The following is a 57671-nucleotide window of genomic DNA, read 5'->3' on the forward strand; positions in this document are numbered from 1 at the left end:
CAGGCATCTCCCACCCAGCAAAATCAACCATCTTACCACCCAAAGCAACGTGCAACGAGTGAAGAGGCGTGCGTTTCAAATCGGTCATTTCTTCAACCTTTCAATCAGCGGGACTGGTCGCGAACGACCATGACAGTGCAATGCGCATTGCGCACGACACGGGCCAGGTTCGGGCCAATCTCGTAGTTCGGGAAATCGCCCTTGGTCGATGCCATGACGATCAGATCAAAGCCTTCCTTGTAGGCAAGCTTCAGGATTTCGCGGTAAACACTGCCTTCTTCCACATGAACCGGCACGTCGGAAGCATTGGCATGATCCAGAATCACCTGAACCGCACCCCGCACGTGGTCTTTGGCGCCGGCGCCATAGTTGGCGGGCAGGTTCGGCAGCTGGATGATCTCGGGGATGACAGCAACTGCATGCAGTTCAGCACCGTAGAACTTGGCCTGTTCCAGCGCGAGCGGCAGGGCGTTCTTCCACGAGCGGTCGTCGGTGTGATCAATGGGCAGCAGGATTTTCGTGGCCATCACGTCTCTCCTCGAGATATTAAATTCTGTTTCAAAGGCGGGGGGCCGGGATGGCCCCCCGTTTTGGTCGGGCCGAGCTTATTCGGCAGGTGTGCCGCCCGGCTCTTCGGACTTGCCGCCCGAGGCGAAGAACTCTTTCGTCAGTTTGAAGACGATCGGGCTCAGCAGCGCCAGGGCGATCAGGTTCGGGATGGCCATCATGGCGTTCAGCGTATCGGCCAGCAGCCAGATGAAGCCCAGATCCGCGGTTGCGCCGAAGTAGATCATCACGATCCACAGAACGCGGTAGGGCATCAGGGATTTCACGCCCAGCAGGAACTCGACACATTTTTCGCCGTAGAACGACCAACCAAGGATGGTGGTGAAGGCAAAGATCGACAGAGCGATGGCGATCAGGTACCCACCGATACCCGGCAGCGACAGTTCGAACGCGTGGCTGGTCAGCGCCGCACCGGATTCACCCGATGTCCATGCCCCCGAAGCGATGATGGCCAGACCGGTGATCGAGCAGACGATGATGGTATCGATGAACGTACCCAGCATCGCGATCAGGCCCTGGTTGACTGGACCCTTGGTTTCGGCAGCGGCGTGCGCGATCGGGGCCGAACCCAGACCGGCCTCGTTCGAAAACACACCACGTGCCACACCGAAGCGGATGGCGGCCCAGACGGCTGCACCCGCGAATCCACCTTCTGCGGCGGACGGGGTGAACGCATGGGTAAAGACCAGTGACAGGGCGTTGCCGATCTCTCCGATGTTGATCAGCAGGACCAGCAGACCGGCGACAATGTAAGCAATCGCCATGAAGGGAACCAGTTTACCGGCAACCGCACCGATGCGGGTGATGCCACCCAGGATCACGGCTGCGGTCAGAACCATCAGGATAACGCCGGTGACCGAAGTGTTCAGGCCAAAGTTGGCCTCAAGCACCTGTGCCACACCGTTGGCCTGCACGCCGTTGCCGATGCCGAAGGCAGCAACCGCGCCGAACAGAGCAAATGCAACACCCAGCCAGGCCCATTTCGCGCCCAGACCGTTCTTGATGTAGTACATCGGACCACCGACATAGTTGCCCAGCTCGTCTTTCTCACGGTATTTCACCGCGCAGACAGCCTCGGCGTATTTGGTGGCCATGCCCACCAGGGCGGTCATCCACATCCAGAACAAGGCGCCTGGACCGCCCAGGAAGACAGCAGTGGCCACACCGGCGATGTTGCCTGTACCGATGGTCGCCGACAGCGAGGTCATCAGCGCGTTGAACGGGCTGATTTGCCCTTCGCCTTGACCTTCACGGCCTTTGAACAACAGGCTGAAGCCCGTGCCGATGCGCAGGATCGGCATGAATTTCAGCCCCACCTGCAGGAAGAAGCCGACGCCAAGAATGAGGACCAGCATCAACGGCCCCCACACGACGCCATTGATGGCCCCTACGATTGAATTTAACGCTTCCATGGTTTCCCTCCCATTTGCGTTTGGTTTATGCCCCGGTCGCGATGGCCCGCTGGCGGGCCTGCTTGAGGGCAGTGAAATCTTCGTCTGCATGGAACGACGAACGGGTCAGCGGTGTGGCTGACGCGTGCAAAAAGCCCTTGGAACGTGCGATCTGTTCCAGTTGGGCGAATTCCTCGGGCGACCAGAACCGGTCAATCGGATGGTGTTTCGGGGTCGGTTGCAGATACTGCCCGACCGTCAGAAAATCGACATGTGCCGCGCGCAGATCATCCATGACCTGACGCACGTCGTTCAGGGTTTCACCCAGCCCGACCATCAGGCCCGACTTGGTGAAAATCTCGGGATTTGCACGTTTGGCATCGTCCAGCAGCCGCAGCGAGGCATAATAGCGCGCGCCGGGGCGAACTGTCGGATACAGGTGAGGGACGGTTTCCAGGTTGTGGTTGAAGACGTCCGGCGCTGCCTCGAAGACGATGTTGGCGGCGTCGCCCTTGCCTAGGAAGTCCGGCGTCAGGACCTCGACCGTGGTGCCGGGGTTCTGATGACGCACGGCCCGGATTGTCTGGGCGATGTGCTGTGCCCCACCATCATCCAAGTCATCCCGATCAACCGAAGTGATCACTACGTGGCGCAGGCCCAGTTTCATGACTGCCGATGCAACGCGACCGGGTTCGAATGCATCAAGCGCATCGGGACGACCGGTGGCCACATTGCAGAAGGAACAACCGCGGGTACAGACCTCACCCATGATCATCATGGTCGCATGACGCTTGGACCAGCATTCGCCGATATTGGGGCAGGCAGCTTCTTCGCAGACCGTTGCCAGATTGTGATCCCGCATCAGCCGTCGCGTTTCGTAATACGCGGCGCTGTCGCCCTTTTTCTTGCGTATCCATCTGGGTTTGCGCGGAATGACGCTGTCGGCCTTCTTGGCCTTTTCCGGGTGGCGTGCTCTGAGCTGGATCGTCATCTGGCTGTCCCTCGTTATGCGTGGATTGCACGGCCCATGGCGTCGAGACATGCTTCTTTGACCGCCTCACCCATGGCGGGATGTGCATGGCACGAGGCTGCAACATCAGCGACCGTGGCGCCTTTGGACATGGCCAGCACCAACTCGGCGATCAGATCGCCGCCATGGGCACCACAGATATGGGCTCCGAGAATCTTGCCGTCGGAACCGGCCAGAACCTTGACTGCGCCATCTGTTTCACCCGTCGTTCGCGCCCGCGAGTTGGCCATGAAGGCGAATTTGCCGACAACGTATTCGACGCCCGCGTCTTTCAGCGCTTCTTCGGTCTGACCAACCGAAGCCACTTCGGGATCCGTGTAGACCACACCCGGCACGGTGTTGTAATCGATGTGCCCCGCTTCGCCGGCCAGCATCTCGACACAGGCAACGCCGTCTTCTTCTGCCTTGTGCGCGAGCATCGGACCGAGCACACAGTCGCCAATAGCGTAGATGCCGGGCACAGACGTTTGGAATGCTTCATCGACTTCGATGAAACCACGTGGGTTCACGGACACGCCTAATTCTTCCAGTCCAAGCCCACGCGTGACGGGGCGGCGTCCGACGGCGATCAGAACCTTATCGGCCTCGATCACCTCTTCCTTGTCCTTGCCGACGCGATCCACGGTCAGGGTCAGGCCAACCGCGGTTTTCTCAACCGATTTGAGGGCACGACCCAGCTGGAATTTCAACCCACGCTTGGACAACGCGCGCTGCGCCAGCTTGGCGATTTCGCCATCAATGCCGGGCAGAACGCGATCCAGATATTCAACAACGGTGACTTTGGCGCCGAGACGCGCCCAGACCTGACCAAGTTCCAGACCAATCACACCCGCTCCGATGACCACCAGATGATCCGGAACGTTCTCCAACGCAATTGCGCCGGTCGAGCTGAGGACATCCTGCTCATCAATTTCAATCCCCGGCAGTGAGGTCGGCTCGGATCCGGTCGCGATCAGGATAGTCTTTGTTTCATAAACGTTATCGGCGACCTTGACCTGACCGGGTGCTGGAATGCTGGCCCATCCTTCAATCAGGTCGACACCGTTCTTCTTGAACAGAAACGCGATACCCTTCGTCAGATCACTGACGATCTTGTCCTTGCGCCCCATCATCGCACTGACGTCGATGCTGGCCCCCTCGACCGCAATGCCATGGGAGGAGAGATGTGCAATTTCGGCATATTTGGCCGAGGAGGTCAGCAACGCTTTGGAGGGGATGCATCCGACGTTCAGGCATGTGCCGCCAAGTGCGCCGCGTCCTTCGACACATGCAACTTTCAGGCCCAACTGAGCCGCGCGGATCGCGGCAACATAGCCGCCCGGTCCGCCCCCGATAACGATGAGGTCGTAGGTATTCATTTCGCGTACTTTCAGTAGATCGGGTGGTTTGCACAGAGCGCGCGAACCTGTTCGCGAGTTTTCATTTCGACGGTTTCGTCACCTTCACTGGACTGCGCGAGTGCGTCCAGAACATCCCCGATCAGATGGCCGATCTGCTTGAATTCCGCTGGGCCAAAGCCACGGCTGCACCCGGCGGCGGTGCCCAGACGGATACCGCTGGTGATGGTGGGTTTCTCGGGATCACCAGGAACGCTGTTCTTGTTGCAGGTGAAGCCGGCCCGCTCGAGCGCCGCTTCGGCGTCTTTGCCGGTCACGCCAATCGGGCGCAGGTCGACCAGCATCAGGTGGTTCTCGGTGCCGCCGGAAACGATGTCACATCCGCGCGCCATCATGACGTTTGCCAAGGCCGATGCGCTGTCTACGACGCGCTGCATATATTCCTTAAATTCAGGCTTGAGTGCCTCGCCAAAGGCAACCGCCTTGCCCGCGATCACATGCATCAGTGGGCCGCCCTGCAAGCCGGGGAATACGGCCGAGTTGATTTTTTTCGCCAGCGCTTCGTCATTGGTCAGGATGATGCCACCACGAGGCCCGCGCAGGGTCTTGTGCGTGGTCGAGGTCACGACATGTGCGTGTCCTACAGGCGAGGGGTGCAGGCCGGTCGCCACCAACCCGGCGATATGAGCCATGTCGGCCAGCAACCAGGCGTCAACGTCATCCGCGATTTCACGGAATCTGGCAAAGTCGATCTTTTGCGAGTAAGCCGACGCACCTGCGATGATCAGCTTGGGCTTTTCCGCCCGCGCCAAATCGGCAACCTGATCATAATCGATCAATCCTGCATCGGTCAGGCCGTACTGTACGGGCCGGAACCATTTACCTGACTGAGCTGGTTTCGCGCCGTGGGTCAGATGGCCGCCTGCATCCAACGACATTCCCAGGATGGTATCGCCCGGGCTCAGCAGCGCCAGCTTGACTGCTCCGTTGGCCTGTGCGCCAGAATGGGGCTGAACGTTGGCATATACACAGCCAAACAGTTTCTTGAGACGTTCGATGGCCTCGACCTCGACCTCATCGACATATTCACAGCCGCCATAATAGCGTCGGCCCGGATAGCCTTCGGCGTATTTGTTGGTCAATACCGAGCCCTGCGCGTCGATCACGGCCTTCGAGACAATGTTCTCCGAGGCGATCAACTCGATCTGATCCGCCTGACGCTCTCCCTCACGTGAGATGGACGCGGCAATGACGGGATCTGCCTCAATCAGCGACGTTTTGAACATAGTCTCCTCCTTTTGCCCCGAATCCTCAGTACGAAACTTTGTTTCCTATAGGGGAAATAATGCGCATTAGGCAACAAAAATCTCTTATTCAAGAAGTTGCGTGTATACTGGGAAACATGTAGCCTTTGATAAAACAGGGGGAATTCAATGGGCGACGAAAGCCGAAATGATGTTTCCGGACAGGAAGATCTGAGTGAAGGTGAGGCTCTGGGCCGCTCCATCCGCGATGCACGGCGCGCAAAAGGGTGGACTCTGGAAGAAGCCGGCCGCGCTGCGGGTATCGGGCGGTCGACGCTGTCCAAGATCGAAAACAATCAGACGAAGCCAAGTTTTGACATTGTACGGCGCCTGACACAGGCCCTTGATATGAGCACCCCGCAGTTGTTTCTTCAGTCGGGTCAGTCCGGCATTTCAGGCCGCCGTGATTTCACTCCGAAAGGCGAGGGGGAAATCAAGAATACGCCCACTTACATGCATGAACTGCTTTGCCCCGAACTGACCAGCAAGCGGATGCTGCCCTATATCGCGACAATCAAGGCGCGCGACCTGTCGGAATTCGAGACGTGGATCCGACATTCCGGAGAAGAATTCATGTATGTGCTCAGCGGTGAACTCATCTTCGTGTCTGAACATTACCGCCCTTTGCCAATGAAGGCCGGCGACTCACTCTACTATGACAGTGGAATGGGGCATGGGTGTATTTCGACCAGCGAAGAAGACGCTAAGGTGCTGTGGGTCTCGCTGGAATAACTTCCATGGTTTTCCTTGGTTCTTGAGGAAAGCGGGCATCGCCATGCGCACCCCCTTCAGACGTCAGACAGGCTTCGGTGGCGAAACGCAGTCGGTGTCTGGCCGAATTCTGCCTTGAATGCCCGCGTCATGGCGCTGGCGTTTTCATATCCGCAACGACCGGCGATTTCGGCGATGGATTGCTCGGTATCTTCTGCCAGATTGCGTGCCAGGTTCAGCCGCAGCCGACGATACAGCGCTTGCGGCGTGGTTTTAAGCTCCGCCTGAATGCGCATTTCGATCCGCTTTTGCGAACACCCGATCTTGCGGGCCAATTCCCTGATCGAAAGAGGTGTTTCAAGGTTCGCCTGCATGAAACCCAGCGCGCGATTGACCAATATGTCTTCGGACTTCAGAGGCAAAGGGTAATGGTCCTGCCCATTTCGGCTCATCAGAAGATACCCGACTTCCATGGACAAAAGAGGCCCGTGATCCCGGCGGATAAGGGCCGAGGCCAGATCGAACGCGGCCATGGCCCCGGAACAGGTCAACCGGTTGCCATCGATGACAAAACGTTCCTGCACCGCATCCACGGCCGGAAAACTCTCTTCGAACCGGGAAAGCTCGTCCCAGTGTATGGTCGCCCGGTGCTCATCCAGCAAACCGGCGCGGGCCAGCAGCCAGCTTCCGGTATCCAATCCGGCCACTTGCCGGTGTTTTTTGGCTGTAGCCAGCACGGTGCGTGTGGTCGATCGTGTGTCCAGCTTGCGATATCCGTAAGACGGCATGACGACCAGAACGTCGCCTTGCTGATCAGAGATTGCACCATTCGGTGTAACGACAAGACCGCTGGAACTTTGAACGGGGTCTCCGTCAATGGAACAGAAACACCACGAATACAAAACCTGCCTCGACAGGTTGTTCGCAGCCCTGAGCGGTTCGACCATGTTTGCAAGGCAATGGTTCGAAAACCCGTTGAAGAGCAGAATGTTGTATTGTCGTGTTAAAATTTTCGAATTCGGCATGATCTTATATCAATTCTGCATGTCGTGACCATGAGTGATGGCGTTTGGTTGGTCAACCACCGATCCAGGGAACACGCGCCATGCAGTTTGGTCTGACAGAAGAACAGGAAATGATCGTCTCGACGGTCCGCAGCTTTGTTGAAAACGAAATCTACCCGCATGAAGACGCGGTCGAGCGCTCGGGAACCGTACCTCCCGAGCTGGGCGAGCAGATTAAGCAGAAATGTATCGATCTGGGCTTTTATGCCTGCAACTTTCCCGAAGAAGTCGGTGGTGCGGGCCTGTCTCATCTAGATTTCACCTTGGTTGAGCGCGAGCTTGGCCGTGGGTCAATGGCACTGACGCATTTCTTTGGTCGCCCGCAGAACATCCTGATGGCCTGCAACGACGACCAGCGTGAACGTTATCTTCTGCCTGCCGTACGTGGCGACAGGATGGACGCCCTGGCGATGACCGAACCGGATGCGGGTTCGGATGTGCGTGGTATGAAATGCCAGGCGGTGCGCGATGGCGGCGATTGGGTTGTCAATGGATCGAAACATTTCATCTCGGGCGCGGAACACGCGGATTTCTTCATCGTCTTCATCGCGACCGGCGTGGACGAAACCCCCAAAGGCCCGAAAAAACGCATCACCACTTTTTTAGTGGATCGCGGCACTCCGGGGTTTGAAGTGCGCGAGGGCTATAACTCGGTCAGCCACAAGGGCTACAAGAACTACATCCTGTATTTCGACAACTGCCGATTGCCCGACGCACAGGTCCTGGGCGAGGTTGATGGCGGTTTTGCCGTGATGAACGAATGGCTTTACGCAACCCGTCTGACGGTCGCGGCGTTCTCGGTCGGTCGCGCACGGCGCTGCTTTGACTATGCGCTGAACTATGCGGCCGAGCGTAAGCAGTTCGGCCAGCCCATCGGCAAGTTTCAGGGCGTCGGCTTCCAGATCGCCGACATGATCACCGAGATCGACGCCGCCGATTGGCTGACACTCGCCGCCGCGTGGCGTCTGGATCAAAACCTGCCATCGAACCGCGAGATTGCCTCGGCCAAGCTCTATGCCTCGGAAACGCTGGCGCGGGTTACGGATACCACACTGCAAATCTTCGGCGGGATGGGCTTGATGGACGATTTCCCGATCGAACGGTTCTGGCGCGATGCCCGGGTCGAGCGCATCTGGGACGGCACCAGCGAAATTCAGCGCCACATCATCAGCCGCGATCTTCTACGCCCCTTGGGCGCCTGACCATGAACAAAGACCTGACCCGGCTCCTGCGCCCGAAAACCATCGCCGTCATCGGCGGCGGCGCGTGGTGTCAGCAGGTTATTCTGCAATCCGAACGCATGGGCTATGCCGGTCCAATCTGGCCGGTGCATCCCAAAGCGTCGGAAATTGCGGGCCACAGGGTTTTTGGCCACATCGAGGACCTGCCCGAAGCCCCGGATGCGGTTTTCATCGGTATCAACCGCCACGCCACCATCGAGGCCGTTCGTGTACTGTCCAGTATGGGTGCGGGCGGGGCGGTGTGCTTTGCCTCGGGCTTTTCCGAGGCCGTTGCCGAAGATGACACCGGCGGGGACTTGCAGGATCAACTGGTCGGTGCAGCCGGTGACATGCCCATTCTTGGCCCGAACTGCTATGGCTTCATCAACGCGCTGGACGGTGCCCTGTTGTGGCCGGACCAGCACGGGGCGACCCCGGTTGACAAGGGCGTAGCGATCCTGACGCAAAGTTCAAACATCTCGATCAATCTGACCATGCAGAAACGCGGGTTGCCGATTGCCTATATGATGGCCTGTGGAAACATGGCCCAGACCAGCCAGGCCGAAACTGCCTCGGCCTTGATCGACGATCCGCGCGTAACCGCCGTGGGATTGCATATCGAAGGGTTCAAGGACGTCCGGGAATGGGAGGCGTTGGCCGCCAAGGCCTATTCGAAGGGCATCCCGCTGGTCGCCCTCAAAGTGGGCGCATCGGAACAGGCGCAGGCGGCCACCATTTCGCATACCGCGTCTCTTGCGGGCAGCGATGCGGGCGCACAGGCCCTTCTGGACCGGCTCGGAATCCCGCGTTTGTCCGCGTTGCCCGACTTTCTTGAAACGCTGAAACTGTTGCACTGCTATGGACCGCTGCCGGGTGGCTGCATCGCTTCGATCAGTTGTTCAGGGGGTGAGGCCAGCCTGATCGCAGATATGGCCGTCGGTACGGGCCTGCGTTTCCCGAAGTTGAGCGATGACAAAAGGGCCCGTCTGCGTGACGCTCTCGGCCCCATGGTCGCTCTGAATAACCCGCTGGATTATCACACCTATATCTGGCGTGACGAAGAGGCGATGGCACAGGCATGGTCGGGTATGACGGGTGAAGACATCGACCTGACGTTCTCGATCGTTGACTATCCGACGACGGATCCGACTGACTGGAGTTGCGCGACCCGAGCTGCGTTGAGAGTGCGCGCTGAAACCGGTGCTCGGTTTGCAATCGTCGCGACGTTGCCCGAAAATCTGCCTGAAGACGTCGCACAGGACCTGATGGCCGGTGGTGTAATTCCGTTCATGGGTCTGCGCGAGGCACTGGCGGCAACCCGGGCGGCGGGTCAGGTCTCGGCCCCTGCCACGCATCCCGTCTGGTTGCCGGGAACGGCTGAGGCGACCCAAACCCTGACCGAAGGTGAGTCGAAGCAGGCGCTGGCTGAATGCGGCCTGCATATCCCCCGAACCTGCACGGTTTCCGGGCCAGCGGCAGCCCTCGCAGCAGCGCAGGACATGGAAGCCCCCTTTGCCGTGAAAGGTGTTGGGCTTGCGCATAAATCCGAACACGCCGCTGTTCGGCTGGGCATTCAAACCAAAGACGTGGCCAGTGTGGCCGCTGACATCGGCACCGAAGATATCCTGATCGAAGAGATGATCACCGGAACCGTCGCCGAACTTCTGGTCGGTATCGTCCGTGACCCCGCGCATGGGTTTGTCCTGACATTGGGGGCGGGGGGGGTACTGACCGAAGTCTTGCGCGACACGGTGTCAATGCTGGTACCCAGCGCGTCCGAAGACATCCGCGCCGCGCTCGGCAAATTGAAAATCGTCCCCTTGCTGGCGGGCTATCGCGGCCAACGGGCTGCTGATATGGATGCAATCATTGCCGCAGTCGAGGCTGTTCAGGCCTATGTCATGCAAAACGCCGACACGCTTGGCGAGGTCGAGATTAACCCGCTCCTGTGCACGCCGGACAAGGCCGTTGCCGTGGATGCTCTGATAAGAAAGGCCTGAGATATGGACCCGATCAAAACCCGCCGCGACGGAACGATCCTTGAGGTGACACTGGACCGGCCCAAGGCCAATGCCATCGATCTTGTCACCAGCCGCAGAATGGGTGAGGTGTTCGCCGAGTTTCGCGACGATCCGGAGCTGCGCGTGGCCATTCTGACGGGCGGAGGAGAGAAATTCTTTTGTCCGGGCTGGGACCTGAAAGCAGCGGCCGACGGTGATGCCGTGGACGGGGACTACGGCGTCGGAGGGTTCGGCGGCTTGCAAGAGCTGCGCGACCTGAACAAACCCGTGATCGCGGCCGTCAACGGCATCGCCTGTGGCGGCGGGCTGGAGCTGGCCCTGTCAGCGGACGTGATCCTTGCCGCAGATCATGCCACATTCGCCCTGCCGGAAATCCGCTCGGGGACTGTCGCGGATGCGGCCAGCGTCAAACTGCCCAAGCGTATCCCTTATCACATCGCGATGGAGCTTCTGCTTACCGGCCGGTGGTTCGACGCCGAAGAAGCCAATCGCTGGGGTCTGGTGAACGAGATCATCGCGGCAGATCAACTGATGGACCGCGCCTGGGAGCTGGCCCGGCTGTTGGCCTCGGGGCCACCTCTGGTTTACGCCGCGATCAAGGAAATCGTACGTGATGCCGAAGATGCCAAGTTTCAGGATGCCATGAACCGCATAACCAAGCGTCAGCTAAGTACTGTGGACGTTCTCTATGCCAGTGAAGATCAGCTGGAAGGCGCGCGCGCTTTCGCCGAAAAAAGGGATCCGGTCTGGAAAGGGAAGTGAACTCTGATCGCAGAACGTGAATTTGCCATTTACTGATCCGCACCACACGTGCACAGTTAGGCATGCCGTATTTCGAACGAAAACCATATGTTAGTGCATCTCGTGCGGTCAGCCCGATTGCGCCGCAGCCCGACAATCAACCGATTTCCGATATAGCACGCCGTGTGCTTAACAGGGAACGGGGCCCGCAGCAGCATCTGGACGGTCCCTTCATGTGCCGCAAAACCTGCCATCCCGGCAGTACCGCCACCATTCTGCTGTCCTTTGAGGCACCGGAAGGCGCGGCCCCTGTTCAGATGCAGTTCGAACCAGGCGATCTGACCAATCCGAACGGCGACATTCTGCCGGCGAACCGCATCAGTGTGATCCCGCCACAAATCCTGCTTGACCCTGGGGAAGCAACGGATGTTGCTGTTGCCGTCACTATACCCGATCTCACCGAACCCGGTGAATATCATGGCCGGATCGCCTGTACAGGAACGGACCAGACCTCGCTTGTGGTGATTTTCGAGGTGGCGGGCGCTCAGACCTGACGGGTCACGAGATAGTCCATGAACTGTCCAAGAAACGCGCGCGGCCCGTCTTTGGTCCCCGCGAATACCTGCGCGAACTCACTCCGGGCTGAAGCCAGCAGGTCATTCGCCGCGTCCTGTGCATAGCGGATACTGCCATAGTGGTGCATGCGTTCCAGCACCCAGGTGACATCTTGCGTCGACCGGGTATCGCGCGGGTTTGACAACATCTCGGCCAACCGTGCCTGTTCAGGTTCATCCGCCTTCAGTCCAAGCTGGCCCAGCATCAGCGTGCGTTTGCCTTCATAGATGTCGCCGCCAATTTCCTTGCCGTAACTGTCCTGAGAGCCGACGAGATTCAAAACGTCATCCTGAATCTGAAACGCTGCACCCAGGAAAAAGCCAAAGGCATTGAAATCATCCAGTTTAAGCGCGCCGGACTCGACATCATGTGGCCGCGCAATCAGGGCCCCGATGCGCATCGGGTGAATGAAACTGTACCAGCAGGTCTTTTTCAGACACATCCTCAGATAGTCGGATGCATCGACATTCAGTCGATTGTCTCGTATCCAGCCAAGCTCCAACGCCTGGCCTTCGATGGATTGCTGCAACAGATGGTCGAACTCATCAACCACGCGCATACCGGTTTCCGGGCCCAACGGTCCCAGGTTCTGACGCAGCAGGCGAAGGGCCAGAGATTGCATCCCGTCTCCGGTATTGATCGCCAGTGGAACCCCAAGCCGCTTGTGCATACATTCGCGCCCGCGCCGGAAATCGCTTTGATCTTCGATGTCGTCATGGATCAGAAAGGCATTGTGCAGCAACTCAAGAACTGCGGCCGAGACCCTCGCATTCTCGCTGTTTCCACCGAAGGCTTCGCATGTAGCCAGTAACAGCGCAGGCCTCAGACCCTTGCCCGAGGTTTCGATATAATCGCGCATCGGACCATACAGATAGGCCTGAGGCTCACCCGTCGGCAACAAGCCCAACAGCGTTTCGCGCGCCTGATCCCCGTATGAGGTCAGCGTTTCAAGAAAATCCTGTTTCGCCGCAGGATCCAAATGCGCGGTTCCGGATTTCACAGGCTCAGCCCTTCTGGGTGATGATCACGCGACTTTTGTTTTCCGGCGTGCCGGATCGTTCCGGATCGGCGCCAAAAGCAGAGAGCGGTGCATCCGAAATTGGTATCGCCCTGGACAAGGCATCTGATTGACCGCTGTCCCGACCCAGATCATACGCGACATCTTCGGCAAGCTCATCCCCCGGGATTGGAAGATCCGTGGTGGGTTCGTAATTCGCGATGAGGTCGTACAGCTCTTTCGGGGGGCAGATCATTCTAAGCGCTTCGGCAATGGCTGGGTCCTCGGTGACGCCGCCGGGTTTTGAATATTCCGTTGCCGGTTCTCCTATGGCGGCAAGGGGGCCATCACCGCCACGATCAACTCCTGCCGTGTCCTGACCCATTTTCAGCGCGGCTTCGACCGCAACCGCGAACCGGTTGTCCCACGGAAGGCCAGCCTGATACCGGGCGTAATCATAGGCACGCAGCGGTTTGAGGATATCGGGCTCGTGCAGATCCCAGATCTGGCAGGGTTGTGCATCCGATCCACTGCGCTGAAGGATGGCGTTGACGGCACGGCGCGCGGCCTCGTTCGCCCCTTCCATCGTGGCAAGGTCGGTGAAAGTGCGGACATAGTCCGATGCCAGGAAGAAATTCGGGATGAGCGTGGCCGCATCCGGGCGCAAGCGCCAGCTGTTGATACGGTTGACCAGCAAGGGTTCGACATTGCTTTGACGCTTGGGGTCGTTCGGGTCTTGAACGATATCGGGATCGAGGAACCAGTAATGCATATCCTCGTCCCGCAAAACGGTTTGGCCATCCACGTTGATGCCGCGCTTGACCTGTTCCCAAACCTCGCTTGCAATCTCTTCCCGGCTGCAATTACGCGCTGTCTTCCCGTTCAGACCGGGTTTGTCCCATTCGGAAATGTCGATCGACAGCAGGCCTTTGGTCTTTCCTTCAGCCCAGTTGTCGAAATCAATCTGGTGCCAGAACTGTTTTTGCGACACAGCGGTCAAAGCCCATGGGCTGTCAATGAAGATGACGTGGCCGTGGGTCAGTTCAACTTCCTTGGTCAGATAGAACTGAATGCCGTTCATCCACTGTACGTCCTCGGCCAGCAGAGACAACTTGGCGAGGGCCGGGTCGAGCGCCATCATTTCCGGGGTCACAAGTGGAGCAATGCGTTCAATCGGCATCGCGCTGATAAACCAGTCCCCGGTGACTTGTTTTTCTTCTCCGTCCTGTTCGACTGTCGCGCCGATAATCCGCCCGTTCCGGCACTCGATGCCCGTAACTTTGGAGTCAAACTTGTAAACGACCCCCTTGCTTTTCAGGTAATCCAGCCACGGTTGAATCCAGACGAGATTGGTGGGCCCGTTCAGCAGCCTGTTGCAGTGTGGCTCGGGCGTGGCAATGCCCAGCTGAAGCTGAATCGCAATGTCCCCCACTGTCTTCGTGCTGGCTGTCGTGGCCTTGGCGGCCACCAATGAACGGGTCAGGCCGATGGCAAGGAACTTTTGATAGGCTTCCGAACGGTCTTGCGCGCCGATGAAATCCCACCAGCCGATCCGTTCATATTCGTCGAACCGGCGTTCCTTGCAGGAGCTCGCGATCCGCCACATGCAGGCGACAAAATGCTCGACATCCTCATACGCAATCTGGTCCCTCGGCGAGAGCGCGAAGGCAATCGTCTTGAAGGCATCCGAGACATCCTTGAGAGTGCGGGGAAACCGTTCCGGGACAATGATGCCGGGTTTATCGAACTGGCTGACCAGAACCTGAGTGGTGGGGACCAGATTGTCAAAGCATGTCCCCTTGTCGTAATACGGCGTACGGGCCATCGTGTCCGTGATATGCCGATAAAAGTTCGGAAAGAACCGAAATCCATGTTCGCCGGGCAGCCAGGGGCGTTTCACGCCGGGCGGATAACTGGCCCCATCCATCTCAGCCCATCTTTCAAGCGCCTTGATGTGATTTGCTTTCGAACCATGGTCCCCTTCACCCTTCATCACTGGGATGCTGCGGGCCTTGCCACCCGGGATCAACTGGCGTTCGTGGACTTCTACCTCGAACCCGCGTTCAATCAGTTCGTGCGCGGCGCTCATTCCGGCCACGCCGCCTCCAAGAATGACAACCTTTTCAGGCATCGGAAGTTCCTTTCGCGGAATAAACGTCAAAGCGCAGGGTAATGTCTGACAGGCTGGCTTCGCCAATGCCAAAACCCTGCAACCGATTCATCCAGCTGTAATGCGGGTTTGAGGTCAGGTAACGCGGAGCAAGCCGTACCGGGGCCGAAGCGGGCAGATTGCCCTTGGCCAAGGCCGCATAACCGTCCGGGCCAAAGTCACACACTCCCGTATCTTCGAACAGGATCGGAGCATTCCCCGTGGACGGTTTGATAAGCGCCTTTGCATGAAGCAGTCCCACACCATCGGAACGCACGCGCATCCAATCTCCGCCAATCGGTTCGATCGTTCCTTTCAAATGCGGGCCTTCGACGGTACCCCCCTCTTTGATCGCGAAGTGTAGCCAGATTCCGTCCGGTGTTTCGCCCGAAGGGGAAAAATTGCTGGTGAACGGCACGACGAATTTGGCGACATGTTCCAGAACGGGTGACTGTGCCGAAGGTTTCGCGGGTGTTGGTGGGGCTGCTGCTTCAGGCGCTTCTTCGGGTCCAGGGTCGTACTCGCGACCACCCGAGGTCAGCACCGGACGCCAGGACAAGGATTTTTCCTGTATCACCGACGGCAAAATGGCTGTGAATTGTTGAAACCCGGTTTGCGGGTCTCGTAACACGGGCCACCCGCGAATGGCGCGTTCGGGGCCTCCGTTTTCCGAACAGATCAGACGTACCGTGTCATGCGACGACACTGCGGGACCTGCTTCCACCAGTACCCTATTGAGACCGTCTGCGTTGATCGCCTCGGACCAACGCAGCGTGACGCCCCGATCTGTAAACTCGCGCACGACCCGATCTCCGGTTAGCACGTGATGGTGCAGATGGCCTCAGCTTCCTTGATCCTGAGATGGAATTTCTGCTGCACGCGGAAGATATGCTCTCCTTCGGCAGAGGTTTGCAGATACTTCACGGCGATATCCGAGGGCACGACGATTTCAACCGGTGCACCCAGCAGGGACACAAGCACTGCCTTATTCGGGGGCAGGGTGCTGGAACGCAGCAACGGCCCGTCCAGGAACGGGAGGATGCTGTCACGAGGCAGTACCATCGAGTTCGGCAGCGGAGTGGTAGCTGCCCGAAACAGTCCATTGCCCATCACACAGGCATAGGGGCCCAGATAGCCATGCGTTTCCAGCGTGCTGATGCCCGCGACGACGGCCTCGAAAACATCGGTTCCGGTATAGCCCTTTTTGGTCGCGGTATTGGTTTTGCTTTCGCCTGCTTCAAGCAATCCCGGATATTTGCCACCGCCGCTGATCGTATAGATCTGCGGCAGTGAGGTGCCAGCGCCGCCAGCGTGTTTGGGGGCTTGTCCGGTACCGGGTTGACCGTTGAAAATGATGTCGTCCTCTACCCGGGCCACAACAGCGGCCGCTCGGCGGAACATGATCTGAGCTGCGGCCAGTTCCGGATCAGCCACCTGTGCACCTTTCAGGTACACGTTCACCGATACGGTTGTAAGGCGCAAGGTGTCATAATCGTTCACGTCAAGACGTTCTTTGGATGCACCAGATGAGTTGTCGACCAGACTGAGCTTGTTCAGCGGAACAGATTGCGTGTCTGCGGGCAGCGGTCCGTATAGGGGTAGGAAACTGGCTGCCACCCGGGCGCGCAGTGCCTCGTCATGGACGGCCTTGTTCACGGCGCTCCACTGATCTTCATTCCAATCCAATGCATCGGTCATTTCAAATCCCTCTCGCTGCTGCTGCCCAATTTGGCGGGGCAGTCAATATTGTTCTCATTTTGTTTCGCTCAATCTGTCCAGCTGATTGCGCGCCCGCTGCTCCTGAACGACACCGCGGCAATCTTGGGCAAGCGAAAGCGCTTGTTTCGCCTCGCCAATTGCAGCGTCCAAATCCCCCTTTGCGGCAAAAGCCTTTGCTCGCACACGGTGATATTCAGGTTTGTTCAGAATCTCCCCACGTTCCCAACCGGGAATGCAAACGGTTTCGAGCCGGTCCAAAGCCTGATCAATATCTCCGTGATCTATCATTAACTCAGACAGAACAATCTGATTCTGAGGAAAAGTAAAGTTTCCACCAGATTTGGAGATCAGGTTCATGCATGCCTCGATGCGTTCCGGAACACCTGCGATATCGCCTTTCCCGGCTTGCGCGAGACCCATGTAGATGTCCTGCATCGCGTGAAGGTAAAGAAACCCTTCCTCATCCGCGACTTTTCTGGCTTCCTTCATCGTCACATCAAGCCGGTCCCATTCACCCGCATAGGGCAGGAACATGCTGCAGGCGCCCATGACGTAGACAAGGTTGGGTGCATGATTCAGCGCCCTGCTGACCTCGATGGCTTCCAGACGCGCGGCTTCGGCCTTTTCGAATTTCCCCTGCTGCCACAGCAGGCATCCCTGAATGGCCAGCAAAGAGGCGGTCGTGGAAGACTGGGTCATGGGCATCATGGCCATATCCAGCTCGGGTGTGATCAGGGCGAATGCGCGCTCAAGCTGTTGTTCGCATTCAGCAAATTCCCCACGGAAGTAATGAGTAAAGCTCAGGGCCCGCGCCGCAAGAACGTTGGCGACGGGGTCAGCGGACATGCCTGCCATCATATCCAGTGCTTGTCCCATTTCCATCGCTCGGTTCATCTGACCGCCAACAAAGAAGTTGGTCCAGCGGCAGAAGGTAGCGGCGAACAGGGTTTCACCGTCGCCCAAAGACTGGGCCAGTTCCATTGCCCGAGCAGCAGTTTCTCCGACCTGGTCGGCCGACCACCCGTAGATCGCCATATAGGCGGGCAGAATATTCATCTGAACCCGAAGCTCGAATCCATCGCGATCTGCGTTGGCCGCCATGGTTCCGATGTTGCGAAGGGCGGCCCGGAAAGCGGAAATCGCAGGCAGGTTCGCCAGCCGGGACAATGCCAGTTCACCTGCAGTGACCCAATTCGCAACGGCTTCATCCTTCAATCCGCCAAGATCGCAATGATGCGCGACGGTATCGGGGGCCGGATTGCCGAATGCTTGGTGACCGTCCAGCAAGGCCCGGGCAATTTTCAGATGCACCTTCTGCCGGTCTTCCCGCAGCAACGAATTATAGGCCGTATCCTGAACCAGCGCGTGGTTGAACGTGTATGTGGCCGACCCTGAAGCGCTGGTAATCAGCACGACGCCAGCCGCCATAAGCTGCATGAGGGCGCTTTCTACATCCATATCTGCATGCGCGACCGCGTGTATCGTCTGAGCGGTGAAACTGCGTCCGATAACCGATCCGAGCTGGGCGACCGGCTTGGCATTTTCCATCCGGTCAAGACGCGACATCAGCGAGTCCTGAAGGGTGGCCGGGACGCTCAGCGCATCCAGAACCTCGGCATTGATCGGGGCGTCCTGGGGAAGCTGGTCCAAAACCGCCTTTGTCATTTCTTCGATGTACAGCGGCACGCCATCCGCCTTCTCGATAATCTGCCTGATCAGGATGACAGGCAAACTGTATGGCTCAGCCACGCGTCGAACCAGTTCGGATGCTTCGGTGTTGCCAAGCGGAGACAGATTAATGCGTGCGGCTCGGCTCTCGAAATGTTCCGGAGGTTCGTATTCAGGTCGATGGGACAGAACCACCAGTACCGGAAAGTTGCTCAAAGCTGACGCAAGCGCATCCAGGACGTCCAATGTGGTAGCATCGGCCCAGTGAACGTCTTCAACCACCAACAACAAAGTACCGCGCCTGTCGCACAGGCTGCCCAGACTGCGCAGCATCACGTCAAGTGACTTGCGCGCTTTCTTCAACGGGTCCGACTCTGTCGGGGCGCCGGTCTCCACACCCGCCAGATCAAGAAGAACGGGCAAATCGGCTTCACTCAGACGAGAGGCCGTTTGCACGAAGTCGGAAATCGAAGACCTGATGCTGTCATTTGATTTATCACCTGAAACGCGCCTCAACTCTCCTACAATAGGATGCAGCGGAAGACTGGTCAGGTGAGGGATGCACTGCAACGTAAAGGGCTTGACCCCGATCGTTTCAGACAGCGATTTGATCAGCCTTGATTTGCCGATACCTGCCGCACCCCCGACAAGCGCCAGCCTGCCTGAGCCTTCCTGTGCCTCGCTCCAAAGTTGGGTCAGAGTCGAAAGATCGTCCTGCCGGGCCACAAGATCGACCGCAGATTGACCCACCCGCGCGTCGAACCGGCTGGAGGAAATGATTTCCGACACCACGCGGTACACGTTGCGCTGATTGTCAAAGCCTTTCAGCTCATGGCTGCCACGCGGTTCGAATTCAAAGGCACCTTGGGTCAGCCGCCAGGTCTCGGAAGAAATGATCACTTCACCCGGTTCGGCCAACCCCTGAAGACGGGACGCAAGATTCGCCGTTTCACCCACCAGAAAGTCCTGAGATCCCAGGCTTTTCGAGGAAACGACGCCCACAACAACCATACCGGTTGCAATACCCGCCCGCAGGTCGAGCTTTTCTCCAAACTCGTTTTCAAGATTCTGAACGGCTTCAATGGTTTCCAATACCGCCCGCACAGCACGCTCGGCGTCATCTTCCATGGCCTTCGGGTATCCGAAATACACCATGATGCCGTCGCCTTGCCGATAGGCCAGGTGGCAGCCGTGTTGTTTCAAGGTGCCGATCGCCGTATCCAGATACAGGTTCATGATCTGCATCAGGTCTTCCGGGTCATATCGCTGAGCCAGCCGTGTCGACCCCACAAGATCGCAGAAAACCAAAGTGAGATGCCGGCGCTCGGCATTCGACTGAACTTCGGGCCGCGTCGAAGCTTCCTGTGATTTCAGCCTGGCCTGCGCCTTCCGAAACCGCTTCCTTTCACCAACCGTCAACCCGAGATCACGCAGTTCCGGATCAGTCAACTCGTCCAGAATGTCGTCATCCACGCCCTCTCTCTGAAACAGAGTGGCATAGTCGTTCAGATCTGCCAGATAAAGGACTTTTGAAATGCGTGGTGATGCCTCAAGGACTCGCGTCATTGTCTTGCGACTCCGTCCATATCTATCCCCCTGATTTTCCCCTTAATACATAATGTATATGTATAATCCAAAAGTAGAGAGGATTTTGTGCTGAATCCATGTTTGGCGTAGGCCGCACAGTTAACTTGTTATATTGATTGACCGAAATACGTCAGAATTATCACACCGTCACGTGTTTTTCCTGCCAAATCATCGGGTTCCAGCTTCCAATTGATTATACCCGCAAGGGTTCGGAACGACCGGACTATCAAGATTGTCGTCATATGCCTGACGTGACGTCAAGGTTGCCGTATTTGCGCAAGCGCTGTTGCCGACATTAAATATCTGGCAGAACCGCCTCGTTTCGCAGTGTTTTCCGCCTCATTCCAACGAAAAATCGGACACTCACGATTGCATGTCATTAAACCCAAATGGCGTTGCGTTCGTGTCTGCTCATCAAAACGCCCTGCATCAGGTTCGCATCACATCCAGCGCGTTCAGGTCAAGGACACAGCCACCCGACATGCGCCTTTCCAAGCGGCTGCTTAATGGTTTGCAGGAAGGTATTCCGAAGCCGTGCAAAAGGAAGCTGCGAACCCGGAACCAATCCACTTCGCAAGAAAAAATCCACGTCCCGTCGTCACCCTGAATTGAACTCAGACCGACCTTTGCCGGCATTAAAGCGTCGGCGGATGCGATCCAAAGTTAGGAGACAGGCAAAGTCACAACCGGTTTCCAAGTTTGATGTGCCAGCGGGCAACCTTCTATTCTTGCGCCACGGCTCTCGCATGGGCCGCAAAGGACGGAGCCAGCATCAGGGCCTTGCACCGTTCGAACCGGTTGGTGGCATAGGCCCAGAAATCTTCGGCCGGGTTTTCATCCGCGTGCTGGATCAATCCCCACAGCGTCCACAGCAGATCGCACATGGCTTTGTAGATCACCATACGCCCGATCTGCGCATCGCTGGGCGGGTTTCCGAAATAGGCCGTCAACATCTCGAGTTCCTGCTCGTCGCTCAATCCGGCCTCGACGGACAGATCACCCAGATCCCATAGGGCGTCGTTCATGCCTGAATACTCATAATCGACGATCCACATGCGCTGGCCGTCATCCAGAAAGTTTTCGCACAGCGGGTCGCAATGACTGGGGACCAATGTCCCGGGTTTGTCACGCAGCAACGCGCGGATCGGAGCCGCTTCAGCCACGACGTCCGCGTAACCTTCTGGCAGGGTGGCGTTTTTGTCCGCAAGCACCTTCATGTATTCGCTGATCATCGAAAACAGCTCAAACCGAAACTTGAACGGCTCAGGGGCGCCATGAAGCTGCTTCAGGGCCTTTCCCGCGCGGGCAGCAGACCCCGGGCGCGTCGCAAAAATCTCGGGTGTCATCGTGACGATGTCGGTCACGCAATCACTGATCATCACGCCAGATGACGCGTCTGCCCACAGAACTTCGGGGCCGACCCCGGCTTTTGCCGCCACCCGTGCGTTGTGGATTTCGACCGCGCGGTCGATATAGGCTTCGGTGCCTTCACCGGGGATACGCACAACCACCGTCCTTGGCCCGCCTTCGACGCGATAGACCAGATTGGTCAACCCACCCAGCCGCTGGGTGTGAATGTCCGCCTCAACAAGGGTTTCGAACCCCGCCACGTTGCGAAGGACCTGAATAATCTCATTTTTTGGTTCATTCTGCATCGCTCATTCCCTCAGGCTTTCAACCGGCCGTTTGCTGGATCATAAAGCGGCCCGTCCACGCGGCGGATAGCGTGGCGTTCCCCGAACACCTCCACTTCGAAATCTGACCCACCAGCCAGTCCCGCAGGCAGATAACCGTAGAGGATGGTCTTGCCGACGGTAAACCCATATCCACCGCTGCATGCCAGCGAGACTGTCTTGCCGGACTGCAGTATGGTTTCCCCTCCGGTGACCGGCAGCCGTTCTTCAGTGATGAATGTACAGAGCTGCCGGTCAGGACCGTTCACTTTCTGCGTCTCCAACGCCGACCGTCCGATGAAGTCCTCTTTGGACTTCAAATGTACCCGCGAGCCAAGGCCTGCTTCGATTGGTGAATAGTCTGGGGTGATGTCAGCGCTCCAGTAAAGATAGCCTTTTTCCAGCCGCGAGGACTCGATCGTGCGGTAGCCGATGTCGCGGATGCCATGGTTCTGACCGGCATACCACAATAGGTCGTAGACATGCAGGGCGAACTCGGTTGGAATATGCAGCTCCCATCCCAGCTCTCCCACATAGCCTATACGGATCGCGCGGACCTTTGCCGTTCCCAGAGTGATCTCTCGGGCCGTTGCAAAGGGAAACGCAAGGTTCGAGACGTCTTCTTCCGCAACGGTCTGCATCACATCCCGCGCTTTGGGGCCGCAGATGTTGATGACGGCGCGTGCCGATGTCATTTCGATCAGCTGCGCGCACCCGTCGCGGGGCAGGTGACGTCGGATCCAGTCCGCGTCATGCACGCCGAATCCGGACCCGGTCACGATATAAAAGTGTTCCCGCCCCAATCGGGTGACGGTGATATCGGCTTCAACGCCGCCGCGATCATTGCACAATTGGGTGTAGATCACCGTGCCATCCGGCTTGTCCATGTTTGAAACGGCGAGGTTTTGAAGGGCTTCCAGCGCGCCAGGACCGATCAGTTCGAACTTTGAGAAACTGGTTTGATCGATCAGAACTACACCGTCGCGCGCGGCCTTGTGTTCCTGCTCGGCATAGGCTTTCCAACCCGGCGACAGGAAATCCAACTGATCCACCGGCTCTACACCGACAGGAGCGAACCAGAGCGGCCGCTCCCATCCATTCTTTGACCCGAACACCGCCCCATGTTGCTTCAGCCGCTCATGCAGTGGCGACAGGCGCAGGTTTCTGGCCGTTTCCGCCTCCTGTCCCGGATATCGCATCTTGTAATGATGCGCGTAATGTTCGACCGCGCGGGGATACATGAAGGCGCGCGTGGCGTGATGCGGACTGAACCGGCGAACGTCCAGAGGCCACAGATCAAGGCTCGGGCGGCCTTCAACAATCCACTCCGCGATCATCTCTCCCGCGCCACCACCTGCCGCGATGCCGTACAGAAATCCGGTCGCCAGCATCAGGTTTCCCAGCTCGGGCGCCCATCCCATGACAAAATCGCCATCTGCGGAATAAGGGATGGGGCCGTTGATGACCTGCCGGATTCCAACGGTGTTGACGACCGGCGTAACCCGACCTGCCAGTTCGGCAAGGGGCGCAAACCGCTCCAGGTTGTCGGGCAACAACTGCCGGACAAACGCGCCCGGAATGCCCCTGTCGCCGAACGGCAGTGTGTTGTCCTCATACCCGCCGATCACTAGTCGTCCGCCCGCGTCAGGCTTGTAATACACCAGCCGCTCGGGATCCCGCAGGGTTGGCAGGCGTTTTACAAGATCGGGGTCGGGCAGGGGTTCCGTTACGATGTATTGATGCTCGACGGCGCAGGTCGGGACAACGACCCCGAGTTTCGCGGCCAGCTCGCGGCTCCACATTCCGGCGGCCAGAACGACGGTTTCCGCTTCATAGTCCCCTTCTGATGTCATCACTTTGGCGATGCGATTGTTGTGGAATTCAAAATCGGTAACCTGCACGGATTGGCGGATCTGGGCACCGTGCATCCGGGCACCGGACGCGATTGCCTGACATAAGCCTGCGGGATCGACATGACCGTCCGAGGCGATAAAGGCCGCGCCTTCCAATCCCTTCGCGTCGATATAGGGAAACAGCGTTTTGGCCTCAGCCGCCGAGATTATCTCCATCTCCAGATCAAAGCTGCGGGCCATTGTCGCTAGACGCTTGGCTTCCAGAAGCCGCTCTTTGGTTGCCGCCAGGCGCAGGCTTCCAACCTTCTTCCAGTCGAACTCCATCCCGGTTTCTTCGGCCAGACGATCATACAGCGCCACGGACCGTTTCAGCATCCGCGTCGTGTTGCGTGATGACCTCAACTGCCCGACAAGCCCTGCCGCATGCCAGGTGGCCCCCTCGGTCAGGGACGCCCTTTCCAGAAGAACAACATCTGTCTCACCGGACCGTGCGAGATGATACGCGATTGAGCATCCGATGATGCCCCCGCCAATGATGAGATGTCTGACCGAATGCGTTGTCATGCGCCAACTCACTTCAATTGATATGCTCTCATCAAAAATCCAAAAACAACATAAATCAACAAAATAGTTTGAATATTGTTGAGATAAGTCACTTGAACAGCGTCAAACTTACAAGTAACCTGATGAAATCAACAAATAACGCGGCGCTTTATGTCGAAATACGAGCAAGAGATTCTCAGCACGGTAAACCTGCATGGACGAATTTCGGTCATGGAACTGGCGCGCATTCTCCAGGTGTCGGACCAGACCGTAAGGCGAATCGTGAAGCCGATGGTCGCCAAAGGCAGCCTGTCCAAGGTGCATGGTGCATTGGTCAGCACTCAAAATGTGCTGGATCCACCGTTTCTGGCCCGCATGACGAAGAACCGCGCCGCCAAAGTCGCGATAGCCGATGCCGTTGCAGGGCGGATACCGGACGGTTCGGCCATCGCCATCGACACGGGTTCGACCTCGGGCTTCATAGCTCAAGCACTTCGCGCGCGGAAAAACCTCACGGTGGTGACAAATTCGGCCTTCATCGCTGCCACGTTATCGATGGAAGAGGGCAACAGGGTCTTCATGGCGGGAACACAGTTGCGTAACCACGACGGGGCCGCCTTTGACCGCGCCGCATATGACGTCATTGCAGGATTCTCGGCCCGGACGGCCATATTGTCGGCATCGCTAGTGCATCCAAGCAAAGGCTTCATGGTCTATGACCAATGCGAGGCTGACATGGCCCGTGCGATGTCTGATATCGCTGACCAGACCTTCATGGCTGTTGATTCTACAAAATTCAACGAGGCCCAGACCAGCCCGGCATTACGCCTGCCTGGGCTGACCGAGAAGGACGTGCTTATCACCGATCGCAAATTGCCCGCATCCTTCCGCTCCTTACCCGGAGATGCGGAATTGGTGATAGCAGGCGTGAAAGCACAAGCAGACAGTCCTTGATTTTGTGACAATTCTGCCCCGGCTCGACGGGACAAGCCGGTTCCACCGAAATGGTGAAACCGGCTGTGTTTCAGGCCGTTGCGCCTTTGATGCGAATGGCAGTGCCCAGGCTTCCTGCACAGATTCCGACCACAATCGAGATGATCAGTTCCAGTGGCTCTACATGCGCAAACTGGAAGCCTGCAAAAACCAGCGTTTCAAGTACGCCAACTGCACCGCCCAATGTCGCGCCCAGCCACAACTTGCGGGTCATCATGCCGAAGGCCAGACCGAGTATGCCGGGCAAACCAAGGATGTTGCTGCCAATGGTTCCAAGTAACTCTAACATCTCTGCCCCCACATCAATTTGAGCTGTTGTTCAGGAAATCGCGGATGTCGTCACCCGCGGCAGTCGCGTGCTCCTGCACAACTTCACCGTCCAGTGCAGCAGTCACCTTCTCGTATGTTTCCAGGTAGTTGGGTGGCAGGTTGTGCGCGATGCCCTGGTGGCAATCGATACAGGTCATACCGCTGTCTATGGCGCGTTGGTGTTCCAACGCGGCGCGTGTTTCCTGAATGGTGAAGTCCATGTAGTCAAAGTTGTGACAGTTGCGGCACTCGCGGCTGTCAGACGCTTTCATCTTCTTCCACACGGCCGACGCCATCGCCAGACGGTGTTCCTCATATTTCTCGGGTGTGCTGATCGTGCCCGCCAGTTCATGATAGACGTCTTTCACGGCCATGATCTTGGCTTTGATCTTGTGGCTCCACACATCCGGAACATGGCAATCCGAGCAGATCGCACGTACACCGGAGTGGTTGTTGTAGTGGATCGTCTCCCGGTACTCGCCTAGGTTCGTTTCCATCGTGTGGCAGGACACACAGAACTCTTCGGTGTTAGTCAGTTCCAGCGTCCAGTGAAATCCACCCCAGAACAGGATACCGGCCAGAAAGCCGGCGAGGATCAGAAAGCCCGAGCTGAACATCACTGCCGGTGTCCAGATCGCGTTCCAGAGGCGACCAAGCAAGCCGCGTTTTTCAGGGGAGTCTGCCATGTCGGTGCTCCTTTCAGTCTTGCGTTGGATCAGTTGCTGGCGGAGGGCTGGAACACGTTGTCGACCAGTGGCGGTGCGTCTGCCTGTGGAACGTGGCACTGATTGCAGAAGTACCGGGTTCCGGCAATCTGATCCAGCTCGTTGCCATCGCGATCTAGATAGTGGGTCATCGACAGGGTCGGTGCGTTGCGCTCGCCCGCCTTGGTCCAGTCATGACAGGACAGACATTGGTTGGTGCGAATGTCGATCTGGTATTGTTCGACCGAATGCGGGATCAACGGCGGCTGCTGGCGATAATTGCGCTGCTGCCGCCCTTCGACGTTGCGGTGGATCTGATCCAGTGGCACCGGTTCGTCAATCTCGGCCCCGCGCAGGGATTCTACCTGTGCGGATTGCGCAAGGGCCCATCCGCTCAGCAACAATACGGGTAGAAGGGCAATTCCGCCTGTAACGATTGTTCTTTTCATCTTGGCACTCCCCTAGATAGGTCTGGCAGCGCGCGGCTCAGGCGCGGCAACTGGATCGGAAGGTTGAACGACATGGTCGTCGAACCGGTGAGTAAAGTTAAAGACGTCGACTGCGCAGACATCGATGCAGCGTCCGCAGTTTGTGCAGTCGGATGACAGGATCAGGGGCGAGCTTCCCGGCTTGCCTTTCAGCGCGGGCGAGATCACCTGATTTTCAGGACAGACCGCATAGCAATCCATACAGTCGTCGCAGGCCGTGCGATTGGCTGCACTGACCCTCAGCAGGTTTTTCGACCCGATCAGCCCGTAGAACGCGCCCACGGGGCATAGATGGCCGCACCAGCCATGGCGTGAGACGAAAACGTCAAAGACGAAGACGGCCGCGATCATGGCCCAGACAAAGCCCATGCCGAATACCAGCCCGCGATGCAGCATGGTGATCGGGTTGACCAACTCCCACGCGATCACGCCGTTCAGGCCCGAGACCAGCAGGACGGTTGCCAGAATCCACAACCGAGTGCCGCGCTTGGGTTGCCAGCCTTTCGGCAGGTCCAGTTTGCGGTGCACCCAGTTGGCCGCGTCCGTCACCGGGTTTATGGGGCAGACCCAGGAACAATAGGCACGCCCACCGATCAGGGCATAGATCACCAGAACGATCAGCCCACCGATCAGCGCAGTCATCGCGGGCCAATGGCCTGCGACGAAGCTTTGCAACAAGATGAACGGATCGGTCAACGGCAACACGCCAAGCGTCAGTGACCCCGCCAAAGTGCCCTCCACGATCCAGATGCCGAACCATGGGCCCAGCAGAAACAGAACCAGAAAGAACAGCTGACTTGCACGACGCATCAGCAAAAAACGATGCGCCCCGATCCACCCTTTGCCTTCAACCGCCTCCTGACCTACGGGCATATGTGTGCGAGCACTCATTGTCCCACCCCAGGCAGATCATATTCCGGCGCAAATCCGCCGGGCGCGGCAAGATTGTCGGTTCCCGGTCCGGGCAAACGGTCGGGCAGATCGATGATCCCCTCGACCACTGGTGCACCTTTGGCGGCTTTTTCCTCCCACCCCTTTCGGTAATGCTCTGCCGAACTGCCGCGCGCCAGCCGGGCAGGCAGAACCTTGATGGCGGCCTCGGGCAGAACACAGCTTTTTTCGCACATGCCGCAACCTGTACATTGGTCGGCATGGACGGTGGGAATGAATAACGCATGATGGCCCGACCGGGTATTATGCGCCGTCTCCAAAGTGATCGCCTCGTCAATGACGGGGCAGACGCGATAACAGACGTCGCAACGCAGACCGAGGAAATTCAGGCAGTTTTCCTGATCGACCAGTACGGCAACCCCCATCTCGGCGTCGTCGATATTGTCCAGCCCGGGGTCCAGTGCCCCTGTTGGACATGCGGCGACACACGGAATGTCGTCGCACATTTCACAGGGAACATCCCGGGCGGTGAAGAATGGTGTTCCCGTTGCCACCGCATCCGAGCCAAGTTCGGCCAGTTTCAGGGTGTCGTATGGGCATTCCCGCACGCATAAACCGCAACGGATACAGGCCGACAGGAACTCCTTCTCCGGCAATGCGCCGGGTGGGCGCAAGGCATCGGCAGGCAGGGCGCGGGCGTCGCGGGCCAGATAGGCCAGCAGCGATCCTGCGACCACGCAGCCGCCCGCCGCCCGCGCCGAGTCCTGAAGGAACCGGCGCCGCTGCGGCGAAAGGGGTTTATCGACAAGAGACATGGGAACGACCCGTACGATCCTTTCTGGTTACGCGCGTTCGACTTTACAGGCGCACTTCTTGAAATCGGTCTCTTTCGACAGTGGGCAGGTCGCGTCCAGCGTCAGCTTGTTGGTCAACTGGCTTTCGTCGAACCAGGGCATGAAGACCAGACCGCGTGGCACCTTGTTCCGACCTCGGGTTTCAACCCGGCTGGTGACCTCGCCGCGACGGGTTGACAGAACAATCTCCTGGCCCCGGCGCAATCCGCGATCCTTGGCGTCCTGCGGATGCATGTAGACGACAGCGGATGGATAAGCGCGGTGCAGCTCAGGAACCCGGCGTGTCATCGAGCCCGAGTGCCAATGCTCCAGCACGCGACCGGTGCACAACCACAGATCAAATTCCGCGTCGGGCTCTTCCGGAGCAGGTTCATACGGCGCAAAAATGATCTTGGCCTTGCCGTCTTTGTGGCCATAGAACTCCACACCGGTGCCCGCCGATACATATGGGTCATAGCCTTCGCGGAAGCGGTAAAGCGTTTCCTTGCCGTCGACGACCGGCCAGCGCAGACCACGGGCTTGGTGATAGGTTTCAAACGGTGCCAGATCGTGCGCGTGCCCGCGTCCGAAGTCGGCATATTCCTCGAACAGACCCTTCTGAACGTAAAAGCCGAAATGCTCGGATTCATCGTTGTCAAAGCCCTCGGCGGTCTCCGACAGCGGGAACTTGTCGACGCTGCCATTGGCAAACAGGACGTCATACATGGTTTTGCCACGGTGTTCCGGCATGGTGGCCAGCAATTCTTCGCCCCAGACCTCTTCGACGGTGAAGCGCTTCGAGAACTCCATCAGCTGCCACAGGTCCGATTTGGCCTCGCCCGGGGCCTTGACCTGTTGCCGCCAGAACTGGGTGCGGCGCTCGGCGTTGCCATAGGCGCCCTCCTTCTCGACCCACATGGCGGTTGGAAGGATCAGGTCAGCGGAAACCGCAGTGACCGTCGGGTAGGGGTCTGAAACAGTGATGAAGTTTTCCGGGTTGCGATAGCCGGGATAGCCTTCCTCGTTGATGTTCGGCGCAGCCTGCATGTTGTTGGTGCACTGAACCCAATAGGCGTTCAGATCGCCATCCTTCAGCTTGCGGTGTTGCAGCACGGCGTGAAAGCCGGGCTTGGGCGGAATGGTGCCCGCAGGCACATTCCAGGAGGTTTCGCAGATCTCGCGGTGCTTGTCATTCATGACGACCATGTCGGCGGGCAGACGGTGAGCAAAAGTACCGACCTCTCGCGCTGTGCCGCAGGCCGACGGCTGACCGGTCAGCGAGAAGGGCGAGTTGCCGGGTTCCGAAATCTTGCCCACCAGCAGGTGCACGTTGTACATCAGCGAGTTCACCCAGGACCCACGGGTGTGCTGGTTGAAACCCATGGTCCACAGACTCATGACCTTGCGGTCCGGGTCGGCATATTGTTTGGCAAGACGCTCCAGTTTTTCAGCCGGGACACCGGACAGTTCCGAAGTGTATTCCAGCGTGTATTCCGAAACGGCCTCGGCATATTCTTCGAAGCTTATTGGTTCCATCTTGCCCGAGTTCGGGTTTTCGGCTTCTTGCTGCAATGGGTTGTTGTCGCGCAGACCATAGCCGATATCGGTTGCTGTTTTGGTGATGTTGACATGGTTCTTGACGAACTCTTCGTTCACTGCACCATTCTGGATGATGTAATTGGCGATATAGTTCAGGATCGCCAGATCAGTTTGCGGTTTGAACACCATGCCATTGTCGGCAAGCTCGAACGAGCGGTGCTCGAAAGTCGACAGCACATGCACTTCGCAACCCGACTTGGTCAGGCGGGTGTCGGTCAGGCGCGACCACAGGATCGGGTGCATCTCGGCCATGTTCGAGCCCCACAGCACAAACGTATCGGCGTGCTCGAAGTCGTCATAGCACCCCATCGGTTCATCGATGCCGAAGGTGCGCATGAAACCAACCACAGCCGAAGCCATGCAGTGACGCGCATTTGGATCAATGTTGTTCGACCGGAACCCGGCCTTCATCATCTTGGCAGCGGCATAGCCTTCCCAGACCGTCCACTGACCCGAACCGAACATCCCCACGCTGGTCGGGCCTTTCTTGGCAAGGGCCTCTTTCCATTTGGCGGCCATCACATCAAAAGCTTCATCCCAGCTGACCGACTCGAACTCGCCATTCTTGTCATAGGCGCCGTTGGTCTTGCGCAAAAGCGGCGTGGTCAGGCGGTCTTTGCCATACATGATCTTGGACAGGAAATAGCCCTTGATACAGTTCAGTCCCCGGTTCACTGGTGCGTCTGGGTCACCTTGCGTGGCCACCACACGACCGTCTTTGGTGCCCACCAGAACGGAACAGCCTGTGCCGCAGAACCGGCAGGCAGCCTTGTCCCAGCGAATATCGGGCGCACCGACCTGGGCGTTGGCCTGACCTGTGGCCATGGGAATGCCCGCAGCCGAGGCAGTGGCTGCCGCTGCGGTCGCTTTCAGGAATGTACGACGGGATTCAGAGATGGTCATTGCATGGGCCTCCTGCTGGACGGTTGGCTTGGAGCATCAGGACGCGGAGCCGTCTCCGCGGGATCTTCGAAATGGTGATAAGTCAGTGACAGTGAGATCACGCCGGGGATCTGGTGCAGATCCATGATGGTGTCCGAGGCCAGCCGGTCGGCCGTATCCTCGACAACAACAACAAACCGGCCATCCTCGGCTTCGGCATGAAGCTCGACGCCTTGGGTTCCGGTTATCGCCGCGCGAGCGGCGTCGGTGTAATCGGGGGCGATGTGGATTAGACAGCCACAGATATTCATTGGGTCACCTCCGGGTGTTGAGGGGCGGGGCGATGCATCGCGATGGCCCCGGCGGGACAGGCGGCGGAACAACTGCCGCAACCGATGCAGGTTTCAGTTTCAAGCGCCGGTTCAGCGCGTCCGCCCAGTTGCAGGCGAAAGCGGATGGCATCCTGTTCGCAATTGTCCTGACACAAGCGGCAACTCACCCCGTTCATCGACAGGCAGCTTGCGGCGTCGATCTGCGCGCGCCATGGCCACTCGGAAACACGCTCGGGCAGCAACGCAGGGGTCGGGCAAATATCAGCGCAATCACCACACATGGTGCAACCGCCTGCGGAAAGGTCCAGAACGGGAAAGCCGCTGTCGTCGAACGTGATGATGTCTTCGGGACAAGCCCCGGCGCAATCTTCGCAACGCGTGCACAAATCTCCGAAGCCAGTTGCGACTGCCCCCGGCGGACGGATCGCATCGCGGTCCTCCCGCAGGACACGCGCGCTTAGAAAAGCGCGTCTGCTCGTCATCTGGCTCATAGCTGGCGACTCGTATTTGGATAGATAGGTTCGCGTCTTTACTTCCTAGCTGCCTGAAGCAGCGTACGAATTGACTTATATCATACTTTTCGCGAATTTTTCTTGATCTGCCTGAGAAACGTAATCCTTCGTCATACGTTCAGTTCGATACGGGCGTCGGGGAAACGTACTATGATCTCACTCGCTTTGTCGGCTGATGCCGCGCAAAGTGCAGTGGACAGCCCATCCGCAATTGCCGCTTCCGGGGCAGAAACCGAAACCGTTCTTTCATGGTTTGCTGGCCCGTCCGGGGTGATGATGTGCCCAAGACCGGGGCTCAGTTGAGTGGCCAGCGAAGACGATGTCGCCACGGCACGGTCGCGCAGCGCGATCCGCTTCAGAACCGTCTGATCCGGTGTTGCCAGCCCAACTTTCCAGGGCGCACCGTCGCCACGCGCGCCCAGAGCAGCAATTTCCCCCATATCAACCAGAACATCACTCAGACCAAAGCCACGCAGCAGTGCGGCGATCCGATCAGTGATCGCGCCCTGCGCAATACCGTTCAGCGTCAGCGCGGATCTTCCGGGCATGGGCAGGCGAATGGTCGAGGCATCGAAAATTACCTTTTCCCAGCTTATTGCTCGCTGAACTTCAACCAGATCGTCAGCGCGCGCGCCCGCAGCCAATGCCCTCCACACGGGTTGAATGCTCGGATCAAATGCGCCACCCGATGCCTGATGCAGCGCTGTGCTGAGACTCAGCACGTTCAACAATTCAGGAGCAGGCGCCGTCAGAACACCATCGTGGTTCAACCGGCTGAGCTGCGATTGCGGGCGATACAGGCTGAAGATATCTTCCAGCCGGGCAATCTCGGTCTCAACGGCCGCTATGATGGGTGCAGCTTCAACATCCGTCATCCCGACCAAACGCAGACTTGCAGCGGCACCCAGCGCGGTGCCGTGCCAACGCGCGTCAGAGGCCGCGGCCGGTGTGGCCGCAGCACAAGCGGCTGAGATGATCAGAAATCGGCGGCGCGACAGGGCGGTCATACGGGGGTCTCCAACGGCAGTTCAAGATCGACGGGGCCAAGCACTTCGGTATCCGGGATGTCCGGCAGGCCCAGTGCGGTCCCGCCGTAGATTTCAATGAATGCCTTTGCATCAGCAGGATCGGCAAATGGCACCACTTCACGCGCACCCATGCCGCCCGCCACATTGGCGCCAACAACAAAGGTCGCGCCATCCGCGGCGATCCAGTTCGAGATACCCGGCTGTCGCCAGCTTGGCGCAATGCCCATGTTGCTGACATAGACGGCTGTGATGTCGGCATCTCGTTCAGGGCTTTTGAGATATGCCACCATGTCTCGCACCTGCGCAAAGAACAGCGGTGCGGGGTATCCCTTCAGATGGATCTGCCCCTTGGGGCCGCCATGTTCGGCTATGTTCATCTGGCAGAAATAACTCAGCGCATCAGGGGTCAGGTCGACCGGGTCGGGGGCTTCGGCCAGTTCTTCCTTGCAGGCCGCCAGCGCGATCAACGCAATCAGGACGACGGGTTTCATGGCTCGACCCTCCGGAATGCCAGTCGCGCGAGGGCAAAGCCAATCACTGGCCAGATCAACAAAGATGCCGGCGCGGCCCACACAGGCAGGGCCTGCGCGGCCCCGGTCATGCCCGAAGCCATTGCGACTCCCTCGGTCGCAGCGATGTTCCACAGACGGAATGCGTCGGCCGGGTTGGCCACCATCACCCATGGAAAGACGGATTGGGTAAAGGTGCCGCCCTTGTCCATGACGACAGCCCCCAACAGGCCCAGATCATAGAGGACAACAAAAACCAGCCAGAGCCCGGCCGACAGACCCGCCGCCGCCGTAGCCCCCTTAGCCATGGCAGACAGCAGGTATCCCAGCGCCAGAAACACGGCGCCCAGAAGGATGGACGTGAGAATGAGACGGACCAGAGCCATAAGGCTTTCCGGCCCGGCACCGCCAAAGAAGGCAGCCACTGCGCCAGCGGTCCCGAAACCGACCGTCATGGCGAACGCCAGCGCAGACAGATGTGCGGTGAACTTGCCCAACAGGATTTCTCCGCGCCCTGCCGGATAGGACAACAACAAAGACAGGCTGCCCCGGTCCACGTCTCCGGCGATGGCGTCGAACGAGATCATCAACGCTAGAAGGGGCGCGAGGTAGACCGACAGCGTGGTCATCGACGCAACCGAAACGGTCAGCATGTCAACGCCCAGAGTGCCAGTTGGCGCGCTGCCCGCAAAGGTCAACGCCAATGCGAACAGCACCATGATAAGCGTAGCGACCAGCAGCCAGCGGTTGCGGCGCAGGATCAGCATTTCGGTGCGGGTGATGGCGAGAAAGCGGGTCATTGCAGTCCCTCCTGCGCGTAGTGACGATAGAGATCTTCAAGCTTGGGCGGGGTCATTTCCACATCCGCGACCGCGTCGCCCATTCCGGCGATGCGGCGCAGAGCCTCCATCTTGTCAGCGGGGGTGCAGAGCAGTTCCACCAACGCACCGTTGATCCGGTTGCCACCCAGTTCAGCAGCCAAGGCATCGGCGTTGGCGCTAGCACGCACTTTCAGACGGATCGGAAGACCGGCCAGCGCCGACAGATTGTTCAGCGTATCATCGGCCACCATCCGACCCTTTCGCATGATGGCGATACGGTCGGTGCGGGCCTCGACCTCGGTCAGTGCGTGGCTGGCAATCAGGACGGCGGTGCCTTGGGCGGCCAACTCGTCTATGATGGCATAAAGATCTTGTCGAGAAATCGGGTCCAGCCCGCTTGTCGGCTCATCCAGCAAAGCCACTTTCGGTTGGCCCAACAGCACCTGCGCCAGACCCAGACGTTGCCGCATTCCTTTGGAATAGGTTCCGATCCGACGGTCCAAAGCGTCGCTCAGGCCGACACGATCCAGTAAGCTGGGCACATCGGCCTTGGTCCCGGACAGTTTTGCGAAAAGGGTCAATTGCTCGCGCCCGGTCAATGCGGGATGAAACGACACCGCTTCGGGCAGATAAGCCGTCTCGCACCGTGCCTGAGCGCTACCGGGGGTGGCGTTCCCGATCCGAATGGCTCCGCGATGGATCGGCGTCAGGCCAAGGATGGATTTGATCAGGGTCGACTTGCCTGCGCCGTTATGGCCCAGCAGCGCAACGCGCTGGCCGGGGGCAAGAGACAGGGTGATATCGTCAAGAACGCGGGTTTGCCCTCGGTCCTTGCTGACGTGGTCAATAGTCAGGGCCTTATCCGTCATGAGGCACCTTTTTCATAGCTGGGGGTTCAGGGGGTTGCATCAATGGATTGCTGTCCATCACGCCACCGGGCAACAGTGCCGGAAAAGCGGATTGCGACCAGCGCACCAGCTGCACGGCAGGAGAGCCGAGCAGCAGTTTGGCTGCGGGTTGGGTCCACAGCACATGGTCCATCGAGTCATTTGGGCGATAGGGGGCATCGGCGATACCGTTGCCATCCACATCATAGGCGGCAAAATCGGACCAGTAATTGCCGCGGCCGTCTTCCGACCACTCGACCCATTTGGTCGAGACGTATTTTACCTGTGTCCGGTTGCCGACAAAGGCGTTGCCGACGATCCGGTTGCGTTCGCTGCCGGCGGTGAAATGGATTCCGATGCCGCATCCCTGGAACCAGTTGTCGGTGAACTCGTTCTTGTTGGAGTTATAAAGGAAAGTGCACTTTTCCTTGGCACCGATCACCACGTTTCCGGTGATCTCACTCTTGTTGGCGTAGTTCAGCATCACGCCGTGTTCACGGTCACCGATCGAGACGTTGTCTGCGACCTTCACATTTGTCGTGAACATGACCGCATAGCCCAGATCGTTACCGATCGAGACATTGTCGCTGACCACTGAATTGTCGGCATACATGTAGTGCACTGCGAACCGGAGGTCGCGGAACAGGTTGCCTTTAAAGGTGTTCTTCTTGGACGAGTTCACGAAGATTCCGTCGCGCCCATAGCGGATGTCATTGCCCTCGACCACCGCGCCCGGCGCATTCCAGACATAGACGCCATTGCCGCGGTCGTTCATCCGCTGGTCCAAACGTCCTTCGATCCGGTTGCCACGCACGATACTGTCTTTGGCACCATGAATGTCGACGCCATAAAGATTGCCCAGCAGAACATTATTCTCGACCAGCGGCGCGCGGGCCGTCTTGGTCAGTTGGATTCCGCTGTCGATCCCGTCATGGCTTGAGCCCGAGCCGATCACAGTCAGACTGCGCACGGTCACGCCCGGGCCGGTCACGGTGATGACGCTGCCGGTGCCTTGCCCGTCAATGGTGGCCTGGCCCTGCCCGTCGATGATGACGGGCCGGTCCAGGACGAGATGCTCGGCATAGACACCGGGGCTCAGGCGGAGGGTGTCTCCATCCGCCGCCTGCGCCAGTATTTCATTGATGGCCCCCGCCCGGTTGGGCACATCCCAATCCGCCGCCCAAAGGGGCGAGCCGAGCAGGAGCGGTATGAACAGGGACCAGCGCATGGGTCAGGCTCCTTGCGGTTCGACCAGCATCCGACCGCGCATTTCCATGTGCAGCGCATGGCAGAACCACTGGCAGTAGAACCAGTGCACGCCCGGACGGTCGGCAGTGAAGGTGACCGAGGCGGTGGCCAGCGGCGCCACTTCCATAGCGATACCGTAGTTGCCCAGGCAGAAGCCGTGGGTCACGTCGTCCACGTCATCGAGGTTGGTGATGTAAACCGTCACCTCGTCACCTTGTTTGACGGTGAACTTCTCGAGACTGAAAGTCGGCGCCTGCGAGGTCATGTAGACCCGCACCTTGTTGCCGTCCCGGATCGGTTCTTCAGCGCCTTCTTCCAGATCGATGCCATCAGCCTCGGCCTGTTTGCGGGCGTCTTCCCACGTGACGTCGTTGCGATCCCAGACGTTGACCGGGTTTACGATGTCGCTGCGTACAATGATCGAATCGTGCGGTTCGGCAAAGGTCGGGCCGTCATGCACCACTTTCATCTCATCCGACGAAATGTCGATCAGCTGTTCGTTCTCGGGCTTAAGAGGACCAACGTTCAGGAAGCGGTCTTTCGAGAACTTGTTCATCGAAATCAGCCACTTGCCATCGGCATCCTTGGTTTCACCCATGGAGGTAGAGTTGTGACCCGGCTGATAATGCACGTCGACCTTCGAGATGATCGGGTCCACGTCCTCTCCATTGTAGGCGCGGATGGCCTTGTCGATGTCCCACTTCACGATCTGGCTGTCCAGGAACAGCGTGGTGAAGGCGTTGCCCTGACCATCATAGGCAGTGTGAAGTGGGCCAAGACCCAACTGCGGTTCACCAACGATGCAGGACCGCGGGTCGGCATCGCTTTCGAACAGCGCGTCCAGCTTGGTGACGTCCATGATCGACACGGTCGGCGACAGTTTACCGTTGATGCAGACGTGCTTGCCGTCTGGCGCGGTGTTGATGCCATGTGGCGAATTCGGAATCGGGATGTAGCGGGTGTATTTCTTGTTCTGACCCTTACGTCCGTCCAGAACCTTGACGCCCTTCAGCTCCTGATAATCGCCGGCTTCGATGCCTTTTTCGATTTCCGCAAGGTTGAAGACAACGACGTGGTCCAATTCGTTCTCGGTCATCTCGGCCAGGTTCATGCCCATTTCCGAGTTGTACGAGGTCGAATAGGCGTATTTACCCTGATAGTCGCAGTCGGTGTTGTCGAGGTTGCCGGACACGATCACCTGCCAGGCGACTTCCATGGTGTCGCCGTCCAACGCGGTAAAGATGTTCACGTATTGCGACGGATCGTCCAGCACGCTGCCATCGTTGACCAGCGGCGTTTCATCTTCACCATTGGCAAAGACATAGCCGGTGCGCGGGAATTTCTGCGGACGCAGACCGTGGATCGCCTTGGCGTTCGGGATCTCGGTGATCTTGTCGCATTTCATCACGTCACAGCGCACACGGGCGACGCGGGTGTTGGCCTTGTCGTTCATGAACAGGTAACGGCCGTCATAGGTGCCGTCGGTGAACGACATATGCGGGTGGTGAAGGTCGCCGTTGTCATAAGTTTTCATGCCACGCTTGGCGAGAAACTCCTTGGTTTCAGGCAGCAACCCTTCGGTCATGATTTTCAGTGACTCGTTGGTCTGACCCCAGCCCGTGGCCGAGCAACGGTTGAACACTGGCACCCGCATCAGTTCGCGCATGGACGGGAAGCCCAGGATGCGCAACTCACCGGTCTGACCCGAAGACCAGAAACCGTAATACTCGTCCAGCTCGCCGGGTTCGAGATTGGCATTGGCCGCAGCGCTCGCCTGTTTTGCGGTCATCAGGGTCGAGCCCAGACCAGTCCCGGCCAGCACAGCGCCGGTTGCAGTTGCACCCAGCATCCCGCGGCGTGTGACGGTTAGTTTGTTGTCATGTTCCGACATGTTCGTTCCTCCTTTTAGGAAACGGATTGCGGTTTGGCGTTCGGATGGTTCGCCGGTGGTTGTCCGAGGGGGGTCTTTGGTTGGACCGACCCTGTCTTGGCCCGCCGTTTCAGTTGGCGGATAACGACGGGACATTTGTCCTCGGACTGGTAGAGCACCTGACAATGCAGGCAGGTGACGCACTCGTTCGGATTGATCTCACCGGTGGGATGGATCGCCTGAACGGGGCATTCGTTGGCGCAGGTTTGACAGGGAGTGCCGCAATCCTTGTAGCGGCGCAGCCAGTCGAACATGCGAATTCGGGCGGGGATGGCCAGCGCTCCGCCCAGCGGGCAGAGGTAGCGGCAGTAGAACCGTTCGATGAACAGCCCGATTCCCAGCAGGGCCAGCGCAAAGACCACGAAAGGCCAGTCGCGCATGAATTTCAGAATGATCGCCGTTTTGAACGGCTCGACCTCGGCGTATTTCTCGGCCAACGGGATCGAGACAAAGCTGAGGCCGAAGAGACCGAGGAAGATCATGTATTTTGCAGGCCACAGGCGCTCGTTCAGTCCCCAGGGCAGAGTCCATTGCGGTACTTTCAGCGCGCGGGCGATCTTGTTGGTCAGCTCCTGCAACGCACCAAACGGGCACAACCAGCCGCAATAGGCGCCACGCCCCCAGAACAGCAGCGCGGCAGCGACCGCGAACCACTGGATAAAGACCAGCGGGTCCAGCAGGAACGCATCCCAGGAGAACCCGGTGCGCAAGCTGCCCGCCAGCGCCATCAGGTTCACCACGCTCAGCTGCGCGTTGGCGTACCAGCCGATGAAGAACAGGGTCATGGTCAGATAACCGATTCGGAACCAGTAGAAGACCCGTGCATTCATCGTCGCGTGGAATTGGAAGAAGAACGTCGCAGTCAGCACCAGAAGCATGACGCCAAGAACGCCAATTTCGACAGTGCGATCCTTCCAGATGCGCTGCCACAGGGCAGCTTTGGCGGCGGCTTCGCCGGTTGCATCCTCTACAACCGTTGGGGCTGCAACGGGCAACAGATACTGCTCGGGCAGTTTGTAGCCCAGATCGAATGTCAGAAAGGTTTTCTCAACTGCACCCACGGCACGCTGTACCAGCAGTTGCAGGCGGAACGGCTCTGTCGGGTCGAACTCGGCATCGGCGGGAATCTTGAAGATATCCAGCTCAGTGAAACTGGGTGCATCAGGGGCTGCAACCTTGCCAAGGCGTACTTGCTGTTTGTCGAAGAACCGGACCGAGTTGTCGCCCTGGATCAACTGAATCCGATCGAAAATCCCGCCGCGCACATAGCCTGACCCTTTGAAGCTGTAAGTACCGCGACCTAGCACCAGAATGGCCTGTTCGCCCTCGCCCAACCAGTTCACAAGGTTCTGGTATTCGGCGTCGCCTAGCAGTGATTTGCCGATCGACGGAACCGAGACAAGCGCCATATGCATGTCGATGAAGGTGTCATCCGGTTCGCCCGGCTCGGGGCGTTTGATCGCGCGCTGGTCGCCGGTGGCCTCGAAGGCGGCATTGACCTGCCCGACATCCAGCGTCAGCCGCCGGATCGAGCCGTCACCCGACAGGGTCGACCAGTCATGGACCGCATTCTGCGCCATATCGACTTCGCGCTTTGGCCCATCGGCCTGCAACGGCGACAAGCCGCCCAGACCCAACGCACGCGCCACCTTGATGCCGCCACGCACAAGGCTGTCGTCGATCACCATGATCGTGACGGTCGCGCCCGAGATGATGTCGAGGTCGTGCCCCTCACCCCCGGTTTCAGCTTCAACCTTCAGGTCAAGGCCGGCATAGCCTTCGGTCAATTCAACCATGCGGGAATTGGGGATGCCGATCAGCACGATGGGTTCCGAGTGCTTGACCAATTGCACTCCGGTCAACACAGCATCGTTATCGATGGCGGCAACGACGTGGATCGGTTTGCCTGAATAACCCGTCGTGCCAACAAAGTCCGAGGTCAGGAATGCCCAGGCAACGGTCTCGCCGCCCTTCAGGACGGGGGCGACCTTGACGTCATCGCGCACCGGGCCAAAGGCATCGGCACCGGGGGCCAGATCGGCAGGTTCGATGTCGGGCAGGAAACTGGCCAGGCTGTCGGCATGGGCGCTGATCGCCATCAGGCAGGACAGGGTGAAAGCCAGCAGGAAATGGATTGCGCGTCTTACGACCACGGCGCACCTCCGATTGCTAGGGTGGACGCCACGGACGCGCGCAGGGCGCGTTCAGATTCTTCTTGGGTAGCAAACGGGGGCCCTCGGGTTTCGGGCCACAGTCGCCTTGAGTTGTACAAAGTGCACAGATCCTCGATTGCAGCGGGTACGATCCGTACATTTCCCGATTGCGTCAGCGATGGCTGGTCAGGCAGCGGCGCTGCCGTTGTCACCGCGCACAGCGCGCAATCGGCGCATTTCGGGCAAGGTGCGGTCGGGTCATCAGTGCCTTCCTCAAGGTCCACTTCAACCCAGACCGCCCCTGCCTCCGAGCAGATCTCGATCCACATGCTGTCCCCGGGACTCGCCAGCACCGGGCCAAGCATCTGCAAAAGCAAAAGGAAAATACCCACCAAACCGCACACCGCGCGGGACACGCGATCAAACAGGCTATGCGGGGGGCGGAAGGTAGGCATTGAGAATCCAGCTCGGCGTTCTTTTCTGAACCGTAGGGGATTCTCTCAGGTGGAGACTTGACTTAGGTCAGGTGCCTGACAAATTGCACCTACCCGTCGGCCTCGTCCATCAATCCGCGCACCCACCGACCGGCCAACCATGCCGCAGGAATGCCCAGCGGAATCGACCAGAGTATTGCCGGAACCGGTTCGATTGCACCGAACCCGACGCTGTGCAGGATAAGGCCGATCAAAAACAGGTTGATGGCCACGGTTAACGCCGTGGCCGGATACAGCAGGATGGCCAGTTTCCAAACCGGCCACTTTCCCTCAGTGGCTGGTTCCTTCCGAGAAGGTGATCTTGTTCCAGACATTGTATTTTCCCGAAGGTTTGCGCATCGGCAGGCGGCGGACCTCTTCCAGCGTCTGCGCGTCATAGACGATTACGGCGCCGTCATCTTCCCAGATCGAAACCAGTGCGTGGCTGCCATCCCTGGTAAACTCGACATGGGCCACGGTTTTTCCGGGAGCGGGGCGCAGGGTCTTTACGATTTCAAGGCTTTGCTTGTCGATGACATGCATTGCGTCCTTGTTGGGGCCGAAGAAAACGTCGGCCCAGACATAAGGCGAATTCTCATGGCTGCGCATGAAGAACCCGGGGCCCTCGGTCTTGATCCGTTTGACGGTTTCCCAGCTTTCCATGTCGATCACCGACACGGCGCCGTCTGTCAGGTGCGGCGTGGCCATCACGGTCGTATCGCCGTGTTTCCATGTGATCCCCGAGCCCAGATGTGGCATTCCGGGCAAATCCAGATCGGCCACCTTGTGCCCGATCACCAGATCAATCACTTGTCCGCCCTTGCCATCGCGGGACGCTCCCATGACATATTCATAACTCTGGTCGAAGAAGAAATCGTCAAGGTAGTCAGGCGTAGTGATCTTGCGCACCGGGAAGGGGTCGGGGTTCTTGAACTGGCCTTCGATGCGGAAATCATGACCAAGCCCGGATTGCGGAGGATTGGCGCCGTAGAACACTTCCCAAATCTCGGGCACATCCTTCAGCGCAAGAACAAAGCTTTCCCGCGGAGGGGCCTGGTAGACAGCGGAAACGCGGCTGGGCAGGCCCTTCTTGCTTTTGACCTCGATGACCTTTGCGACTGAAAGGTCTTCGGTGGACAACACTGTCAGGCTGTTGGGCAGGTAGTTCGCCACAGCCACCCATTTGCCATCGCCGGACATGGCGATATTGCGGCTGTTCAGGCCGGCACGTACACGGCCCACCTGTTTCAGTGCCCAAATGTCGTACTTCTGAACCCACCCATCGCGGGACATGATGAAGACGTAACGCCCATCCGGGCTGAATTTCGGTCCGCCATGAACGGCGAAAGGAGTTTCGAACCGGTCCAGCACTTCGAACGTATCCCCGTCCAGAACGCTGACATGGTGATCCCCGGTCTCGACGACCAGCGTGATGTTCATTGGGTCGCTGTCCCAGACGGGTGTATCCACCGGCACATATTCCTCGTCCAGCGTCCGGCTGGCCATAATCTCAGCCTCGTCCCATTCCGGATCGGATTCCAACGGCGATTTCAACCAGCCTGCCAGTTCCTCGATTTGCAGAGCATCCAGCTCGTGCGAGAATGCGGGCATTTGTGTCGCCGTGCGACCTTCGGCAATCACGGCAGCTACCCGCGGGCCCCGCATGCGCTTGAGTGTTTCCGGGATCAGCGCGGGGCCAACTCCGCCCAGACGGTTTTCGCCGTGGCATGAAGCACAATGTTCAGCGTAGTCCGACGGGGCATCCGCCCATGCGGTTCCTGCCAGAAGTAGGGACCATAATGTGCTGACCGTGAGTGTCTTAAAAGAACTGATGCGCCGGATCATGGCTTTTCCCCCGGAACGGTGTGACCTGAAGGCGCTCACCTGCGGTATCCACACCGATTTCCTGGTTGGTCAGGTAACAGGCTGGATCCTCGGCCCATGGATCACCGGTCAATTGCAAGGCGCGGATGCGGGTATTGCCGCCGCACACGTCCTTGAGTTCGCAGGCTCCACAGCGCCCCTTCAGCGGGCGTGGGCGGGTGCGGAGCATGGCAAGCATCGGATCATCGCTGGTCCAGAGTTCGGAAAACGATTTGGTCTTTACGTTGCCGACTGTGTAATCGGACCAATAAGTGTCCGGGTGGACCCGGCCAAGATTGTCGATATTGGCGACACCCAAACCACTCGAGTTTCCGCCCCACGCGGCCAGGTGCTCGCGCACATGTGCCGCTTTTTCGGCGTCGAAATGCGCGCGAATCCAGTTCAGGAAATATCCCGCGTCGGCGTCATTGTTCCCCGTCACGATATCCAACGGACGACCGCCCGATGCGGCCTCCCAGGCGCGTTCCAGCAACAGGTCCAGACCCTTGCGGGTGCGCTGATGTTCGGCGTCTTCACCCCGGTTCTTGTCGCCGCGCCCCGCATAGACAAGGTGAGACAGGTAGAACTTGTCGACACCTTCATCGTCACACAGTGTCAGCAAGTCAGGCAAGTGATGTTGCGTGCCTTCGGTCAGGCAGAACCGCAGGCCGACCTTGATACCGCGCTTTTTGCATTCGCGCACGCCGCGCAGGGCGTCAGCAAAAGCGCCCTCGACGCCACGGAACCAGTCATTCGTCGCTCCAATCCCGTCCAGCGAGATGCCGACGTAGTTGAATCCGACATCCGCTATCATATCGGCCGTTTCGTCGTAGATCCGGGTGCCGTTGGTCGACAAGGCCAGCATTGGCACCAGATCACGGGCCCGTTTTGCGATGTCGAAGAAATCGAACCGATCCAGCGGTTCCCCACCCGAGAGGATCAGGGCCGGGACGCGAAATTGGCCCAGATCCTCAAGGGTTACCATGGCTTGCTCATGGCTGAGCTCACCCGGGAACGCGACATCCGCCGAGACGGTGTAGCAATGGCGGCACTTCAGGTTACAGCGCCGCGTCAAATTCCAGATCACAACCGGCTTTACCGCGCCGGGGCGACGTTTGCGCACCGGAGTCGGTTTGACCAGCTGATGCATGTATTCGGTCAGGCGGAACATGTATCAACCTTTCTGTCTCAGGCGCAGCCCGGTCTTTTTCAGGATGCGCGTGGAATAGAGGATGTCGCTGCCCCGGCAGGCCGATCCCAGAATCGCGGCGATCTGGCCGCGTTTGTCTTCGACCTCGTCGCGCGACTGGCCGTGGACCATGGCGAACAGGTTGTAGGGCCAGTCGGGCAGAGCGCGAGGCCGTTCATAACAATGGGTGACGAAGGGCAGGGCCCCGATATGAGCGCCCAGTTCGCCGATCAGGTCATCCTGTACATCCCAGACGGTCATGCCGTTCGATGTCATGCCCAGCTTATAGTGGTTGGGGGCTGCGGCGATCCGTCGGATCACCCCGCGCGCTTTGAGGGATGACAGTCTCTCAAGCAAATCATCTTCCTGCAGCCCCAGCTCGTGGGCAACCTGAACATACGGGGCCGGGGTCAGGGGTAAGCCCCCCTGCAGCGCCTCGATAATCTGTCTGTCTGTTGCGTCGATCATGCCGCTACCCGAAAGCCGATAAAGAATTCCTGAAGTTTGGGGAAACGTAGAACGCAGATCCCCGTTTCCCGTTCGATGGCATCGGCGGCGGCCTCGATCCCCTCGGGTGTTTCGGTGGCCAGCACGAACCACATGTTCAGCCGGTGCGTGCGTTCATAATTATGGGCCACCTCGGGATGTGCATTGACTTTGGTCAGGACGGTTTTGAAATCTTTGGTTGGAACGGCCATTGCACAAAGGCAGAAAGCCCCACCCATGGCCGCGGCGTCGAAAAATGGACCGAAGCGCGTGATGACGCGGTCTTCTTTCATGCGACTCAGACGCGTCAGCAATTCCGCCTCGGACAGGCCCAGCTCTGCGGCCACGGTTGCGTAAGGATGCGAGGTCAGTGGCAGATCATCTTGCACGCGATTCAGGATCGCCCGATCCGTTTGGTCCAGCGTCATGCGGCAGCCTCCTTGGCCTGAATCAGCGCTCCGGTCTGCTTGAAACAGCGGGTTGAGAAGAGAACCTTGTGCCGTGCTCCGGCCAGTTCGGTCAGTGCAATCGCACCCGCCAATGTTTCCAAGGCCTCGCTTCGGGTTCTGGCATGGATCATGGAATACAGGCGATATGGCCAGACATCGGGCACCGGATTACGCTCATAGCACAAAGTCACCCCTGGGTAGGCGGCCAAAGCGGGACCAGCGGTGTCGATCCGCTCGGCTGGAAGATCCCAGACCACCATCGCATTGGCCGACCAGCCAAGCGCCCGGTGACGCACGATGACGCCGAGCCGCGAGATTATTCCGGCGGCATGTAAGGCTTCGACCCGCTCCATCACGTCGATGACATCCCTTTTCAGCGAACGAGCCAGAGCGGCGTAGGGTTCTGAGACCAAAGATAGCCCGGAACTCAGAGACTGCAGCAGGCAACGATCGCCCTCGCGCATGACAGATGCATCGACCTTTCGCGCTGTGGGCACGTTTTTGGTGCCTCCAGTCATGCGAAACCCAAGATCCACGTTGAAAGGACGCACCAGCCGCAAGTCCAGCACTTGCAATCCGGTGGATCGACTGATCCGCGCAAGGGTATTGTTGACATGCGCGCGATCCGGCCCGGTCGCGACAAACCACAGGTTCCACGCGTCTTCACGTTGATAATTGTGGTTCACACCGGGTTCAGCATCGATCTGGGCGGCGACCTCCTCCAATCGATCTTCCGGAGCCGACACGGCAGCCAGGGTGCTGGCCGTCACCGCGCCGGGCGTGATGGTTGCACCAACCCGTGTAATGCGGCCTGTGGCGCGCATCCGAGACAGGCGATGGATGACTTCGGCCTCGTCCAGCCCGAGAGCGTTACCCAACACCTGAAACGGTCTCTCAGCAACTGGAAAATCGCGTTGAAACTCGTCCAGCAGACGGCGGTCGATCGGGTCCGTAATATGTCGCATCGGTTACAGCCCTGTTCTGTGGGCGCGAGCAGTGAAGAATATGCCGGACGGGCTGTCTGCATCGATCTCGCGCAGTTTTTCAAAGCTATGCGTGTCGTAGACCATGACCTTGTTGGCGTCGCGCACGCTGATCCAGACCTCATGCCCGCGCGGCGTGAACTCCATGTGCAAAACGGCCGGGCCGGGTTTGAATTCGTGGATGATCTCTTTGCTGACGCTGTCGATCACCTGAATCGTATCGTTCAACGGGTGGGCGAAATTGACCCAGACCTGCCGCCCATCCGGACGCGCCATTGCAAAGACTGGTTGCCCGTGGGTTTTGGTCCGTCCCGTTTCGGTCAGGGTATCGGCATCGATCCACAAAACCTCGTGATGGCCGACAGCGGGCAAAACAAACTCGCGACCCGTAAGAGCCCAGCCTTCCAGATGAGGCATCTTGTAGACCGGCATTTCTTCCTGACCACGCCCGTAATCGGGCAGAACCCGGATCGGTTCGGGTGTTTCGGCCCACAGGTCCAGCGCGGTCAGGCCGTCCTCGCCAAACAGACCTGTGATATAGGTGCGGCCATTGGCAGTGATCAGCGCGTCATAGGGGTTCTTGCCCATGTCCGGGATTTTGGTGATCTCTGGTGCGCCCTTTGCGAAATCGGCAATCCAGGTTTCCCCAGTGTCCCACATCGTGAAAACGAACCGCCGACCCGGCGCATCGACCAAGCCGATGGTTTTGCTATCGGTCGGGATGTCAGCGACCATCTCCAGAGTGTCCGCATCAAAGACGCGCACGCCACCGGGCTCATAGTTCGAAACAGCCACAAGCTTACCATCGTCCGATATCGCTCCTCCAATGGCGTTTCCGGCCTGCACGACGCGGTTCACGACCTGACGGGTCACGATGTCGATCTTGGTCAGTCCTCCGTCGCGACCAAACACATAGGCAAACCGTTCATCGGGCGAATAGACCAGAGATGCATGAGACAGATCGCCCAACCCCTCAATCCGGGCCAGAGCTGCACGGTCGGATTGATCCACCAGCAGAACCGAGCCCTTGGCACGTTCAATGACGAGGCCAAGATCGCCTGTCGCGGTTGGTTCAGCCTGAGCCGTGGACATCATCAATGTGGCTGCAAGGCCAAGGATGAAGTGTTTCATTGTGACTCCTGTTCCAGCAGGTAACGGGCGATCCACTCGGCTTCTTCTTCACTGATCAGAGGCCGCCATGGGGGCATCGCGGTGTCAGGGATGCCGTCAAGGATGACGCTGGTCAAAACATCCGCGTCGTAGTGGCCCAGTGTTTCACTGCGCAGGTCCGGACCAAGGCCGCCCTTCAGGGATAAGCCGTGACAGGAACCGCAATCCTGATGCACAAGTCTTTTCAGGGTGTCGGGGTCGATGACATCAGCCGCGAAGGCGGAGGTCGCGGCCAGAACCGCAATGGTCAGGCAGGTTCGCCCAGCCCATCCCGACCGCCCCGGCGATCTGCCGGCAAGTGTTGGGTCAATCCCTCGGTCTCTTCTTCCCAGCTTAGCCATGGGCCTGTTCCAGAAGCTCGGTCAAAGGCTGTTCGGCATAGAGCGAAACCACCCTGCCAATGATAAACAGCGTCGGCGCCTTCAGCTCGGCTGCGCGCACATCCGTGGCCAGCTGGTCAAGCCGTGACACAAGACGACGCTCATCAGGTGTTGTGGCCTTGCCCACTGCCAGAACCGGTGTCGAGCCCGGCAGGTTTTCGGTCATCAGCCCCATGGCGATCTGACCGATATTGGCAACGCCCATATAAACCACCAATGTCGAGTCCGGATCGGCAAGACGTTTCCAGTCCAGATCCAGCACTTTGTCGGCCTGCCTGTGCCCGGTGACATATTGAACCGAGGTTGCCAGCCCGCGATGGGTCAGCGGCACACCCGTCGAACAAGACGCCCCCTGGGCTGCCGTAATGCCCGGTGCGTACTCGACAGCAACACTGCGGGCAATCAGGTAAGCAGCCTCTTCCGAGCCGCGACCAAAGATCATGGGGTCGCCGCCCTTCAGCCGTGCAACCGTGTGACCAGCGCTGGCCTCTTCGAGCAGTATTTCGTTGATGCGGTCCTGCGGAACGGTGTGGCATTTGGGGGCTTTGCCGACAGGGATCAGCCGTGCGCCTTCCGCGTGTAAATTCAGAATGTCGGCTGACACCAGCCTGTCATAAACCACTACATCCGCTTCTTGCAGCATCCGCAGTGCGCGCAGGGTCATCAGTTCGGGATCGCCGGGGCCTGCGCCAATCAGAAATACCTTACCGCTCATGTGCAAACTCGCTTGGTCTGAAAGTCTTCGTAACCCGGTGTCCCATGCAGATCCGTTGCGTTTGCAAGACGTTGCTGGGTGAGCCGGGCGGGTCTTGAGGGAAGACTGGCCCATTCGATAACCAACCTCCTTGACATAAGTTAAGGAGCGCGGGATTTGCCTCCGCGCTCCTTCATCTTGCCTGTATTGTGCCTTGCTTCAGGGTTCGACGGTGATCATTCCGATCATGTTCTGTGTCTCCCAGTGCGGGCCGCACAGATAGTCCTGTGGGCCTGGCGTGAGGAAGGTCAGCTCAACTGATTCCTCCGGGAACAGGCGATCACTTTCAGGTTTGCTTCCGTCTTTCAACAGAACTGAGTGGCTGGTGCGTTTGTCGACATTCACCCACCGGACAGTTGTGCCTGCCTTAACCGTCAACTCGGACGGGCAAAAATTGTATTTATACATAAGTACCACTTCAGCGTCCTCGACAGCGGACGAGGGTTCTCCGAACAGCTCGACGTAGCGCTCTTCAGCCTCGGCACAGATTTCGGCGGTCTCGTCCGCCCAGGCGGGCGCGGCCAGAAGCAACAGCACAGGAAGAAGGCGTTGGGGTTTCATGGTCCATGTCTCCTTTCCAAAATGGTGGGGCCGGATGAACCGGCCCCGAACCGTTATTGTTTGACCACGTTGATGAACGCGCTGTCGTCATCCAGTGCCAGGCTGGTGTTCAGCGTCACGTGGTGGAACCTTGCAGCAGCGAAGTCGTCGTGGATGGCAAAGCCGACGGTATAGGTCTGGCCTGCTTCCAGCGGCACATCACCGGGCGTCCCTGAGTTCAGTGGGCGGGTAAAGACCACGGTCCACATGCCGCCGGACAGTTCAGCCGACGCGGCGATTTCACCATCATTGACCACGCGCTGCTCTAGCAGATAGCCGTTGGTGGCGCTGCCGTCAGCGTAGACACGCATCAGATCAAGATAGGTGCCGTCGGCCAGATACTGCTCGATCTGTTCTGCGGCCTGCAACTTGTCCCAGCCACCCAGAGCTTTGCCACGGCGGCCTTTGACCTCAACATCCGTGCGACTTTCGCTGATGTATTTGGTTACGCTGTCCTGTGTGCTGAGGCGACCGGCAACTTCTGCGTTTGCAGCAATCGCATCCGCTTCGGGCGCAAAAGGCATATACGTGTTGTCAGCGTGGCACGAGGCCCAGCAACCCACCTGATCGCCCAGCTCGATACCGGTGCCGGTGATCATCATGGCAACCTTGATCTGGTTGTCTGGATCCATCTTGCCGCCATCGACGAACGGGGCAGGGTTGTGACCCGCATCAGGCCATTGAAGACGAATGTACAGGTTCTCGTCGTCATGGGCCGCCTGAACGGTTGCGTCGATGATACCGCGCTTGCCGGGGATCGGTGTTGGCTCCAGTTCGCCACCAGCAACGATCTTGTTGCCGATCGTGTCCAGTTCCTTGGCGTGGCAGGTTGTACACTGATCTCCACCTTTGGTCAGAGGACGCGCCCCACCGTGGAATTTACCATTCTGCACCCATTCGAACGAGGCCTGACCGGGGTAGAACAGTTTCAGATCCGCAGCGGCGACGGCATTCCAGTCGATATCTGAACCGACATTGCCACCACCACCTGCAGGCGCTGCGGCAGCATCGCCAGAGGCATTGGCGCGCTCTTCGGCCACAGCCGCGTCAACTGCTGCTGCGATTTGTGCCTGGACCGCCTCCTGCTGAGCTTTCTTGGCTGCTTTTTCCGCCTCGGCTTCTGCAGTTTCCTTAGCTTCGATCCGCTCAAGACTGGCCATGTATTCGGGCGGAATCGGGCGGATAAAGGCCGGGTTCGGGGCCTCAAGCTGTTCCAGATATTCTTCTTCGGCCCGGTCGCGGGCGTCCGAGTGGGCGATCCCCTTATGACAGTCGATACAGGTCTGGCCGATCTCCATCGCGTTCAGGTGCTGCTGACGCGCGCGGGGTTTCTGGAACTCGGGCATCATCGACTCAAAGTCATGGCAGTTGCGGCATTCGCGCGAGTCGGTCGCCTTCATCCGTTCCCACTCGTTCATCGCCAGATGCACACGCTTGGCCTCGAACTTTTCGCGGGTGTTGATGGTACCGACCATCTTGCCATAGAGCTCTTTCGACGCCTTGATCTTGCGGATCATCTTGTGCGTCCAGTCCTTGGGCACGTGGCAGTCGGAACAGACAGCGCCCACGCCCGAGCGGTTCACATCGTGGATCGTGCCGGTATATTCCTCATAGACGAAATCGCGCATCTCATGGCACGAGATACAGAAATCCTTGGTGTTGGTGGCTTCCATGGCAGTGTTGAACCCGCCCCAGAAGATGATGCCGGCGGCAAAGGCCGCGGCGATACCGGCCACAGGCATTCCCCACAGGAAATACCGGCGCCAGATCGGTTTTTTCTTATCCGGTTCGGAGGTCATATCCGGGCTCCGTTTTGGCTGTCTTGTCTGGCCTTGGGTGGCAGGCCGGTGAGTTTGGCTGATGTCTTAAACGAGGAAAGGGCGGGCGAGGGGCCCGCCCTTTCCGGTGATGGTTGCGAACGCGTCAGGTGACGTGGTTCGAACGGTTGTAGACGTTGAACTTGCCGGTCGGGGCATACAGCCCTTCGATGCGACCAATTTCTTCCAGCGTCTTGGCGTCGAAGATCACGATCTGACCATTGGGTTCTTTCGAGTCCGACAGGTTCCATTTGGAAACCCAGACCTCGGTACCGTCAGCATTGAATTCGAAGTGAACAGCGGCGCTGCCTTCGTCCTCGGTAATCTGGATCGTTTTCACGATCTCGCCGGTCTCTTTCGAGATGACCTGCACGGATTGCTGCACTTCCGGTTCGGGATGCTTGGTCTGGTCAGCCCAGATGTAATCCGAATTCGGGTGGGTGCGGACAAACAGGCCGGGGCCGTCGGTTTCCACTTCGTAGCAGACCTTCCAGGCATCGTCCGGACGGTTCTCGGGGTCGTTACCCCAGACTGTCACGGTGCCAACGCCAAGGTGGGTCGTACCAGCAACCGGGCCACAGTTCGGGTCAACCCAGTTGGCCCCCGGACCTGGGTGCGGCAATGCGGCTGTGTCGATCATCGCCTCAAGCTTGTGGGTTTCGGTATCGACAACCACCATCTTGTTCGACGCGTTTGCGGCGATCTGGAAGTACCGGCCGGTCGGGTCAAAGAACCCGTCATGCAGGAATTTGGCGCTGTCGATTTTGTCGATCCGAAGGTTGTCCAGATCGGTATAATCGACCTGCCACAGTTGCCCCAGCTCTTTCACCGCGACAATCCAGGTGGGCTCGTTCGGAGTGGTATAGATAGCGGCCACGCGGGCCTCTTCCACATAGTCACCGTCGACGTTCACACCGCGGGTCGATACGACCTTGACCGGTTCCATGGTCTGGGCATCAACGATTGCAAAGTGCGGCGGCCAGTAGCCCCCACCGATGACATATTTGCCATCGCCGGATACGGCAACGTCTCGCGCGTCATAGGCAATCTTGACCTCGGAAACCAACATCTTGTCCGGCGTCTGCCAGAGGTCGATCTTGGTCATCTTGCCGTCGCGTCCCATGGTGTACCAGAAGCGCCCGGGCTGTTCCGGCTCTTCCAGCGCATGGTGCTCGGATGCTTTCAGAACGTGCACCGCATAACCGGTCGGGATATGGGTCAGCACCTCTTTGGTGTCACCGTCGATCACGGCCACCTTGCCCACGTCACGTTCGATGACGACAAAGAAGTTTTCCCAGTTGCGGCCATGAAGGGGCTCGGTCGGATAATCCTCTTCCTCGACATAGACCTTGCGGGTCGCCATCATCTGTTCCAGCGACATTTCCGGCGGCTTTGGGGCCTCCATCTGGATATAGGTCGCCATATCCTTGATTTCCTGCTCGGTCATGATGTCCGAGAAGTTGTTCATACCGCCCTCGGTCCCCCAGGCGATGATCTTCTCAAGACGTTCCTGGCCCAATTGCAGGGTGCCGCCTTCGGTTACGGTACCGTCGGCCGCGGTCTTTTTCCAATGCGGTTCAAGGCTTTTGCCTGTAGCGCCTTTACGCAGAACGCCGTGACAACCTGCGCATTGTTCAAAGTAAAGCTGCTTGGAAGCCTCAAAGGCTTCATCGCTTAATGTTGGCTCTTCGGCGAATGTCGGAGCAGCGACGCTGCCCAACAACATTGCCAATCCGACCCCGAAGGCGCGGCCGGTTTTGTTGTAGCTGATTCCAAGTGACATGATCACTCTCCATATGCGTGGTGAGGCACCGCCGAGAGTGAAGCATCACGAGGATGTCATCCTTGACCAAAGTCAACGGGAAAGGTGCAGACTGAGCGCTTTGGACAGAAAACTCAGGTCAAAACCCCTCAATAAATCTTGTGTTTTTACCGCATCTTTAAGCCTTGTCTTGATTTCGGTTAAGGGCGCCGCATCGTGAAGGAACTACACATTGCTCAACGGCGGGAAAAGCTATGGAGAGCAGGCATGACAGCTGTAATCGCACGTGTTTTCAGTGAAGGGTTCCGGGTCTTTTTCCTCTCGGCGGGTCTTTATGGTGTGTTTGCAGGGGTCGCGTGGGGCGTGTGGTTGGCGTCGCTGGACGGGCTGATGCCTTACATGGAACAAAGCTACGCCATGCCCCCGGTCATGTGGCACGCTCATGAGATGATTTTTGGATATGCAACGGCCGCTCTGGGCGGCTTCTTTCTGACCGCCGTGCCGAACTGGACTGGTGCGCCCGAGGCGCGGGCCCGTTTTATCACGCTAGTCGCATTGATCTGGATGGCCGGGCGCCTGACGGTCTGGTTTTCCGGAGCGTTGTCACCCATGGTCGTCGCGATCGTGGACCTGAGTTTTGTTCCCATTCTGGCGCTGAAGATTGCCAGTCAACTGGTCCGTCGGCCCAAGCCTCAGAATGTGGTGTTTCTGTATCTTCTGGTTTTGCTTCTGGCCTCGAATGTAATGGTTCACTTGGAATGGATGGGGGTCACGGTGGATACACTGAACACCGGCATCCGGGCCGGGCTTTTGACCTTGTGTTCGATGATTGCGATCCTGGGCGGCCGGATTACGCCAGCTTTTACCCGCAATGCAATGAAGAGAGCTGGTCAACCCGAAGCATCGTGGCCGGTATCTGTGGCCTGGTTGGACAGGGCGACGATGATTCTGGCACTGCTGCTGCCCCTGCTTGTGCTTGCATTTGATGTTGGGCCTCTTGCGGGAAGCGTTGCCCTGGCGATGGGTGGTGTTCAAATGATGCGCATGGCGCGTTGGAGAACCGGATGGGCTTTGCGTCAACCGATCCTGATCGCCCTGCATCTGGGCCTCGGGATGCTGGCCTTGGGTCTGATTCTTTGGGGGTTGGCAGCCAATGGAATGGGAAATGAGATCGGCGCGCTCCACGTTCTGGGCATCGGTTGCGTTGGCGGCATGACCCTTGCCGTCATGAGCCGCGCCGCCTTGGGCCACAGCGGTCGTCCCCTTGTCGCGCCAAAGCCCATGGCGATTGCCTATGGCTTGATGGCGGTTGCTGCGCTTGTGCGTTGGCTGGGGTCCGGACTGGCGGGAGGTTACATGACAGCGATGCTGACCGCAGACGGGTTTTGGATCGCCGCAACGGGACTGTACCTGTTTGCCATGTGGCCTGCCCTGACGGGCCCCCGTGCCGTGAAACAAACCTGAAGCTTATCCAGACTGAACTTATCTTCCAGCGATCAGAGGCCGCTCGTTTTTGATATGGCGACGGATCAGCGCACGGGCACGTTTCCCTTTATCCGGTATCCGTCGTGCGGCCGGCGGAACGTAATTGCGCTGACCCAATTCAGGGAACAGTTCAAGAATTTCTGACCGCGCGTCAGGGTGAACACTGGACAGGGCCTGCGCGCCGGTGAGCAGGCTTTCGGAAGGTGCGCCTTCTGCATAGATGATTTCATGACGGTCGAACAAAAGATGGACATAGGTCACTGCACAAGTGTCCTCGGCGACCGAAATGCCAGGAACGCCCACAAGAATGTGAGCAGGAACAAGAACTTCTTCGGCGTCGAACATTCTGACGGCAATCGGGGACCGGACCAGCATACGGTGTTGCGGTGACACGAACAGATCGCGCTGGGGCAACTGATCGCCCAGTGAACCGGCCTCGATCCGGATGGGCTTCAGCCTCAGACGGGTGCGAAGCGCCGCTTGGTCCAGATGTCGCGTGCCAATCCAACGTATGTGTTGCGGCCCATTGTCTGCGGTCAAAACGACATCGCCAACTTTCAGATCCTCGACCGGTGTTGGACCGGTCGGGGCCATGATCCGTGTTCCCGCCACAAAGCACGGTACATCGACAATCGCGGAGGGATCCGTAGTGTCAGGGGCGTTGGTCGGAGTAACGTTCGAAGCCTGGAATGTATAGGTCAGACCCGGAACCAGAGGCTCGGACGTGATGTAGCCAACCAATGTGCCTTCAACTTCGACCCGAAACACGTCAATCGTTCCGCCCGCTGGATTGGTCAGGGAGTAGGATTCTTCAAGGTAGATGTCTCCGTTGGCAAAAGTAGTCGATCCGTCCAGGTTGGTCACCACACCAGTTTGCGTGGCGTCGTCACCGTTTTCGTTATTGAAGCGGTCACCATTGAACACAGTGCCAGTATCGGGCAGAGGGTTCGCCCCGTTCAGGATCGTTCCGCCAGCTGCATCGGTGACATCAAATACACGACGGTCTGTTGCGGGATCGAAATTGGGGTCAAGCGTAATGAAGTCGGGGCCAAAATTAAAATCGACCGTAATGACCCCGGGGGCGTAACCAATATAGGAATAGTTTGCCATACTCGTACCTTTTAACCATTGGCGCTACCGAGGCACCGGAAATCTTACCCACAGTAAGGAAAGTGCGCTGAATCTCCTTCCTTTCATACCGTTTGGCAAAAGCTTGCGTCAATTTAAAGGCCATACAATGGAGAGAACACTCAAAAAAGAAATGCTGTTCGCAAATTGATTGGCAGGTCTTTTTCTCCTGACGATCAGCGGGTCCAAATCGCTCAATTCTGAACCGTCCGGTTGATCTCGTGACAGGTCTTGACTTTCGTTAAGGCATCGCCGGCTCCCGCCCGGCATGTTGCTCTCACTAGCTAATCTGCGCAAAGGAGAGCGCGATGCGAGACGTCATGACAAAGAGCATGGCCCGCAATATTTTTTATGGCGGGTCACTGTTCTTCATTCTCATCTTTTTGGCCCTTTCGGCCCACTCCCACTGGTATATCGTCAATTCCGAAAATGCCGCGAAACTCGATGATAGTGTGGTTCGGGGTAAACATGTCTGGGAAAAACACGCCTGTGTGAACTGTCATTCGATTCTGGGTGAAGGGGCCTACTTTGCCCCCGAAGTCGGCAACGTGATGACACGCTGGGGCGTGCTGGACGACCCGGAATCAGCCTTTGAATCCCTTAAGGGCTGGATGGAAGCACAACCGACCGGCATTCCCGGTCGTCGACAAATGCCCAATTTCAACCTCAGCGACGAAGAAATCCGTGACCTGACCAACTTCCTGATCTGGACGGACAATATCGACGCACAGGGCTGGCCGCCCAACGAGGCAGGCTGAGAAAGGGAACGGAGCAATGAAATACGAATCCCAAAAAATCGCCTATGCCTACTTTGCGGTAGCCATGGCGTTGTTCGCGATACAGGTGATTGGCGGTCTTCTGGCCGGTTTCATCTATGTATTCCCCAATTTCCTGAGTGAGCTTCTGCCGTTCAACATCGTGCGGATGCTGCACACCAACTCTCTGATCGTCTGGCTTATTCTGGGCTTTTTCGGGGCCGCCTATTTCCTGATCCCGGAAGAGGCCGAGCGCGAGATACATTCGCCCAAGCTGGCTTATCTGCAGTTGATCATCCTTGTGGTCGGGACGTTGGGCGTGGTTGTGACCTACGTCTTCAACCTGTTCGAAGGCAACTGGCTGCTGGGCAAGGAGGGGCGCGAGTTCCTTGAGCAGCCCAAATGGGTCAAGGCCGGCATCGTCGTGGCCGCGCTGATCTTCCTTTACAACGTGTCGATGACAGTGCTGAAAGGTAAGAAAACCGCGATCACAAATATCCTGCTGTTGGGCCTTTGGGGTCTGGCGCTGCTATTCCTGTTTGCCTTCTACAACCCGGGCAACCTGTCGCTGGACAAGCAATACTGGTGGTATGTCGTCCACCTGTGGGTCGAAGGTGTGTGGGAGCTGATCATGGCCTCGATCCTGGCCTACCTGATGCTGAAGCTGACCGGTGTTGACCGTGAGGTGGTCGAAAAATGGCTCTATGTCATCGTCGCCGCCGCGCTGTTCTCGGGCATCCTCGGCACCGGCCACCACTACTACTGGATCGGCACGCCTGCATACTGGCAGTGGATCGGGTCGATCTTCTCGAGCCTCGAGGTGATCCCGTTCTTCGCGATGATGGCCTTTGCCTTCGTCATGGTCTGGAAGGGCCGTCGGGACCACCCCAACAAGGCCGCGCTGCTGTGGTCGCTGGGCTGTGCCACGCTGGCCTTCTTCGGCGCCGGTGTCTGGGGCTTCCTGCACACGCTGCACGGGGTGAACTACTACACCCACGGTACGCAGATCACCGCGGCACACGGGCACCTGGCCTTCTACGGAGCCTATGTCTGCCTCAATCTGGCTATCTTCAGCTACGCGATGCCGATCCTCAAGAACCGTGATCCCTATAATCAGGTTCTGAATATGGGTTCGTTCTGGCTGATGACCAGCGGCATGGTCTTCATGACCTTCGTCCTGACCTTCGGTGGAACCGTGCAGACGCACATGCAGCGTGTGGTCGGTGACTACTTCATGGACGTGCAAGACCAAATCGCGATCTTCTACTGGATGCGTCTTGGCTCCGGTGTGGTCGTGGTGCTTGGAGCGTTGCTGTTCATCTACTCGATCTGGGTACCCCGGAAAGAGGTCATTGAACCCGGCGCAGCCGAAACCCCTGCGGAGTGATGGATATGGATGGCTCCATGAACCTGAAAGAGGGGGCGGCAAACGCCCCCTTCTACCTCGCCCAAGGTGATGAATGCGATGTGTTCACCGCCGCCTACAACAACGACCTGCCGGTCTTGCTGAAAGGACCGACGGGCTGCGGCAAGACCCGGTTTGTAGCCCATATGGCTGCGAAACTTGGCCGCCCGCTCTATACCGTGGCGTGCCACGACGATCTCGCCGCCGCCGACTTGATCGGACGCTATCTACTGAAGGGCGGAGAAACCGTTTGGGTCGATGGTCCCCTGACCCGCGCGGTGCGCGAAGGCGCGATCTGCTATCTTGACGAGGTTGTCGAAGCCCGCAAGGACGTCACTGTCGTTCTGCACCCACTGACCGACGACCGGCGCATCTTGCCGATCGACCGAACCGGCGAAGAACTTGAGGCCGCGCCCGGTTTCATGCTGGTGGCTTCGTACAACCCCGGCTACCAGAACATCCTGAAAACCCTCAAACCCTCGACTCGGCAACGGTTCATCTCGTTGGAATTCGACTTTCCCTCGCCCGAGTTGGAGGCCGAGGTGGTCGCGGAGGAAAGCGGCCTGCCGCTGGAACGCTGCAAGCCGCTGGTGCGGCTGGCGGGCAAGTTGCGCGGGCTCAAGGGTCAGGACCTCGAGGAAGGTGTATCCACCCGGCTGGTCG

52 protein-coding genes (1 of these 52 running past the window's edge) are annotated in these 57671 nt (G+C 58.5%); 10 read left to right on the top strand and 42 right to left on the bottom strand.

The window, feature by feature from the left end:
- Positions 1 to 104 precede the first annotated feature (104 nt).
- The 5 genes from AC2FJB_RS09435 to glyA form a co-directional block, all read right to left on the bottom strand.
- Positions 105 to 527, bottom strand: coding sequence for a universal stress protein (locus tag AC2FJB_RS09435; RefSeq protein ID WP_117873547.1), 423 nt, complete (start codon positions 525 to 527; stop codon positions 105 to 107).
- A 78-nt stretch (positions 528 to 605) separates the two neighbouring features.
- Positions 606 to 1979 carry an alanine/glycine:cation symporter family protein gene (locus AC2FJB_RS09440; RefSeq protein ID WP_117873545.1) on the bottom strand — a complete coding sequence of 458 codons (1374 nt, stop codon included), beginning with the start codon at positions 1977 to 1979 and terminating at the stop codon, positions 606 to 608.
- A gap of 25 nt (positions 1980 to 2004) precedes the next feature.
- On the bottom strand, positions 2005 to 2949 hold the full coding sequence (lipA, locus tag AC2FJB_RS09445) for a lipoyl synthase (protein ID WP_496718102.1): 945 nt from the start codon (positions 2947 to 2949) through the stop codon (positions 2005 to 2007).
- 14 nt (positions 2950 to 2963) lie between these two features.
- Positions 2964 to 4346, bottom strand: a complete 1383-nt coding sequence (gene lpdA, locus AC2FJB_RS09450) for a dihydrolipoyl dehydrogenase (RefSeq protein ID WP_496718103.1) — start codon at positions 4344 to 4346, stop codon at positions 2964 to 2966.
- Positions 4347 to 4357: 11 nt separating this feature from the next.
- Positions 4358 to 5611: a serine hydroxymethyltransferase gene (gene glyA / locus AC2FJB_RS09455; protein ID WP_496718105.1), complete on the bottom strand. Its 1254-nt coding sequence runs from the start codon at positions 5609 to 5611 to the stop codon at positions 4358 to 4360.
- 147 nt (positions 5612 to 5758) lie between these two features.
- On the opposite strand from glyA, the gene AC2FJB_RS09460 reads away from it, so the two are divergent.
- Positions 5759 to 6361, top strand: a complete 603-nt coding sequence (locus AC2FJB_RS09460) for a helix-turn-helix domain-containing protein (protein WP_299898349.1) — start codon at positions 5759 to 5761, stop codon at positions 6359 to 6361.
- 56 nt (positions 6362 to 6417) lie between these two features.
- Here the strand turns inward: AC2FJB_RS09460 and AC2FJB_RS09465 are convergent, their stop codons facing one another.
- Positions 6418 to 7365: a GlxA family transcriptional regulator gene (locus AC2FJB_RS09465; RefSeq protein WP_496718108.1), complete on the bottom strand. Its 948-nt coding sequence runs from the start codon at positions 7363 to 7365 to the stop codon at positions 6418 to 6420.
- An 80-nt stretch (positions 7366 to 7445) separates the two neighbouring features.
- Between AC2FJB_RS09465 and AC2FJB_RS09470 the strand changes: the two genes are divergently transcribed.
- The 4 genes from AC2FJB_RS09470 to AC2FJB_RS09485 all read left to right on the top strand — a co-directional run bounded on the left by AC2FJB_RS09470 (position 7446) and on the right by AC2FJB_RS09485 (position 11940).
- Positions 7446 to 8606 (top strand): acyl-CoA dehydrogenase family protein, encoded by a 1161-nt coding sequence (locus AC2FJB_RS09470; protein ID WP_496718110.1) that lies wholly within the window; start codon positions 7446 to 7448, stop codon positions 8604 to 8606.
- Between the two features lie 2 nt (positions 8607 to 8608).
- The gene (locus AC2FJB_RS09475) at positions 8609 to 10624 is read left to right on the top strand and encodes an acetate--CoA ligase family protein (RefSeq protein WP_496718111.1); all 2016 of its coding nucleotides are present in this window, start codon (positions 8609 to 8611) and stop codon (positions 10622 to 10624) included.
- A 3-nt stretch (positions 10625 to 10627) separates the two neighbouring features.
- Complete coding sequence (locus AC2FJB_RS09480; RefSeq protein ID WP_117873529.1) at positions 10628 to 11407, top strand: carnitinyl-CoA dehydratase; 780 nt, start codon at positions 10628 to 10630, stop codon at positions 11405 to 11407.
- 62 nt (positions 11408 to 11469) lie between these two features.
- Positions 11470 to 11940, top strand: a complete 471-nt coding sequence (locus AC2FJB_RS09485; protein ID WP_496718113.1) for a hypothetical protein — start codon at positions 11470 to 11472, stop codon at positions 11938 to 11940.
- Here AC2FJB_RS09485 and AC2FJB_RS09490 read toward each other — a convergent pair.
- From AC2FJB_RS09490 to AC2FJB_RS09520, 7 genes are all read right to left on the bottom strand, one after another.
- On the bottom strand, positions 11931 to 13001 hold the full coding sequence (locus AC2FJB_RS09490; RefSeq protein ID WP_496718114.1) for a polyprenyl synthetase family protein: 1071 nt from the start codon (positions 12999 to 13001) through the stop codon (positions 11931 to 11933). The two genes, AC2FJB_RS09485 and AC2FJB_RS09490, sit on opposite strands and share 10 nt — an antisense overlap.
- A gap of 4 nt (positions 13002 to 13005) precedes the next feature.
- On the bottom strand, positions 13006 to 15129 hold the full coding sequence (locus AC2FJB_RS09495) for a hydroxysqualene dehydroxylase (RefSeq protein WP_496718116.1): 2124 nt from the start codon (positions 15127 to 15129) through the stop codon (positions 13006 to 13008).
- Complete coding sequence (locus tag AC2FJB_RS09500) at positions 15122 to 15949, bottom strand: DUF3237 domain-containing protein (RefSeq protein ID WP_496718117.1); 828 nt, start codon at positions 15947 to 15949, stop codon at positions 15122 to 15124. Before AC2FJB_RS09500 ends, AC2FJB_RS09495 begins: the two co-directional genes overlap by 8 nt.
- Before the next feature lie 14 nt (positions 15950 to 15963).
- Positions 15964 to 16845, bottom strand: coding sequence for an encapsulin (locus tag AC2FJB_RS09505; RefSeq protein ID WP_299898341.1), 882 nt, complete (start codon positions 16843 to 16845; stop codon positions 15964 to 15966).
- A 54-nt stretch (positions 16846 to 16899) separates the two neighbouring features.
- Positions 16900 to 20100: an adenylate/guanylate cyclase domain-containing protein gene (locus tag AC2FJB_RS09510; protein ID WP_496718119.1), complete on the bottom strand. Its 3201-nt coding sequence runs from the start codon at positions 20098 to 20100 to the stop codon at positions 16900 to 16902.
- A gap of 743 nt (positions 20101 to 20843) precedes the next feature.
- The gene (locus tag AC2FJB_RS09515; protein ID WP_496718122.1) at positions 20844 to 21776 is read right to left on the bottom strand and encodes a phosphotransferase; all 933 of its coding nucleotides are present in this window, start codon (positions 21774 to 21776) and stop codon (positions 20844 to 20846) included.
- An 11-nt stretch (positions 21777 to 21787) separates the two neighbouring features.
- Positions 21788 to 24211 (bottom strand): GcvT family protein, encoded by a 2424-nt coding sequence (locus AC2FJB_RS09520; protein WP_496718124.1) that lies wholly within the window; start codon positions 24209 to 24211, stop codon positions 21788 to 21790.
- A gap of 150 nt (positions 24212 to 24361) precedes the next feature.
- Here AC2FJB_RS09520 and AC2FJB_RS09525 point away from each other — a divergent pair, with 150 nt between their 5' ends.
- Complete coding sequence (locus AC2FJB_RS09525) at positions 24362 to 25144, top strand: DeoR/GlpR family DNA-binding transcription regulator (RefSeq protein WP_496718125.1); 783 nt, start codon at positions 24362 to 24364, stop codon at positions 25142 to 25144.
- 70 nt (positions 25145 to 25214) lie between these two features.
- Here the strand turns inward: AC2FJB_RS09525 and AC2FJB_RS09530 are convergent, their stop codons facing one another.
- The 28 genes from AC2FJB_RS09530 to AC2FJB_RS09665 form a co-directional block, all read right to left on the bottom strand.
- A complete protein-coding gene (locus tag AC2FJB_RS09530; protein ID WP_496718127.1) occupies positions 25215 to 25472 on the bottom strand; it encodes a hypothetical protein in 258 nt (85 codons plus the stop codon).
- A 13-nt stretch (positions 25473 to 25485) separates the two neighbouring features.
- Positions 25486 to 26178: a NapC/NirT family cytochrome c gene (locus AC2FJB_RS09535; RefSeq protein ID WP_496718128.1), complete on the bottom strand. Its 693-nt coding sequence runs from the start codon at positions 26176 to 26178 to the stop codon at positions 25486 to 25488.
- Between the two features lie 29 nt (positions 26179 to 26207).
- Positions 26208 to 26645 carry a nitrate reductase cytochrome c-type subunit gene (locus tag AC2FJB_RS09540; protein WP_117873509.1) on the bottom strand — a complete coding sequence of 146 codons (438 nt, stop codon included), beginning with the start codon at positions 26643 to 26645 and terminating at the stop codon, positions 26208 to 26210.
- A 12-nt stretch (positions 26646 to 26657) separates the two neighbouring features.
- A complete protein-coding gene (napH, locus tag AC2FJB_RS09545) occupies positions 26658 to 27575 on the bottom strand; it encodes a quinol dehydrogenase ferredoxin subunit NapH (protein ID WP_496718130.1) in 918 nt (305 codons plus the stop codon).
- The gene (napG, locus tag AC2FJB_RS09550; RefSeq protein WP_299898332.1) at positions 27572 to 28390 is read right to left on the bottom strand and encodes a ferredoxin-type protein NapG; all 819 of its coding nucleotides are present in this window, start codon (positions 28388 to 28390) and stop codon (positions 27572 to 27574) included. Before napG ends, napH begins: the two co-directional genes overlap by 4 nt.
- A 27-nt stretch (positions 28391 to 28417) precedes the next feature.
- Entirely contained in the window at positions 28418 to 30910 is a 2493-nt protein-coding gene (gene napA, locus AC2FJB_RS09555) for a nitrate reductase catalytic subunit NapA (RefSeq protein WP_496718131.1), read from the bottom strand.
- Entirely contained in the window at positions 30907 to 31200 is a 294-nt protein-coding gene (locus AC2FJB_RS09560) for a chaperone NapD (RefSeq protein ID WP_496718132.1), read from the bottom strand. The genes napA and AC2FJB_RS09560 overlap by 4 nt, the downstream gene beginning before the upstream one ends.
- On the bottom strand, positions 31197 to 31712 hold the full coding sequence (gene napF, locus AC2FJB_RS09565) for a ferredoxin-type protein NapF (protein WP_496718134.1): 516 nt from the start codon (positions 31710 to 31712) through the stop codon (positions 31197 to 31199). The genes AC2FJB_RS09560 and napF overlap by 4 nt, the downstream gene beginning before the upstream one ends.
- A 131-nt stretch (positions 31713 to 31843) precedes the next feature.
- Entirely contained in the window at positions 31844 to 32740 is an 897-nt protein-coding gene (locus AC2FJB_RS09570; RefSeq protein WP_496718135.1) for an FAD:protein FMN transferase, read from the bottom strand.
- Positions 32737 to 33252, bottom strand: a complete 516-nt coding sequence (locus tag AC2FJB_RS09575) for a nitrous oxide reductase accessory protein NosL (protein ID WP_496718137.1) — start codon at positions 33250 to 33252, stop codon at positions 32737 to 32739. The genes AC2FJB_RS09570 and AC2FJB_RS09575 overlap by 4 nt, the downstream gene beginning before the upstream one ends.
- On the bottom strand, positions 33249 to 34070 hold the full coding sequence (locus AC2FJB_RS09580) for an ABC transporter permease (protein WP_299898324.1): 822 nt from the start codon (positions 34068 to 34070) through the stop codon (positions 33249 to 33251). Before AC2FJB_RS09580 ends, AC2FJB_RS09575 begins: the two co-directional genes overlap by 4 nt.
- Positions 34067 to 34960: an ABC transporter ATP-binding protein gene (locus AC2FJB_RS09585; RefSeq protein WP_496718138.1), complete on the bottom strand. Its 894-nt coding sequence runs from the start codon at positions 34958 to 34960 to the stop codon at positions 34067 to 34069. Before AC2FJB_RS09585 ends, AC2FJB_RS09580 begins: the two co-directional genes overlap by 4 nt.
- Positions 34950 to 36206 carry a nitrous oxide reductase family maturation protein NosD gene (locus AC2FJB_RS09590; protein ID WP_496718139.1) on the bottom strand — a complete coding sequence of 419 codons (1257 nt, stop codon included), beginning with the start codon at positions 36204 to 36206 and terminating at the stop codon, positions 34950 to 34952. Before AC2FJB_RS09590 ends, AC2FJB_RS09585 begins: the two co-directional genes overlap by 11 nt.
- Before the next feature lie 3 nt (positions 36207 to 36209).
- Positions 36210 to 38117, bottom strand: coding sequence for a TAT-dependent nitrous-oxide reductase (nosZ, locus tag AC2FJB_RS09595; RefSeq protein ID WP_496718142.1), 1908 nt, complete (start codon positions 38115 to 38117; stop codon positions 36210 to 36212).
- Between the two features lie 14 nt (positions 38118 to 38131).
- The gene (locus AC2FJB_RS09600; RefSeq protein ID WP_496718315.1) at positions 38132 to 40255 is read right to left on the bottom strand and encodes a 4Fe-4S binding protein; all 2124 of its coding nucleotides are present in this window, start codon (positions 40253 to 40255) and stop codon (positions 38132 to 38134) included.
- 44 nt (positions 40256 to 40299) lie between these two features.
- On the bottom strand, positions 40300 to 40764 hold the full coding sequence (locus AC2FJB_RS09605) for a DUF2946 family protein (protein WP_496718144.1): 465 nt from the start codon (positions 40762 to 40764) through the stop codon (positions 40300 to 40302).
- 89 nt (positions 40765 to 40853) lie between these two features.
- On the bottom strand, positions 40854 to 41117 hold the full coding sequence (locus AC2FJB_RS09610; RefSeq protein WP_496718145.1) for a hypothetical protein: 264 nt from the start codon (positions 41115 to 41117) through the stop codon (positions 40854 to 40856).
- Complete coding sequence (locus tag AC2FJB_RS09615; RefSeq protein ID WP_496718146.1) at positions 41074 to 42627, bottom strand: cytochrome D1 domain-containing protein; 1554 nt, start codon at positions 42625 to 42627, stop codon at positions 41074 to 41076. The genes AC2FJB_RS09610 and AC2FJB_RS09615 overlap by 44 nt, the downstream gene beginning before the upstream one ends.
- Positions 42602 to 43816 (bottom strand): heme d1 biosynthesis radical SAM protein NirJ, encoded by a 1215-nt coding sequence (nirJ, locus tag AC2FJB_RS09620; protein WP_496718148.1) that lies wholly within the window; start codon positions 43814 to 43816, stop codon positions 42602 to 42604. The genes AC2FJB_RS09615 and nirJ overlap by 26 nt, the downstream gene beginning before the upstream one ends.
- 3 nt (positions 43817 to 43819) lie before the next feature.
- Complete coding sequence (gene ahbB, locus AC2FJB_RS09625) at positions 43820 to 44302, bottom strand: siroheme decarboxylase subunit beta (RefSeq protein WP_117873478.1); 483 nt, start codon at positions 44300 to 44302, stop codon at positions 43820 to 43822.
- On the bottom strand, positions 44299 to 44748 hold the full coding sequence (locus AC2FJB_RS09630) for an Lrp/AsnC family transcriptional regulator (protein WP_496718149.1): 450 nt from the start codon (positions 44746 to 44748) through the stop codon (positions 44299 to 44301). Before AC2FJB_RS09630 ends, ahbB (AC2FJB_RS09625) begins: the two co-directional genes overlap by 4 nt.
- A complete protein-coding gene (ahbB, locus tag AC2FJB_RS09635; protein WP_117873474.1) occupies positions 44745 to 45734 on the bottom strand; it encodes a siroheme decarboxylase subunit beta in 990 nt (329 codons plus the stop codon). Before ahbB (AC2FJB_RS09635) ends, AC2FJB_RS09630 begins: the two co-directional genes overlap by 4 nt.
- A gap of 3 nt (positions 45735 to 45737) precedes the next feature.
- The gene (locus AC2FJB_RS09640; RefSeq protein ID WP_496718150.1) at positions 45738 to 46883 is read right to left on the bottom strand and encodes a cytochrome D1 domain-containing protein; all 1146 of its coding nucleotides are present in this window, start codon (positions 46881 to 46883) and stop codon (positions 45738 to 45740) included.
- Positions 46880 to 47263 carry a c-type cytochrome gene (locus AC2FJB_RS09645; RefSeq protein WP_496718151.1) on the bottom strand — a complete coding sequence of 128 codons (384 nt, stop codon included), beginning with the start codon at positions 47261 to 47263 and terminating at the stop codon, positions 46880 to 46882. The genes AC2FJB_RS09640 and AC2FJB_RS09645 overlap by 4 nt, the downstream gene beginning before the upstream one ends.
- Positions 47256 to 48017 carry a uroporphyrinogen-III C-methyltransferase gene (gene cobA / locus AC2FJB_RS09650; protein ID WP_496718153.1) on the bottom strand — a complete coding sequence of 254 codons (762 nt, stop codon included), beginning with the start codon at positions 48015 to 48017 and terminating at the stop codon, positions 47256 to 47258. Before cobA ends, AC2FJB_RS09645 begins: the two co-directional genes overlap by 8 nt.
- Before the next feature lie 198 nt (positions 48018 to 48215).
- Positions 48216 to 48617 carry a cupredoxin domain-containing protein gene (locus AC2FJB_RS09655; RefSeq protein ID WP_496718154.1) on the bottom strand — a complete coding sequence of 134 codons (402 nt, stop codon included), beginning with the start codon at positions 48615 to 48617 and terminating at the stop codon, positions 48216 to 48218.
- A 53-nt stretch (positions 48618 to 48670) separates the two neighbouring features.
- Complete coding sequence (locus tag AC2FJB_RS09660) at positions 48671 to 50455, bottom strand: NapC/NirT family cytochrome c (protein WP_496718155.1); 1785 nt, start codon at positions 50453 to 50455, stop codon at positions 48671 to 48673.
- 124 nt (positions 50456 to 50579) lie between these two features.
- Positions 50580 to 52256: a cytochrome D1 domain-containing protein gene (locus AC2FJB_RS09665; RefSeq protein ID WP_496670869.1), complete on the bottom strand. Its 1677-nt coding sequence runs from the start codon at positions 52254 to 52256 to the stop codon at positions 50580 to 50582.
- 246 nt (positions 52257 to 52502) lie between these two features.
- Between AC2FJB_RS09665 and AC2FJB_RS09670 the strand changes: the two genes are divergently transcribed.
- A complete protein-coding gene (locus tag AC2FJB_RS09670; protein ID WP_496718156.1) occupies positions 52503 to 53699 on the top strand; it encodes an NnrS family protein in 1197 nt (398 codons plus the stop codon).
- Between the two features lie 18 nt (positions 53700 to 53717).
- Here the strand turns inward: AC2FJB_RS09670 and AC2FJB_RS09675 are convergent, their stop codons facing one another.
- Positions 53718 to 54830 carry a Hint domain-containing protein gene (locus tag AC2FJB_RS09675; RefSeq protein WP_496718157.1) on the bottom strand — a complete coding sequence of 371 codons (1113 nt, stop codon included), beginning with the start codon at positions 54828 to 54830 and terminating at the stop codon, positions 53718 to 53720.
- A gap of 326 nt (positions 54831 to 55156) precedes the next feature.
- Here AC2FJB_RS09675 and AC2FJB_RS09680 point away from each other — a divergent pair, with 326 nt between their 5' ends.
- The 3 genes in view from AC2FJB_RS09680 to AC2FJB_RS09690 are tightly spaced (at most 16 nt apart) and all read left to right on the top strand, a layout consistent with a single transcriptional unit that may run on beyond the window.
- On the top strand, positions 55157 to 55606 hold the full coding sequence (locus AC2FJB_RS09680) for a c-type cytochrome (RefSeq protein ID WP_117873455.1): 450 nt from the start codon (positions 55157 to 55159) through the stop codon (positions 55604 to 55606).
- Positions 55607 to 55622: 16 nt separating this feature from the next.
- Positions 55623 to 56990, top strand: a complete 1368-nt coding sequence (locus tag AC2FJB_RS09685; RefSeq protein ID WP_171169762.1) for a cbb3-type cytochrome c oxidase subunit I — start codon at positions 55623 to 55625, stop codon at positions 56988 to 56990.
- Between the two features lie 5 nt (positions 56991 to 56995).
- A protein-coding gene (locus AC2FJB_RS09690) for a CbbQ/NirQ/NorQ/GpvN family protein (protein WP_371415314.1) crosses the window boundary here: on the top strand, positions 56996 to 57671 show its 5' portion. It continues 134 nt past the right edge of the window; the window shows 676 of its 810 coding nt (coding positions 1-676); it begins with the start codon at positions 56996 to 56998; the stop codon falls past the right edge of the window.

Source organism: Ruegeria sp. CDSC085 (assembly GCF_059610465.1).

Bases quoted from the DNA above. Each gene is read 5' to 3' on its own strand.
- AC2FJB_RS09435 (WP_117873547.1), bottom strand. From the start codon at position 527: ATGGCCACGAAAATCCTGCTGCCCATTGATCACACCGACGACCGCTCG.
- AC2FJB_RS09440 (WP_117873545.1), bottom strand. From the start codon at position 1,979: ATGGAAGCGTTAAATTCAATCGTAGGGGCCATCAATGGCGTCGTGTGG.
- lipA (WP_496718102.1), bottom strand. From the start codon at position 2,949: ATGACGATCCAGCTCAGAGCACGCCACCCGGAAAAGGCCAAGAAGGCC.
- lpdA (WP_496718103.1), bottom strand. From the start codon at position 4,346: ATGAATACCTACGACCTCATCGTTATCGGGGGCGGACCGGGCGGCTAT.
- glyA (WP_496718105.1), bottom strand. From the start codon at position 5,611: ATGTTCAAAACGTCGCTGATTGAGGCAGATCCCGTCATTGCCGCGTCC.
- AC2FJB_RS09460 (WP_299898349.1), top strand. From the start codon at position 5,759: ATGGGCGACGAAAGCCGAAATGATGTTTCCGGACAGGAAGATCTGAGT.
- AC2FJB_RS09465 (WP_496718108.1), bottom strand. From the start codon at position 7,365: ATGCCGAATTCGAAAATTTTAACACGACAATACAACATTCTGCTCTTC.
- AC2FJB_RS09470 (WP_496718110.1), top strand. From the start codon at position 7,446: ATGCAGTTTGGTCTGACAGAAGAACAGGAAATGATCGTCTCGACGGTC.
- AC2FJB_RS09475 (WP_496718111.1), top strand. From the start codon at position 8,609: ATGAACAAAGACCTGACCCGGCTCCTGCGCCCGAAAACCATCGCCGTC.
- AC2FJB_RS09480 (WP_117873529.1), top strand. From the start codon at position 10,628: ATGGACCCGATCAAAACCCGCCGCGACGGAACGATCCTTGAGGTGACA.
- AC2FJB_RS09485 (WP_496718113.1), top strand. From the start codon at position 11,470: ATGCCGTATTTCGAACGAAAACCATATGTTAGTGCATCTCGTGCGGTC.
- AC2FJB_RS09495 (WP_496718116.1), bottom strand. From the start codon at position 15,129: ATGCCTGAAAAGGTTGTCATTCTTGGAGGCGGCGTGGCCGGAATGAGC.
- AC2FJB_RS09505 (WP_299898341.1), bottom strand. From the start codon at position 16,845: ATGACCGATGCATTGGATTGGAATGAAGATCAGTGGAGCGCCGTGAAC.
- AC2FJB_RS09510 (WP_496718119.1), bottom strand. From the start codon at position 20,100: ATGACGCGAGTCCTTGAGGCATCACCACGCATTTCAAAAGTCCTTTAT.
- AC2FJB_RS09515 (WP_496718122.1), bottom strand. From the start codon at position 21,776: ATGCAGAATGAACCAAAAAATGAGATTATTCAGGTCCTTCGCAACGTG.
- AC2FJB_RS09520 (WP_496718124.1), bottom strand. From the start codon at position 24,211: ATGACAACGCATTCGGTCAGACATCTCATCATTGGCGGGGGCATCATC.
- AC2FJB_RS09525 (WP_496718125.1), top strand. From the start codon at position 24,362: ATGTCGAAATACGAGCAAGAGATTCTCAGCACGGTAAACCTGCATGGA.
- AC2FJB_RS09530 (WP_496718127.1), bottom strand. From the start codon at position 25,472: ATGTTAGAGTTACTTGGAACCATTGGCAGCAACATCCTTGGTTTGCCC.
- AC2FJB_RS09535 (WP_496718128.1), bottom strand. From the start codon at position 26,178: ATGGCAGACTCCCCTGAAAAACGCGGCTTGCTTGGTCGCCTCTGGAAC.
- AC2FJB_RS09540 (WP_117873509.1), bottom strand. From the start codon at position 26,645: ATGAAAAGAACAATCGTTACAGGCGGAATTGCCCTTCTACCCGTATTG.
- napH (WP_496718130.1), bottom strand. From the start codon at position 27,575: ATGAGTGCTCGCACACATATGCCCGTAGGTCAGGAGGCGGTTGAAGGC.
- napG (WP_299898332.1), bottom strand. From the start codon at position 28,390: ATGTCTCTTGTCGATAAACCCCTTTCGCCGCAGCGGCGCCGGTTCCTT.
- napA (WP_496718131.1), bottom strand. From the start codon at position 30,910: ATGACCATCTCTGAATCCCGTCGTACATTCCTGAAAGCGACCGCAGCG.
- AC2FJB_RS09560 (WP_496718132.1), bottom strand. From the start codon at position 31,200: ATGAATATCTGTGGCTGTCTAATCCACATCGCCCCCGATTACACCGAC.
- napF (WP_496718134.1), bottom strand. From the start codon at position 31,712: ATGAGCCAGATGACGAGCAGACGCGCTTTTCTAAGCGCGCGTGTCCTG.
- AC2FJB_RS09570 (WP_496718135.1), bottom strand. From the start codon at position 32,740: ATGACCGCCCTGTCGCGCCGCCGATTTCTGATCATCTCAGCCGCTTGT.
- AC2FJB_RS09575 (WP_496718137.1), bottom strand. From the start codon at position 33,252: ATGAAACCCGTCGTCCTGATTGCGTTGATCGCGCTGGCGGCCTGCAAG.
- AC2FJB_RS09580 (WP_299898324.1), bottom strand. From the start codon at position 34,070: ATGACCCGCTTTCTCGCCATCACCCGCACCGAAATGCTGATCCTGCGC.
- AC2FJB_RS09585 (WP_496718138.1), bottom strand. From the start codon at position 34,960: ATGACGGATAAGGCCCTGACTATTGACCACGTCAGCAAGGACCGAGGG.
- AC2FJB_RS09590 (WP_496718139.1), bottom strand. From the start codon at position 36,206: ATGCGCTGGTCCCTGTTCATACCGCTCCTGCTCGGCTCGCCCCTTTGG.
- nosZ (WP_496718142.1), bottom strand. From the start codon at position 38,117: ATGTCGGAACATGACAACAAACTAACCGTCACACGCCGCGGGATGCTG.
- AC2FJB_RS09600 (WP_496718315.1), bottom strand. From the start codon at position 40,255: ATGGCGATCAGCGCCCATGCCGACAGCCTGGCCAGTTTCCTGCCCGAC.
- AC2FJB_RS09605 (WP_496718144.1), bottom strand. From the start codon at position 40,764: ATGCCTACCTTCCGCCCCCCGCATAGCCTGTTTGATCGCGTGTCCCGC.
- AC2FJB_RS09610 (WP_496718145.1), bottom strand. From the start codon at position 41,117: ATGTCTGGAACAAGATCACCTTCTCGGAAGGAACCAGCCACTGAGGGA.
- AC2FJB_RS09615 (WP_496718146.1), bottom strand. From the start codon at position 42,627: ATGATCCGGCGCATCAGTTCTTTTAAGACACTCACGGTCAGCACATTA.
- nirJ (WP_496718148.1), bottom strand. From the start codon at position 43,816: ATGTTCCGCCTGACCGAATACATGCATCAGCTGGTCAAACCGACTCCG.
- ahbB (WP_117873478.1), bottom strand. From the start codon at position 44,302: ATGATCGACGCAACAGACAGACAGATTATCGAGGCGCTGCAGGGGGGC.
- AC2FJB_RS09630 (WP_496718149.1), bottom strand. From the start codon at position 44,748: ATGACGCTGGACCAAACGGATCGGGCGATCCTGAATCGCGTGCAAGAT.
- ahbB (WP_117873474.1), bottom strand. From the start codon at position 45,734: ATGCGACATATTACGGACCCGATCGACCGCCGTCTGCTGGACGAGTTT.
- AC2FJB_RS09640 (WP_496718150.1), bottom strand. From the start codon at position 46,883: ATGAAACACTTCATCCTTGGCCTTGCAGCCACATTGATGATGTCCACG.
- AC2FJB_RS09645 (WP_496718151.1), bottom strand. From the start codon at position 47,263: ATGGCTAAGCTGGGAAGAAGAGACCGAGGGATTGACCCAACACTTGCC.
- cobA (WP_496718153.1), bottom strand. From the start codon at position 48,017: ATGAGCGGTAAGGTATTTCTGATTGGCGCAGGCCCCGGCGATCCCGAA.
- AC2FJB_RS09655 (WP_496718154.1), bottom strand. From the start codon at position 48,617: ATGAAACCCCAACGCCTTCTTCCTGTGCTGTTGCTTCTGGCCGCGCCC.
- AC2FJB_RS09660 (WP_496718155.1), bottom strand. From the start codon at position 50,455: ATGACCTCCGAACCGGATAAGAAAAAACCGATCTGGCGCCGGTATTTC.
- AC2FJB_RS09665 (WP_496670869.1), bottom strand. From the start codon at position 52,256: ATGTCACTTGGAATCAGCTACAACAAAACCGGCCGCGCCTTCGGGGTC.
- AC2FJB_RS09670 (WP_496718156.1), top strand. From the start codon at position 52,503: ATGACAGCTGTAATCGCACGTGTTTTCAGTGAAGGGTTCCGGGTCTTT.
- AC2FJB_RS09675 (WP_496718157.1), bottom strand. From the start codon at position 54,830: ATGGCAAACTATTCCTATATTGGTTACGCCCCCGGGGTCATTACGGTC.
- AC2FJB_RS09680 (WP_117873455.1), top strand. From the start codon at position 55,157: ATGCGAGACGTCATGACAAAGAGCATGGCCCGCAATATTTTTTATGGC.
- AC2FJB_RS09685 (WP_171169762.1), top strand. From the start codon at position 55,623: ATGAAATACGAATCCCAAAAAATCGCCTATGCCTACTTTGCGGTAGCC.